General features: G+C 49.7%; 41 protein-coding genes, 1 tRNA gene and 1 pseudogene. 20 read left to right on the top strand and 23 right to left on the bottom strand.

All coding sequences use genetic code 11. The features are described from left to right. Window positions 1-174: 174 nt before the first annotated feature. The 5 genes from fmt to DEF47_RS17110 form a co-directional block, all read right to left on the bottom strand. Window positions 175-1,095, bottom strand: coding sequence for a methionyl-tRNA formyltransferase (fmt, locus tag DEF47_RS17090; RefSeq protein WP_012192351.1), 921 nt, complete (start codon window positions 1,093-1,095; stop codon window positions 175-177). A gap of 144 nt (window positions 1,096-1,239) precedes the next feature. Beyond that, window positions 1,240-2,397, bottom strand: coding sequence for a carboxylate-amine ligase (locus DEF47_RS17095; protein WP_012192350.1), 1,158 nt, complete (start codon window positions 2,395-2,397; stop codon window positions 1,240-1,242). 107 nt (window positions 2,398-2,504) lie between these two features. Then, the gene (locus tag DEF47_RS17100; protein WP_012192349.1) at window positions 2,505-3,866 is read right to left on the bottom strand and encodes a hypothetical protein; all 1,362 of its coding nucleotides are present in this window, start codon (window positions 3,864-3,866) and stop codon (window positions 2,505-2,507) included. 252 nt (window positions 3,867-4,118) lie between these two features. Further along, window positions 4,119-5,117: an ATP-grasp domain-containing protein gene (locus DEF47_RS17105; protein ID WP_012192348.1), complete on the bottom strand. Its 999-nt coding sequence runs from the start codon at window positions 5,115-5,117 to the stop codon at window positions 4,119-4,121. Window positions 5,118-5,291: 174 nt separating this feature from the next. Further along, window positions 5,292-5,663, bottom strand: coding sequence for a helix-turn-helix domain-containing protein (locus tag DEF47_RS17110; protein ID WP_012192347.1), 372 nt, complete (start codon window positions 5,661-5,663; stop codon window positions 5,292-5,294). A 226-nt stretch (window positions 5,664-5,889) separates the two neighbouring features. Here DEF47_RS17110 and DEF47_RS17115 point away from each other — a divergent pair, with 226 nt between their 5' ends. From DEF47_RS17115 to coaBC, 3 genes are all read left to right on the top strand, one after another. Continuing rightward, entirely contained in the window at window positions 5,890-6,051 is a 162-nt protein-coding gene (locus tag DEF47_RS17115) for a hypothetical protein (RefSeq protein ID WP_287045255.1), read from the top strand. A gap of 12 nt (window positions 6,052-6,063) precedes the next feature. After that, window positions 6,064-7,815, top strand: a complete 1,752-nt coding sequence (locus tag DEF47_RS17120; protein WP_287045256.1) for a M61 family metallopeptidase — start codon at window positions 6,064-6,066, stop codon at window positions 7,813-7,815. A gap of 72 nt (window positions 7,816-7,887) precedes the next feature. Further along, window positions 7,888-9,090, top strand: coding sequence for a bifunctional phosphopantothenoylcysteine decarboxylase/phosphopantothenate--cysteine ligase CoaBC (coaBC, locus tag DEF47_RS17125; protein ID WP_012192345.1), 1,203 nt, complete (start codon window positions 7,888-7,890; stop codon window positions 9,088-9,090). Between the two features lie 238 nt (window positions 9,091-9,328). Here the strand turns inward: coaBC and DEF47_RS17130 are convergent, their stop codons facing one another. Next, entirely contained in the window at window positions 9,329-9,721 is a 393-nt protein-coding gene (locus DEF47_RS17130) for a CoA-binding protein (RefSeq protein ID WP_012192344.1), read from the bottom strand. A 220-nt stretch (window positions 9,722-9,941) separates the two neighbouring features. Between DEF47_RS17130 and DEF47_RS17135 the strand changes: the two genes are divergently transcribed. Then, a complete protein-coding gene (locus DEF47_RS17135) occupies window positions 9,942-10,568 on the top strand; it encodes a nitroreductase family protein (RefSeq protein WP_012192343.1) in 627 nt (208 codons plus the stop codon). Window positions 10,569-10,660: 92 nt separating this feature from the next. Here DEF47_RS17135 and DEF47_RS17140 read toward each other — a convergent pair whose 3' ends face one another. The 4 genes from DEF47_RS17140 to DEF47_RS17155 all read right to left on the bottom strand — a co-directional run bounded on the left by DEF47_RS17140 (window position 10,661) and on the right by DEF47_RS17155 (window position 15,299). Beyond that, a complete protein-coding gene (locus tag DEF47_RS17140; RefSeq protein ID WP_012192342.1) occupies window positions 10,661-12,076 on the bottom strand; it encodes a phosphoglucomutase/phosphomannomutase family protein in 1,416 nt (471 codons plus the stop codon). 112 nt (window positions 12,077-12,188) lie between these two features. Beyond that, on the bottom strand, window positions 12,189-13,169 hold the full coding sequence (locus tag DEF47_RS17145) for a nucleotidyltransferase family protein (protein WP_012192341.1): 981 nt from the start codon (window positions 13,167-13,169) through the stop codon (window positions 12,189-12,191). 75 nt (window positions 13,170-13,244) lie between these two features. Next, the gene (locus DEF47_RS17150; protein WP_012192340.1) at window positions 13,245-14,315 is read right to left on the bottom strand and encodes a mannose-1-phosphate guanylyltransferase; all 1,071 of its coding nucleotides are present in this window, start codon (window positions 14,313-14,315) and stop codon (window positions 13,245-13,247) included. 15 nt (window positions 14,316-14,330) lie between these two features. Then, the gene (locus tag DEF47_RS17155; protein WP_041304971.1) at window positions 14,331-15,299 is read right to left on the bottom strand and encodes a GDP-mannose 4,6-dehydratase; all 969 of its coding nucleotides are present in this window, start codon (window positions 15,297-15,299) and stop codon (window positions 14,331-14,333) included. A 121-nt stretch (window positions 15,300-15,420) separates the two neighbouring features. Here DEF47_RS17155 and DEF47_RS17160 point away from each other — a divergent pair, with 121 nt between their 5' ends. The 4 genes from DEF47_RS17160 to DEF47_RS17175 all read left to right on the top strand — a co-directional run bounded on the left by DEF47_RS17160 (window position 15,421) and on the right by DEF47_RS17175 (window position 18,468). Beyond that, window positions 15,421-16,083, top strand: a complete 663-nt coding sequence (locus DEF47_RS17160) for an NUDIX hydrolase (RefSeq protein WP_012192338.1) — start codon at window positions 15,421-15,423, stop codon at window positions 16,081-16,083. Between the two features lie 426 nt (window positions 16,084-16,509). Further along, window positions 16,510-16,902 (top strand): hypothetical protein, encoded by a 393-nt coding sequence (locus DEF47_RS17165; protein WP_287045257.1) that lies wholly within the window; start codon window positions 16,510-16,512, stop codon window positions 16,900-16,902. A gap of 11 nt (window positions 16,903-16,913) precedes the next feature. Next, window positions 16,914-17,717: a zinc-ribbon domain-containing protein gene (locus DEF47_RS17170; RefSeq protein ID WP_012192336.1), complete on the top strand. Its 804-nt coding sequence runs from the start codon at window positions 16,914-16,916 to the stop codon at window positions 17,715-17,717. A gap of 1 nt (window position 17,718) precedes the next feature. After that, on the top strand, window positions 17,719-18,468 hold the full coding sequence (locus DEF47_RS17175) for a glycosyltransferase family 2 protein (RefSeq protein ID WP_012192335.1): 750 nt from the start codon (window positions 17,719-17,721) through the stop codon (window positions 18,466-18,468). A 74-nt stretch (window positions 18,469-18,542) separates the two neighbouring features. Here the strand turns inward: DEF47_RS17175 and DEF47_RS17180 are convergent, their stop codons facing one another. Further along, on the bottom strand, window positions 18,543-19,037 hold the full coding sequence (locus tag DEF47_RS17180) for a Dps family protein (protein ID WP_012192334.1): 495 nt from the start codon (window positions 19,035-19,037) through the stop codon (window positions 18,543-18,545). A gap of 262 nt (window positions 19,038-19,299) precedes the next feature. Between DEF47_RS17180 and DEF47_RS17185 the strand changes: the two genes are divergently transcribed. Further along, entirely contained in the window at window positions 19,300-20,379 is a 1,080-nt protein-coding gene (locus DEF47_RS17185; RefSeq protein ID WP_012192333.1) for a hypothetical protein, read from the top strand. 41 nt (window positions 20,380-20,420) lie between these two features. Here DEF47_RS17185 and DEF47_RS17190 read toward each other — a convergent pair whose 3' ends face one another. Together DEF47_RS17190 and DEF47_RS17195 are read right to left on the bottom strand one after the other, a co-directional pair. Continuing rightward, on the bottom strand, window positions 20,421-21,047 hold the full coding sequence (locus tag DEF47_RS17190; RefSeq protein ID WP_012192332.1) for an alpha/beta hydrolase: 627 nt from the start codon (window positions 21,045-21,047) through the stop codon (window positions 20,421-20,423). A 4-nt stretch (window positions 21,048-21,051) separates the two neighbouring features. Then, window positions 21,052-22,140, bottom strand: a complete 1,089-nt coding sequence (locus DEF47_RS17195) for a DPP IV N-terminal domain-containing protein (RefSeq protein WP_012192331.1) — start codon at window positions 22,138-22,140, stop codon at window positions 21,052-21,054. Window positions 22,141-22,241: 101 nt separating this feature from the next. Between DEF47_RS17195 and DEF47_RS17200 the strand changes: the two genes are divergently transcribed. Beyond that, entirely contained in the window at window positions 22,242-22,757 is a 516-nt protein-coding gene (locus DEF47_RS17200; protein ID WP_012192330.1) for a MogA/MoaB family molybdenum cofactor biosynthesis protein, read from the top strand. Window positions 22,758-23,517: 760 nt separating this feature from the next. On the opposite strand, the pseudogene DEF47_RS17205 reads toward DEF47_RS17200, so the two are convergent. Beyond that, window positions 23,518-26,094: pseudogene (locus tag DEF47_RS17205) on the bottom strand (lamin tail domain-containing protein); the annotation flags it as partial. A 305-nt stretch (window positions 26,095-26,399) separates the two neighbouring features. Between DEF47_RS17205 and DEF47_RS17210 the strand changes: the two are divergent. From DEF47_RS17210 to DEF47_RS17225, 4 genes are read left to right on the top strand one after another with little or no spacing between them, the layout of a single operon-like run. After that, entirely contained in the window at window positions 26,400-27,173 is a 774-nt protein-coding gene (locus tag DEF47_RS17210; RefSeq protein ID WP_012192329.1) for a ParA family protein, read from the top strand. Then, a complete protein-coding gene (locus DEF47_RS17215) occupies window positions 27,170-28,138 on the top strand; it encodes a ParB/RepB/Spo0J family partition protein (RefSeq protein ID WP_012192328.1) in 969 nt (322 codons plus the stop codon). The genes DEF47_RS17210 and DEF47_RS17215 overlap by 4 nt, the downstream gene beginning before the upstream one ends. A 7-nt stretch (window positions 28,139-28,145) precedes the next feature. Continuing rightward, window positions 28,146-29,264 (top strand): glycosyltransferase family 4 protein, encoded by a 1,119-nt coding sequence (locus DEF47_RS17220; RefSeq protein WP_012192327.1) that lies wholly within the window; start codon window positions 28,146-28,148, stop codon window positions 29,262-29,264. Window positions 29,265-29,282: 18 nt separating this feature from the next. After that, entirely contained in the window at window positions 29,283-29,933 is a 651-nt protein-coding gene (locus DEF47_RS17225; protein WP_012192326.1) for a CDP-alcohol phosphatidyltransferase family protein, read from the top strand. 83 nt (window positions 29,934-30,016) lie between these two features. Here DEF47_RS17225 and DEF47_RS17230 read toward each other — a convergent pair whose 3' ends face one another. The 3 genes from DEF47_RS17230 to DEF47_RS17240 form a co-directional block, all read right to left on the bottom strand. Further along, the gene (locus tag DEF47_RS17230) at window positions 30,017-31,903 is read right to left on the bottom strand and encodes an endo-1,4-beta-xylanase (protein WP_012192325.1); all 1,887 of its coding nucleotides are present in this window, start codon (window positions 31,901-31,903) and stop codon (window positions 30,017-30,019) included. A gap of 155 nt (window positions 31,904-32,058) precedes the next feature. Beyond that, window positions 32,059-32,766: a metallophosphoesterase gene (locus DEF47_RS17235; RefSeq protein WP_012192324.1), complete on the bottom strand. Its 708-nt coding sequence runs from the start codon at window positions 32,764-32,766 to the stop codon at window positions 32,059-32,061. Window positions 32,767-32,837: 71 nt separating this feature from the next. After that, window positions 32,838-34,709 (bottom strand): hypothetical protein, encoded by a 1,872-nt coding sequence (locus tag DEF47_RS17240; RefSeq protein ID WP_012192323.1) that lies wholly within the window; start codon window positions 34,707-34,709, stop codon window positions 32,838-32,840. A gap of 434 nt (window positions 34,710-35,143) precedes the next feature. Here DEF47_RS17240 and DEF47_RS17245 point away from each other — a divergent pair, with 434 nt between their 5' ends. From DEF47_RS17245 to DEF47_RS17265, 5 genes are all read left to right on the top strand, one after another. Beyond that, the gene (locus DEF47_RS17245) at window positions 35,144-41,170 is read left to right on the top strand and encodes an RHS repeat domain-containing protein (RefSeq protein WP_041304966.1); all 6,027 of its coding nucleotides are present in this window, start codon (window positions 35,144-35,146) and stop codon (window positions 41,168-41,170) included. 1,069 nt (window positions 41,171-42,239) lie between these two features. Next, complete coding sequence (locus DEF47_RS17250; protein WP_041304963.1) at window positions 42,240-42,542, top strand: hypothetical protein; 303 nt, start codon at window positions 42,240-42,242, stop codon at window positions 42,540-42,542. A gap of 163 nt (window positions 42,543-42,705) precedes the next feature. Next, window positions 42,706-42,996, top strand: coding sequence for a GlsB/YeaQ/YmgE family stress response membrane protein (locus DEF47_RS17255; protein ID WP_012192321.1), 291 nt, complete (start codon window positions 42,706-42,708; stop codon window positions 42,994-42,996). 238 nt (window positions 42,997-43,234) lie between these two features. After that, entirely contained in the window at window positions 43,235-43,930 is a 696-nt protein-coding gene (locus tag DEF47_RS17260) for an SGNH/GDSL hydrolase family protein (protein WP_012192320.1), read from the top strand. Window positions 43,931-43,938: 8 nt separating this feature from the next. Next, window positions 43,939-45,156 carry an MFS transporter gene (locus tag DEF47_RS17265; protein ID WP_012192319.1) on the top strand — a complete coding sequence of 406 codons (1,218 nt, stop codon included), beginning with the start codon at window positions 43,939-43,941 and terminating at the stop codon, window positions 45,154-45,156. A 106-nt stretch (window positions 45,157-45,262) separates the two neighbouring features. On the opposite strand, the gene DEF47_RS17270 is transcribed toward DEF47_RS17265, so the two are convergent. The 4 genes from DEF47_RS17270 to DEF47_RS17285 form a co-directional block, all read right to left on the bottom strand. After that, window positions 45,263-45,336 (bottom strand) — tRNA-Gln (locus DEF47_RS17270). Between the two features lie 196 nt (window positions 45,337-45,532). Further along, on the bottom strand, window positions 45,533-46,486 hold the full coding sequence (locus DEF47_RS17275) for a PfkB family carbohydrate kinase (protein ID WP_012192318.1): 954 nt from the start codon (window positions 46,484-46,486) through the stop codon (window positions 45,533-45,535). 11 nt (window positions 46,487-46,497) lie between these two features. Continuing rightward, a complete protein-coding gene (locus tag DEF47_RS17280) occupies window positions 46,498-47,508 on the bottom strand; it encodes a LacI family DNA-binding transcriptional regulator (protein ID WP_012192317.1) in 1,011 nt (336 codons plus the stop codon). Between the two features lie 118 nt (window positions 47,509-47,626). Next, entirely contained in the window at window positions 47,627-49,282 is a 1,656-nt protein-coding gene (locus DEF47_RS17285) for a protein kinase domain-containing protein (protein WP_012192316.1), read from the bottom strand. A gap of 188 nt (window positions 49,283-49,470) precedes the next feature. Here DEF47_RS17285 and DEF47_RS17290 point away from each other — a divergent pair, with 188 nt between their 5' ends. Next, on the top strand, window positions 49,471-49,767 hold the full coding sequence (locus tag DEF47_RS17290; RefSeq protein WP_041304961.1) for a hypothetical protein: 297 nt from the start codon (window positions 49,471-49,473) through the stop codon (window positions 49,765-49,767). A gap of 93 nt (window positions 49,768-49,860) precedes the next feature. On the opposite strand, the gene DEF47_RS17295 is transcribed toward DEF47_RS17290, so the two are convergent. Then, entirely contained in the window at window positions 49,861-50,211 is a 351-nt protein-coding gene (locus tag DEF47_RS17295) for a stage V sporulation protein S (RefSeq protein WP_012192314.1), read from the bottom strand. Between the two features lie 166 nt (window positions 50,212-50,377). Further along, entirely contained in the window at window positions 50,378-51,907 is a 1,530-nt protein-coding gene (rny, locus tag DEF47_RS17300) for a ribonuclease Y (protein WP_012192313.1), read from the bottom strand. Window positions 51,908-52,636: the final 729 nt, after the last annotated feature.

Consider the following 52,636-nt stretch of genomic DNA (forward strand, 5'->3'; position numbering starts at 1 on the left):
CTCGCCCGCCGCAGTGGGAGAGGGGTCGGGGGTGAGGGAGCTTAAAACCTACCCTTGTAAGCACCCTCTAACCCCCGCGCCTCGCTTGGCAGGAGAGAGGTTGGGGATAAGGGAATAAAAAATGGTTACAAACCCAATGAACCATTACACGTAGCCAATAGCTAGCCGATCAAGCTACAGCTGCTCGATATCCTTCGCACCACGCCGCCAATCGTTGGCAGCCATTGGCCGCTTACCAGCTGGTTGAACTTCAAGCAGTTCCAATGCCCCGCTACCAGTTGCTACCAAAATCTGGCCTTGCTGCTCGAACAACGTACCAGGCTGGATCGTACCACTCCAGCTTGTATGCGCCTTGGCTCGCAAAATCTTAAACGGCTGATCATTGAGTTTAACCGCAGTCCCAGGCCATGGATCGTAAGCACGAGTCATGCGTTCGATCACCAAGGCGGGCAAATTCCAATTGATCAAGCCATCGTTTTTGCTAATCATTTGGGTATAGCTGGCTTGGCTATCATCCTGAATCTGCGCTTGAATTTGGCCCGCAGCATAGGCCGGCAAGACCTGGGCAAGCAACTCGCCACCCTGACGCATCAATTGAGCTGTCCATTCACCAGCACGGGCATCATTAGCCAACGGCATTACCATTTGGCCAAGAATCGGCCCCGCATCCATTTTAGCTGTTAGTTTGATGATTGAAACCCCGACCAAATCGTCGCCAGCCAAAATTGCGCCAGTCACTGGGGCTGGCCCACGATACAGTGGCAAAATGGATGGATGAATATTCAAATAGCCTAAGGCCGGAATTGCTAAAACCTGTTTCCGTAAAATTTCGCCATAGGCTGCCACCACTCCAACTTCAGGCTCAAACGCCCGCAAACGCGCCACTGCCGCCGGATCTTTGAGAGTTTCCGGTTGAAAAACAGGAATCCCAAGCCGTTCAGCAGCAAGCTTAACGGGCGGAGCCGTGAGCACATTTTTACGCCCAGCCGGACGATCGGGCTGCGTTACCACGCCCACGATCTCATGACCGCTGGCATGCAGCAACTCAAGCGGCGCAACCGCAATCTCAGGCGTACCTAAATATAAAATTCGCATCGCTGATACCTCATACTGAAGAGTGCTAACCAGCATGATACCGTGCTTGAGCAAAAACAAAAGTATTAATCAACGTTGCAGGCAAACCGCAACAAAAATACCCCTCAACCCAACCACGGGCGAGGGGTTAGCGCAAAAGAAGCGTTATCCGCTGACTACTTGAGTTGCCTGATCGAGCGGCACACCTTCCATGGTTTCACGAATCAGCTGATCGACAACTGCTTTGATATCGCCAGTTTCTTCGTAGGTACGCAGTTGGCGTTCGGCGCTGGTGCCATGCTTGAGCACTTGGTCAATATAATCGACCGCCGCCCGTGAGCCAAGGTCATCAACCACATCATCAACAAATTCGCGTAATTCGGCCATCAGATCATGGGCAGATAATTCTTCGCGGCGGCCAAAATCAATCAGTTTGCCACCCATGCCATAACGTGCCGCCCGCCATTTGTTTTCGTTGATCAAGGCACGACTATAGACGCGGAAAGTTTGGTTTTGGCGAAACAAGCTGTAAATTTTGACAAAAATCGCTTGAACCAAGCCAGCAATCATAATTGCTTCGTCAACTTTGGTGGCAATATCGCAAATTCGCACTTCTAGCGTGCCAAACATCGGGTGTGGCCGCGCATCCCACCAGACTTTTTTGCCATTGTCGATGCTATGAGTTTTGAGCAAAATGTTGATATATTGCTCAAATTCCGCATACGATTGGAAGGTGTCGGGAATGCCAGTACGTGGGAAGTTGGTAAAGATGATCGAGCGATACGATTGAAAGCCAGTTTTGCGCCCCATCCAAAAGGGCGATGAAGTGGAAAGCGCCAACAAATGCGGCAGAAAGTACCGCGCCACATTCATAATTTCGATGCAGGTTTCGTTATCGGGCATGCCGATGTGCACATGCATGCCAAAAATCAACAAGCGCCGCGCTGCCTCTTGCATCTCCTCAATCACGCCATAATAGCGCTCATGGGGATAAATATCCTGCTTTTGCCACGATGAAAATGGGTGTGTGCCAGCGGCGGCAATTCGCAAGCCTTTGCTCGCGGCCAAACTGCCAATTGCGCCACGCAAACGAATAATTTCGGCGCGAGCTTCCTCGACCGTGCGACAGACATGCGTGCCCACTTCGACAATCGATTGATGCATTTCGGGCTTCATCTGTTCACGTAAAATCAACTGACCCTCGTCGAGAATTTGGGTGATGTACGATTTTAATTCGCGGGTTTCAGGATCGATAATCTGATATTCTTCTTCGATCCCAATCGTAAAAGGAAAATGCGGATGCCCCGGATCACGATATTCCATAAGATCCCCCGTTGGTGTGTCAGTTGATAGTGGGCGTTGGGTGGGTTGCTGCCAGTGGTATTGCCCTTTAGCATAGTTGATGTTTTTGCGCTTGTCTATGGTGAGATTTAGCTCAGTTTAGAGAGCTGAAACGTTGGTGTGGTCGAGCCGCCGCCGGCGGTCACATTCAGCAACGTCACCGTCGATAAGCGCGTCAGACAGCCTTGAACTTCGCTGCCAAATAAAAATGGATCGGTATCGACCAAGCGCTGGCCGATCTGCAATTGACCATCCACCATAGCTGGATAATCCTCGTAGGCAATCACTACGCGCTCTTGCACCACAAATGGCTCAGTTAAGGCCTGCTGTAGCGCCAAATCCCAAGCTTCGGCCTCGGTTTCCCAACCAATCGTAATCCCGTGGCCGCCATAATCGTCGTTGGGCTTGAGCAACAGTCGATCACGGTTTTGCCGAATAAAATCGAGTAGGTCAACTTCTGTGCCAGCATAATCGGTGCGGCCAGCCGTCACTCGCCGCGTCCAAGGAATGTGCTGGGCCAGCTGTTGCTGGGTGGCTGAGCTAATTCCAGCGGCGCTAGTGATCGCCGGATCAGATAACAAGCCAAAGATCATTTTTTTGTGCAGCAATTTGGCGCGAAAATTATTGGCCAAACAAATTGCTCCATCACGGTAGGCCTGAGTTAATGGATGATCAAAGGCTTCATTGCCCAAACGCTGCAAAAATTCGGTTGTCAACAAGCGTTTATAGACAAAATTAACTGGTGTGTTATTGGCATACAGCGTGCCAGCCTGATAGCGCAAATCTTCCGGCGCACAAATCACCGTTTTCAAGCCATGCTCAGCAAAATATTGCTGAAATAGTTGAAATTCCGAGAGCGTCGGCAGGCCATGCCAATCGACAATGGCAATTTTTGGCTCGCCTGTGCCACCCCATTCGCGATAAACCGCCAAAAAAGCTTCTAACAAGCGTTGCCGAGCAGGCAAACTTTCAACCCGATAATGGCGCTGAAACTCTTGCATAATCGGCAATTGCTCGAACACCTGCGAAAGAATATCTTCGTAGGCGATTGCGGCGGGGCTTTCGGCGTTATATTCAACAAATTGAAACGAGCTACTATCACTGGTTAAAAATGAATCAAGCCGTGAAGAAACGCTTAATTCACGGTAGCCAGGCTCGTAACTAATTAATTGATGTTCACCCTCGGTCAAGGCCAGCAGATCGAGCACCTCAGGCGTGCGCAAAGCATACTCAACCACCGTGCGCGATGCTTCGGCCACCAACTGCGAGACGCGCTCGATCAAGCTCGATTGCTCGACGCTGAGAAAATGTGGGCGTAGCACATTGCACAACGGACGGGTGCCAAAAAAGAGATTTTGTTGCTGTTGTAGGTTGGTGAGACGTTCTTGAGAAGCACGAGCGAGATCGGGCGTGAGGAGGGCGTGATAATCACGAATCGCTTGCTCTAACATAGGCCGCTCCATGAATAGCAACAGCGAACATAGCCAAAGGTCTTCTTTAAATGAGCTATGTTCGCTGGCTTGTAGCTGTAATGGTTCATAGCATTAACAAACATTCTAGCGTTCCCTCACCCCCAGCCCCTCTCCCACTGCGGTGGGCGAGGGGTGTACTGGCAGAACAATTCCCCCTCGCGTGCGGGAGAGGGGGCTAGGGGGTGAAGGATAGTCATCATTGCCGACCTGATGAACCATGACATGTAGCGATTATTCTTCGCTGGTTTTGCTTGAACGCGCCTTGGGTTTGCTGGTCGCCGTCAGCAACGAGTTCCATTGATAGGTCACTTTGGTTTGTTTGCGCTTGCCCAAGGCATAATCGATACACATATCAGCCATGGCATTGACCACCCACGGGAAATAATGGTCGGTCAAAGAGTTGATATCCATATCGGGAGCTGGGTTGGTAAAATCGATGGCGTAGGCGATGCCATCTTTAATTGCAAACTCGACTGTGTTCATATCATAGCCAAGGGCTTCGTTGAGCTTGCGTGCGCCATTGAGCACTTGTTGGCCTTCTTCGGGCGTGAGGAAGCCAGGCTCGTGGAAATAGCGATGCGGCCATGGGGCATTGGCATCAAACTTCATCACCATAAAATGCTCTTTGCCAATACACATCACGCGGGCATATTTTTCCCATTCGATGCACTCTTGCAGCATCATACACTCGGTGCCAGTGGTGTTATAGGCATCGTACAATTGATCATAGGTATAAAGCTTGAAGACTTGCTTGAAACCGCCGCCCCAAGCTGGCTTGAGAATGACCGGAAAGCCTCCGACCGCCTCGACATGATCCTCCCACGGAATCGGGTAGATCAAATTGCGCAGTGATTCATCGACCACGCCTTCGACATACGAATGTGAGGGCAGGGCTATCGTGCGTGGATGTTTAACCCCAATCGCATCGGAGAGCGAAGCGCCAAAAAACTTATCATCGGCACTCCACCAAAATGGGTTATTGACCACAACCGTGCCTTGCAGCACAGCATTTTTGAGATAGGTGCGATAGTAGGGAATTTCGTGGGAGATCCGATCAACGATGACAGCGTACTCATTTGGCTCGTTCATGGCCGTCCCGCCCAATTGCAGGTATTCGGCAGTTACGCCAACATTGCGTCGATTGACTTCCTCGATAAATGCTGGCGGCCACGACCATTCACGCCCAACCATGACCCCAATTTTCTTATCAGCTTTTTTTGCTTTTGCCAAGCAAAACCTCCTTGTAGCGGACTAGGCTTTGAGGGAAAATTCTGTGGGTAACTTTGTGGATGCTGCTTCGTTGCGAGGCGCATCATAGCATATCCAGCCGTGCTACGCCAAAATTACTCCCAGCATCCATGCCTGATTGATGCCTAGCACAAGCAGATTATTGACCATCAATCGCTAGTTATTACGCTTATCGTCGTTACGATCTTGCAAATCGCGCTGGAACAAGACAAATTCATAAACTTGCTGACGGCGATCAGGGCTAAGCGTGGTAAAAATTGAGAGCAATGCTTCTTGTTCCCGCCGCGAATCAGAATAGATTTTAGTTTCAGTCGAGGCTGCTTCACTAATCATTTCCAAGGCAGTCGTGCGAAAAACTTGGGCTAAGCCTTCAACTTCGGCAATTCGTGGTGAGGTATTGCCAGCCTCAACTGCGCTAATGTATGAGCCAGAAACTCCAACTTTGGCCCCTAAATCATTTTGGGTTAAGCGATCGCGCGAGCGTTTGCGTTTGATAATTGCGCCAATAGCCTCACTCAAACTAGCCATGCCAATCTCCTATCTTGCTGCTAATTCGGTTGCGATTCGTTTGCATTGTACAAGAAAAATCAATCAAAAGAACATCGAATCTAGCACAGCAAACTTATTGTTCACCGCAATTAAAATTGCCTGTTAACCTTGCACTGCATTGCGAATACGACACCAACCGCCACTTTGTTGGATGGGTTATTTTAAGCTACACTGATAGCAACTCACTTTTACAGGAGTTCTGCTCATGCGCCGTGAGGCTTTATTACTTGCACGGATCACGTGGTTTGCGGGTGTTTTAGGTTTGGTAATTGCAATTATTACTAAAGATAACCCTTTGCTCACTACTGCTGGTCTCTTGATTGCCGGTAGCACAATTGGCTATGCGGTTGCCGCCGATAAGGATTAAAGGAGGATGCCTGTGTCTGTTGTCCTTGATTACACCCTCGCGATTCCTCAACCTCAACGCCATCTCATCAACGTTACATTGCGGATTGAGGGTTTAACGGGTTCTGAAACGTCGTTGCAATTGCCAGCATGGACACCAGGCTCGTATCTGCTCCGCGAATATGCCCGCCACGTGCGCTTTGTCGAGGCTCATACCGACGGCCAAGCGCTAGCCATCCACAAAACTGATCGCTTGACATGGCAGGTGCAAACCAATGGGGCCAGTGCGATCACGGTAACCTATCAAGTATATGGCTATGAATTGACCGTGCGCACCAATCACATTGATGCAACGCACGCGCATATTGTGCCAGCCGCCACCTTGCTTTATTTGCCCGAATATCAGGATTGTCGCTATAACGTACATCTGGAACTGCCAAGTAGCTGGGAAGTTGCCACGGGCTTGCCCAAATTGGCCGATGGTTGTTATGGTACCAACGATTTAGATGAATTGATGGATTGTCCGTTTGAGGTCGGTGAATTGCGCCGCTACCGCTTTGACGTAGCCGAAAAGGCTCACGAGGTGGTGGTTTGGGGCCATGGCAACGAAGATATCGAGCAAGTGCTGGCCGACACGAAGCAAATTGTCGAAACTGAGTATGCCTTCTGGGGCGATTTACCCTACGATTATTATTTGTTTATTGTGTTGCTAGCTGGAGCCAATACTTATGGCGGCTTAGAGCATCGTAATTCAACCTCGCTCTTGCTACCGCGCCATGTCTTCAAACCAAGCAAAACCTATGAACGCGCTCAAGGCCTAATTGCCCATGAATTTTTTCATACCTGGAATGTCAAACGGCTACGGGCTGCCCCACTCGGCCCCTTCGATTACACCCGCGAGAATTACACTCGCTTGTTGTGGGTGATGGAAGGCTTCACCGAATACTACACCGATTTGATGTTGGTTCGCGCAGGCTTGATGACTCCCCAACGCTACCTTGAGCGCTTGGCCGATGATATTAGCACGCTGCAAAATACTCCTGGCCGCTTGGTTCATAGCCTCAGCAGTTCCTCATTCGATGCTTGGATCAAGTTCTATCGACCTGATGAATCAACGCCTAACACGACAGTTTCCTATTATCTCAAGGGTGGGTTGGCGGCATTGGTGCTCGATATGCAGTTGCGCGAGCAGAGTAACGGTCAGCAATCGCTTGATGATTTGATTCGCTATCTCTATCAGACGTATCCAATCACTGGCCCGGGGATTCCCGAAGCCGATGGCATGCAGCAAGCCCTGCAAGCACTCACAGGCAGCGATTGGAGTGACTATTTCGCCAAGTATATCGATGGATTAAGCGAATTACCCTACGCCGAAGCCTTTGCCACCGTTGGCTTGCAAATGCAATGGAACTACAAAGATCGTGATGCGCAAGGCAATCCACGGCCCCAATTAGGGATTCGCAGCAAAGCTGTTGATGGTCGGGTGCAAATTACCCATGTGCTCGATGGCGGCGACGCTGATCGGGCTGGCTTGGCCGCTGGCGATGAATTAATTGCGCTCGATGGTTGGCGCATCGATGAAGATGGCTTGAACAAGCGGCTAGCCGATTATCCAATTGGCGCAACCGTGCAATTAAGTTTCTTCCGCCGTGATGAATTATTGCACGTGCCCGTTACATTTAGCCAACCCAACCCTGATTTCTTGAGCCTAACCTTGGTGAGCCAACCAAGCGCCAGCCAACGCCAACAAGCAGCGACATGGCTCGGTACGCCATTGTTTAAATAATAGATTGAGATGCTGGTTACTGGTGTTTTAACTCAACCCAGCAACCAGCCTTAGCTCATTGAGGGAGTTGCCATGACTTTGGTTGATCGGCGAATTGTGCTGGGTGTGACGGGCGGAATTGCGGCCTATAAGGTCGTGCAGTTAGCACGCAATCTGAGCCTAGCTGGGGCGTTGGTCGATGTAGTGATGACTGAAGAGGCCACCAAATTCGTCACACCCTTGACCTTTGGCGCATTAACCCATCGCCCAGTCTATACCGATATGTGGCAACTCTCCGAGCAAACCGATATTGGTCATGTAACAATTGGCGATCGCGCTGATCTGATCATCATCGCGCCTGCTACCGCCAACACGATTGCGCGGCTAGCCATGGGTATGAGCGATGATATGCTGACCACCACCGTGCTGGCTTCGCGTGCGCCCATCTTGCTAGCTCCAGCGATGAATGTGAATATGTGGGCTAACCCCGCCACCCAAGCCAACATTGCAACCTTGCAAAGCCGTGGTTTCCAAATAATTCCCCCAACGGCGGGGCGCATGGCTGAGCCAATGGTCGGGGTTGGACGACTAGCCGAGATCGATCAGATCGAAGCTGAGATTCGTTTGGCCTTGGGTCGGCGGTTTGGGGCATTAGCTGGCAAGCGATTGATTATCACTGCTGGCGGCACTCACGAGGCGATCGATCCAGTACGCTTTATTGGCAATCGATCATCGGGCGTGATGGGCTTTGCGCTAGCTGCTGCCGCTCGTGATGCTGGCGCAGATGTGCGCTTGATTATCGGCGCAGCGAGTGCCACGCCGCCGCTTGGCACGCAACACATCTACGCCGAAAGCGCTGCGGCCATGCACGATGCACTCCATCACGAAATTAGCCAAGGCTGCGATCTGTTGATTATGGCCGCCGCAGTCGCCGATTATCGGCCTGTGAGCGTGGCCGATAATAAAATTAAAAAAACTGAGCAAGCCGAACAAGCGCTGAGCTTGCAACTGACCCAAACCACCGATATTCTGGCCAGCCTCAAAGAGCATACTGGCTTTGTAAAAATCGGCTTTGCTGCTGAAACTCACGATCTTGAGCAGTATGCCCAAGCCAAGCTCACGCGCAAAGGGCTTGATGCGATTGTCGCCAACGATGCTCGCACCGCGCTCGGGGCCAGCGATAACGCCGTGACCGTGTTTCATCGCAACGGCCAGCGCTGGGATTTTAACCGCCAAGCCAAAACCGAGCTGGCGCAGCAGTTGGTTGCGTTGTTCAGTGGTTTTTTAAGAACCTAGAGCATAGAATATAGGGAGCAAGCGGGGGCGTTCAGTTTAACCACGAAGGACACGAAGCGCACAAAGAACGATTTAATAGTTCTATGGCATCGATTAGTAATTCAGATATTTAACTAATCCAGCTTAGCGCCCTTCGCGTTCTTCGCGGTTAAGCATTTCATTCTGATGTATCCCCTCTGCGCCTCTGGGTTAAAACCTACTCCTTTATGCTCTATGCTCTATGTTCTATGTTCTATGTCTATTGCTGCATATGCTCGACTTTAATACATTTATCCATCACGACCTCTAAGCCAGCGGCTTCAGCAGCGGCGGCGGCCTCGTGATTGACAATCCCGAGTTGCATCCAAATTGCTTTTGCGCCAACCGCAATTGCTTCTTCAACCACTGGCGGCACATCTTCGGCGCGGCGAAAAATATCGACAATATCAATTGGTTCTTTGATATCGCTCAATGATGCAACTGGTTGTTCGCCGAGCACTGGCTCTTTTAACACTGGATTGACTGGAATAATTTTATAGCCCGCCCGTTGCATATATTCAGCTACGCCATAGCTTGCGCGATCGGGCTTGTTGCTCAAGCCGACCACGGCAATCGTTTTGGCGTTACTCAACAGTTGTTTAATATCGCTCATAATTCCTCCTTATAGCCAACACGTATCGCAAGGATTGTACCCCAAAAAGCCGAGCTTGCCCGAAATTGGCAACGATTAGGACAGCAATCCTATGGCTTGGGACGCGCCAAAGGACACGTCGATAGATCAATTCAAGGACAATATGTAATTATCATAGTTACAGATACAGCAAACGCAGCCCAAACGTCGGCGCTGCACTATTTTCTAGGAGCATAGACCAATGACTCAGCCAGCCGTTAACAATACCTTGAGCGTCGCCGAAGCCATTTCAAGCCGCCGCTCAGTTCGTAAATATACCAACGACCAAGTAAGCCAAGCCGACCTCAACACCATTTTGGAATTGACTGGCAAAGCTCCTTCAGCGTGGAATATTCAGCCATGGCGCTTTGTTGCTGTGCGCAACCAAGAAGTCAAAAACAAATTGCAAGCTGCTGCTTATGGCCAAGGCCAAGTTGGTAGCGCTCCAGTGGTGATCGCTGTTTATAGCAATACCGCTGAAGCCCTCGATACCCTCGCCGATGTGATTCACCCAGGCGTGCCAGCTGAGCAACGCCAAGGCGCAATCGATGGTATTTTGGGTGCATTCGCTCAGCGCAGCCCTGAAGAAAAAGAAGCTTGGGGTTTGGCTCAAACCAACATCGCCCTTGGCTATCTTTCATTGGCCGCTCGCTCGTTGGGCTACGACACCTCGTTGATGTTGGGCTTTGACCCAGCCCAAGTCAAAGAAATTTTGGGCTTGCCAACGCATGTTCAATTGGCTGGCTTGGTGGCCTTGGGCGTTGCCGCTGAAGAAGGCTACCCACACCACCGCCACGCTGTCGAAAAAATCACCCAATTCGTTGACTAAGTTTGGTTTGAATCAATAACGAAAAAGGCCAGAGCATTACGCTTTGGCCTTTTTTGATCTTCGTATTCTTCGTGTCCTTCGTGGATCAGATCTTAGACTCCAGCGATGACCCGACCTTCGGCTAACAATTTTTCGACCAACTCTGGTGAGCGAGTTTCAGTGTAGATGCGCAATAATGGCTCAGTGCCCGAGAAGCGAATCAACAGCCAACTGCCATCTTGCAGGTGATATTTGTAGCCGCCTTGGGTGGTAATCGAATTAACTGTCAGACCAGCTAAGGCATCGGGGCGGGCTGAATCAACCCGCTTGAGAATCGTATCGCGTTGCTCAGCAGGATAGGTAATATCCAAGCGATCGTAGAAGTGTGGCCCAACTTTGCTGAACAACTCTTCCATGGTTTCGCTGGGCGTTTTGCCACGCTTCAAGAACAAATCGAGCAATAACAGCGACGACAAAATCCCATCACGTTCCGGCAAATGCTTGGCAAAGGCAAACCCGCCCGATTCCTCGCCACCAATAATTGCATTCGATTCGATCATTTTGGGGCCAATATGCTTGAAGCCAACCGGAGTTTCGTAGATTGGCACATTGTAAAGCTCGGCCAAACGATTAACCATCGAAGTGGTTGAAAGTGACTTAACGATTGGGCCGCGCCAGCCTTTAACTTCTAATAAATAATAGGTTAGCAAGCCAAAAACTCGTAGCTGATCAACGAATTTACCTTTTTCATCGACCAAACCAACTCGATCAGCATCGCCGTCGTAGGCCAAACCCGCAAAAGCCCCACTTTGCTTAACCACATTTTTGAGCTTGGTTAAATTATCGTCGATTGGCTCGGGCGAACGCATGCCAGGAAACAAAGGGTTGCGGGTATCGTTGATTGGCACGACTTTGGTTTGACCGCCATCGAGCAACAATGGCAAGAAACCAGCGCCAGCCCCATACATTGCATCGTTGATGATCGTCCAGCCCTCGCGTTTGATCGCCTCAAGATCAACCATTTGCTTGATTTGCGCCACATAATCGGGCGTGCCGTTGATTCGCTCAACCAAGCCTTGTTTTTCGGCCTCACGCAACGCCATGCGCTTGACTGGCGCTTTTTCTAAACGATCTTCCAAGCGGGCGATCACTTCGGGCGAGGCTGAGCCAGCATATTCGGGCTTATATTTATAGCCGTTATCGCTTGGAGGGTTGTGCGAAGCCGTGATAATCGAGGCTCCACCAGCCTTTTTGCACAAAATGCTCCAACAAACCACAGGCGTAGGAGTCGCTTTTTCAGTTAAATAAACATGAATTCCGTTGGCAGCCAGCACCTCGGCGGTGGCGGCGGCGAAGCGCTCGGAACCGAAACGAGTATCATAGCCAACCACCAACCCGCGCGGGGCCAAGCCCGCCTCATGCAGATAATCCGCGACGGCTTGGGTGACAATCCGCACATTGTCAAAGGTATACTCTTCGGCGATCGCTGCTCGCCAACCGTCGGTGCCAAATTTGATTGCTGATGCCATACACGCTCCTGAGCTTGCGATTGAAATTGGTTTCCCATGAATGAAGATTGGTGACGATCGCTCGTCAATACAACGAAATAGCGTTCAAAAATTTGAATGGGATTGAATGATATTAACCAAGCGCGAGACCTTCGACAGTTGCATGGTGGGCAACCTGCACATCATTGGCAATGGCGACATTGTTTAGGTTTGCAGCGGCTTCAATTGTAACACGATCCCATGCGATCACCCGTTCAAGTCGGGCATGCTCGCCCACCACACAGCCACTGCCAAGCATAATCGGGGCAATTAATTGGGCGCTAGGGCTGATTTGAGCATCAGCCGCAGCCCACACTCCTGCTGCATATTGTATGCCATGCACGGTTTCATGCGGCAAATGGCCCAACAATACCGCTTCATTCGCGGCTAAATAGCCTGCCAATGTGCCAATATCTTGGCTGTAGGCGTTGTGTTGATAGGCGTAAATCAGGGCTTGAGTCGCTAGCAAGCTGGGGAAGAGATCGCGTTCGAGCATAGCAAAACCTTGGGCTGGAATCTGGGCAAGTGCCGCTGGCTCAAATACATAGGCTCCGCTATTGATGGTGTTGGCCAAGGCCGTGCCAGCCGCAGGTTTTTCTTGAAAGGCATACACTCGTTGATTCGCATCGCTAGCAACTACCCCAAAGGCTGAGGTATCGGCCACTTGGCGCACGGCAATCGTCGCCACACCGCCAAATTGGCCATGAGCTTGCCAGAGTTGGGCCACATCGAAATCAGTCAGTTCATCGCCATTCAGCACTAAAATCGGCCCAGCCTTAAGCAAATTGGTTTGATCAAGGGCGTAGCGTACTGCGCCAGCTGTGCCTAGGGCTTCTGGCTCTTGAACAATCTGCAAATCTAGCCCAAAAGCCGCGCCATCGCCATAGGCCGCCAAAAATTGTTCGGCCAAATATTGCACCGCCAAAATCACATGACGCACCCCTTGCTTATACAAACGCCGCAAGGTTCGGCTCATCAAGGCTTCGCCGGCAATTGGCACAAGTGGCTTGGGGAGTTGATTGGTCAATGGGCGGAGGCGTGTGCCTAATCCGCCAACTAAAATAACTGCACGCATACAACTGCTTTCATAAAAGCACGGCAGTGGTTTGGTTATCGCTAACCACCTGCTGCCGTGCCCTTCAATTATAACTTATAACACATCATTGCGGCCTTCTGTCCGCAATTGATCAACAATTTTCTTGACATCTTGGGCGCGATCACGGGGGGCAATCAACAGGGCATCGCCAGTATCGACCACCAAAAAGCCATCAAGGCCAATCGTAGCGATCATGCGGCCTGAATCGCTGTAAATCAAGGTCGATTTGGTATCAACCTCGACGTGTGGCCCAATTACCACATTGGCCGAATCGTCGTCGCTCATCAAGGTTGTCAGGGTGTGCCAATCGCCAACGTCGCTCCAGCCAATATCAACTGGCACAACCGCGACATTTGGTGCACGCTCCATAATGCCATAATCGACCGTGATATTTTCGACGTTCTCCCAGACGTGGGCCAATGTATCGTGGTAGCGCGATTTGCCAAACGAGGCTTGGACTTGATTGAGTTGGTTGCGCAATTCGGGCATGTGGCGACCAATCGCATCAAGGAAGGTTTTGGTTTGCCAAACGAAAATCCCAGCGTTCCAGAAATAATTGCCTTGGGCGAGATAGCGCTCAGCGGTATCGTGGTCGGGCTTTTCAGCAAAGCGCTGCACCCGATGAATTTTATGATTATGCGCTTCGGTGATCAATTCGCCACATTGAATATAGCCATAGCCCGTATTGGCAAACGATGGCTTAACTCCAAGTGTGACCAAATAGCCTTCGCGGGCGGCAACTTCGGCAGCTTGTAGCGCTTGCCGAAAGGCTTCGTTACGCAAAATCAAATGATCAGCACTCAGCACCGCCATCACTGCATCGGGAGCCGAGCGACGCATGTGAATTGCCGCCAAGCCAATTGCCGAAGCTGTGCCACGGCCACTTGGCTCTAAAATAACGTTATTGCGCGGCACGTCGTTCAACTGCTCACGAATTAATTCCTCGTAATCCGAGCCAGTCACCACGAACACCCGACCTTCTTCGATCAAAGGCCGTACCCGATCGACGGTTTCTTGCAGCATGGTGCGATTTGAAAGCAAGGGTAAAAATTGCTTGGGCTTGGTGCGACGTGAACGCGGCCACAATCGCGAGCCAGTACCCCCAGCAAGCACTAAAATATCCATATGGTTAATCCTCTGTTATTGGTTAATGTGGGAACCAACTCTCTCTTGCTCGGTTGCAACGTGGCTGCGCCATTCATTCAGAATATCGCTCAGCGTATCGTCAAGGCAATACTGCGGCTCCCACCCGATTTGGCTGCGCAAGCGACTAGCATCGCACGCCACGATTGGCACATCAACTGGACGCAAGCGTTGAGGATCAACTTCGACCGTGATCGTTTGGCCACTGAGTGCAATGAGGCGATCAAGAATTGACTGAATTGAGACACTCTGACCTACGCCAATATTATAAATTTCGCCAGGCTGCGCTCGTTCAAGCAGCAGATGATAGGCCCGCACAACATCACGTACATCGCTAAAATCACGCTGTGGCGTAAGGTTGCCAACCTGAATCACTGGCGGCTGCAAGCCCGCTTCGATGCGAGCAATTTGGTGGGCAAAGGCTGGCACAACAAAATCAGCCCGTTGGCCAGGCCCAGTATGGTTAAATGGCCGAGCACGAATCACCTTCAGGCCATGGCTATACCACCATTGCCCCGCCAACAGATCTTGGGCTGCCTTGGAAACAGCATAGGGATCAGCTGGGCAAAGCATGGTGTTTTCATCGGCGGGCAAGCCTGAACGATGGGCCATGCCATACATCGCATTCGAGCCAACCACCAACACAATTGGATCAAGTTGAGCCGACTTGATCGCTTCAAATAGGTGCAATTGGCCGAGCACATTGATACTAAACGTGCCGGCGGGATCACGAAACGATTGAGGAATCGCCGATTGGGCCGCTAAATGCACCACCAGATCGGGGGCTGCATTTGCCACCGCCGTTGCTACCGCCGAACGATCAAGCAGATCAGCCAGCACTGTTGGAAGTTGTGGGTGAGCTTCACGCCCCAAAGCCCATAATTCCCAAGTGGTTGCTTGCTGCAAATAGCGAACAAGATGTTGGCCAACAAAGCCATTAGCGCCAGTAATTAATGCTCGTGTCATAGCCCGCACTATACTGCGAGTTGAGATTGTTGGCAAGAAGCTGTTTATGCCTATTCGCATGGGGGGCTTAATCTTCTATACTGAGGCTAGCGTTTTGAATATTTGTGCTGGAGATCGTTGAATGTTCGAGCAATTTCACCTTCCAGTTGCGGTTAGCAGCGAATTAGCCGATTTAGTCGCTCGTTTTGGCATGCCTCGTTTGCACCAAGTGGCCTTGGTTGTGCCTGATGGCCAGTATCCGGCTACCGCCGATGAGCAGGCGCTTGTTGTCCAAGGCCTATTCGCTCCCTTTGGCAAAGCCGACCGTTATGGCGAGGTATGTATGGTGGTGCAACGGCCTGATGGCAGCTTGATTAGTGCGCGAAAAGCCTATTATCCGCCCGAAGCCTTTCGCTTATTGACTGGCGGGATCAATTACGATGAGCCAGTCTACGAGGCGTTGTTACGCGAAACTGCCGAAGAAACCGGGCTTGATGTGCAGGTTGAGCGCTTTTTGGCGGCGGTCAGCTATCGCCCGACCAATAGCCCAACGCCCACGTTTTATACCTTTGCCTTTTTGCTGCGCGAATTGGGCGGCACGTTGGGGGCAGTCGATGAATCGGAGCAAGTCGCGGCCTTTGGCTTTCCTCAGGTGAACGATCTGCCAACCATTGCCAGCCAGCTCGAAAGCCTGAGCGGCAGCGAAGATCACGAAATTGCGGGCAATTGGCAAGATTGGGGTCGTTTTCGAGCAGTGCCACATCGGGTGATTTGGAATTATTTTCAAGCCTCAATCAGCAACTGAAAAAAAACCTACCAAATCCATCTAATTTAAGCAACCACAAGTACGAAAGGCTTAAGTTAGGAGGTATGTTGGATGAACATTATTATCGCGATTGTCGAGTTTTCAGTTCGGGCGGCGCTGAGTATTATTGCGATGATCTTTGATATTATCTTCTCAGCATTTGACTAAGCGTCTGTTCGTATCAAAAAGACTACCCGAATGCTGCCCTTTTGGGCAGCATTCGAATTTTAGCCCTCATTATTGCTAGCATTACCAGTTGTTAAACTTATATAATACAGACCTCAACTACCATAGGAGGAAGCGATGCAATGTCCCCACTGCGCCATGACGGTTCCACTGGTGAGTGATAATTGCCCCTATTGCGGCAAATCGCTCAGGCAGAACCAAGCGCAAAAAAACATCAGCCTCCAGGCGTTTGGCGCTTCAATGTTCACTGATGCAATTGTGATGCTAGCCGCACTCGGATTAGGCCTAGCTCAACGAGCCAGTGATGGTCAAGCTTTTCGCATGCTTAGCAGTATCCGCCAACCGAGCACTGAATGGCCAGCTTTGTGGGCAAGCCTCAGTTATGGCTATGGGATTGTGGGTTTGCTAGCATTGGTGTGCGGTGTTGGTTGCCTAATTACCAAAAACCGGCATTGGGCCATAGGTACGCTGCTGTGTGGGATCACGGGTCTGGCAATCTTGGCCACCTTTAGTGCTGGCATCTTATTCAACGATTCTGGTTATAGTCCTGGGTTTGGCCTTTGGCTTGGCTTATTCGGTAGTTTTACTTTGACGGCCTCAAGCCTGATGTCTCAATTCTTGACCAGAAAATGAAAGGAAACGCGATGCAATGTCCTCAATGTTCCGCCGCTGTGGCTGATAGCAGTCGGTTTTGTACCTCGTGTGGGGCGACAATCACCCAACCTGCTGCCGTCGATAAAACCATGGCCTTGCCCAACTTGCCACCAATGGCTAATCCAGTTGATAAAACTCAAGCTATCAATCCGACCCAAGTGCCAACTGTCCAACCAAATTATGGCCCGCCAGCGCCAGTTCAATCGAATTATGGCCCACCAGCCCCACCCAATGTCTATCCGCAACAAGGCTTTAGCCAACCTCAAAACTATGGCCAGCTGCCACCAGCAAATTATGGTCAAGCGCCGATGGGCTATGCAGTGCCCAACCAATCAGGCTATGCGGCGATTCCCGCAGGCAATGGCAGTATTCCCGCAATTTTGATGATTGTGAGTGCCTTGGCAATTTTGATTGGGGCATTTCTGCCGATGATCGACACCGACACTGTTACTGAAAGTTTATTTCAAGTGCTGAGTTATGCCGATGAGCCTAGTTCGCAAGATATGAATAACTATCAAGCGGTGATTGCGATTCTCTACGGAATTCCAATTTGTGCAGGTTTGGGTATGCTCATGGGCATGTTGGCCTATTTCAAACGGCGCAATCTGTGGGGCGTTTTGAATCTGATTATTGCAATTATTGCCTTTGGCTGTAGTGGAATTATCGTTCTGGGAGCCGTAGCAAGTAACGTTACCAACGAAATGGGCAGTGGTTTGTGGTTAATGTTTCTTAGCTCAATTTTCTTATTCGTTACAAGCATTGCCTTTTTGATTCGAAAGAAGCAGCCACGCTAATATGTTGTTATCTGTTGCTATGATTGCTCGTGATGAAGAGCGCCATATCGGGGCTGCGTTGGCCTCAATCGGCGATTTGGCCGATGAAATTGTGGTCTTGCTCGACCCGCGTACCCGCGACCGCACCGCCGAAATTTGCCTGCAAGCTGGGGCACGGGTAGTCGAAGCCATTTTTGAGTCGTTTCCGGCGCAGCGCAATCGTGCTTTGGCCGAATGCCAAGGCCAGTGGGTTTTGTTTTTAGATGCTGATGAGCGGATAACCCGCAACTTACAGCATGAAATTCGCCAGCTTTTGCAAGGCCAACCTGAATATGCTGGCTACTGGATTCCGCGCTTCAATCGCTATTGGGGGCGAGCCTTGCGCGGCGGTGGTTGGTATCCCGACCATCAGTTGCGTTTATTACAGCGCAGCAAAGCCCAATACGAGACCAGCCGCTTAGTTCATGAATTAGTCATTTTGGATGGTCTCAAAGGTCGCTTAACTCAACATCTTGAGCATATTAATATTGAATCATGGGCCGAATTGCGCGAAAAACAACAGCGCTATGCGCAAGCTGAGGCTGCTACCCTCTATCGCAATGGCGTGCGTGTCAAGCCGCAAAACTATATTTTGCAGCCGTGGCGGGCAATTTGGCGGCGCTATATCACGTGGGGTGGCTATCGCGATGGCTTGTTAGGCATGCTTTTGGCCTTGGTGATGGGCTGGTACGAGTTTAAAATGTATCTGGCTTTGGCCAAACATAGGGCTTAAATCAAAATGGGTTGGGGAAATTGCCCCAGCCCATTCTTGACTTGACATCATTGTTAATGTCTTCGCTCGCTTACTTAACCTTCAGTTTCTTGAGAAAGTTCAAAAAGGAACCAAACTCGATTTTCGGCCTGATCGATCATTGGTTCAAGCTCGCTGGCGGTAGCCACATCGTTGGCTTTATCAGCAACATCGTGAGCTTTGCGCAGATTTTTTACCAAGGTTTGATTATCGCCGACCAACTCAGTTAACATCGTGGCTGGCTCAACAAACTCAGCATTATTATCATCAATTGTTTGCAATTCGCTGATATGGCCGATTGAGCGCAACGATGTACCCCCGATGCGGCGAGCGCGTTCGGCCAAAATATCGGTTGTGGCAAAAATTTGGTTGGCATGCTCATCGAACATCAAATGTAAATCGCGAAAATGGCGACCAGTTAAGTGCCAATGAAAATTTTTGTATTTCATGTATAAGGCAAACGAATTGGCCAAGCTGCGGTTGAGCGCCTCGATGACTGGGCCAGTCGCTTTGGCATCTAAGTCAGTTGGGGTTTTTAAGCGTTTATCCATGGTGATTTAGCTCCTTCACACAACGATTTTCTCCCAAGCACATTGCAGATGGCGTGCCACAAGATCATGATTATGAATCCGATTCATGACACCTTGCGTTGCAAGGGATTGACAAGCCTTTAATCAATCCCTAGAATAAGCTCATCAATGCTTACACCTTGATTAACGTCTTTTAAGGTTGTTGTATCTGCAACAACCGCACCGCTGTAAACGTCGATGCAGAGAGAATCTCAACACGTTTTAATTCAGAAAGGGTCCACGTATGCGCCAGTATCTTGACCGCTATGTGAAGCCGCTTTGGCAAACCTACAGTTCACCAGGGCAACCACTACGCCCGACAAATACGCGGGCGCTGCACACCATTTATGGCATTTGGTTGTTTGCATTTGTGCTCAAATTGATGGGTTCGGGCTGGGATGTGGCTTGGCACTTCCGCTTTTTGCGCGATGATCTCGCCCCACCGCATATGATTAACACGGTTGGCACGATTATCGTGATTATGTTGGTGATGTTTCATACGTGGACGGGTTATGGAGTTGATCGGCTGACCTTGCGTTTGATGCAGGCGGGGATTTCGATCTTTCTAATTGCAATTCCCTTGGATTTGATCAACCACCGTTTGTTTGGCCTCGACATTACGAGTTGGAGCCCAACCCATGCCTTGCTCTATCTTGGTACGGCGGTGATGTTGTTGGGCGTGTTGCGTGGCTGGTTGCTACTCACCCCAGAAAGCCCCATCAAGACAGTCTTCGGGATTGGCTTTTGGGCCTTTTTGCTCGAAGATTTCCTGTTCCCCTTAGGCCAGCAAGAGTATGGGGTAACGGCAATTGAAGCGATGCGGATCGGCAAGCCCTATGCTGATGCTGAATTGTTGCTTGAAGCTGGAGCCAACCCTGAGCGTTTTGCAATTCCTGTGCCCGATTGGCTGTACCCACTGTGGTTGATCACCTCCTTGGTTCTGGTGCTGGTGGCTGCTCGCCTGATCATGCGTGGGCGTTGGACAGCAACTCTGGTAGCAGGCAGTTATTTGCTCTATCGGGTTGTCTCGTTCTACATTTTGCGTGGTATGGAGTTTCCACCATCGTTTGTACCAATCTTCTTTATTGGTACGGCTTTGGCGATCGATATTGGCATTACCTATCGAATTAATCCCTTCGTTGCCGCATTTGGAACGTTATTTATGTTCTATGCTGGGGCTTGGATTAGCGATCAAATCACCCTTATGCCGGTGGTTCCAGCCTATACGATTCCCGTTGCCATCATTCTATTATGCACAATTTGGGTGGGCGCACTCTGGATCGAGCGCAGCCCATATGTGGAGCGCTGGCGCACCCTAGTTTAGCTTTGTTGAATACACGGAGCAGGATTTACTGCTCCGTGTTGTTATTTAACCGCTTGTTCAAGCCAATCGACCGTGAATTGCGCAACTTCATCTTCACGAGTTAGATAATAATGATCGGCCCATTTGAGCAAATGCCAGGTTTTTGGCTCAGTCGCTTGTTCAAAGGCCGTGCGCGTTTCAATCAAATCGAAAAATTGATCGCGCTCAGCCACAATTGCTAATAACGGTCCATGCTGGCCTTGGGCACTCTCCTGCAAACCAACTGGGTTGGGCGTAACTGCCACGGTTGCGCGAATCGTTGGGTCGCTGGCCATCACCCGTAGTACCAATTGTGCCCCAAACGACCAGCCAATTAAGCAGATTTGAGCTTGCGGTGCACGTTGACGCGCTTCGGCCAACGCTGCCTGCAAATCGAGATCTTCGCCTGGGCCACCGCTAAATTCGCCTTGGCTTTGGCCAACTCCACGCGAGTTGTAGCGCAAAACCCCCCAACCACGATCGCGCAACACCTTGAAGGTTGCGAAAATCGCCCGCTGATCCATATTCGACATTGGTGGAAAATGATGGGCCAACACGGCAACCAATTGTGGCGCTTGGCTGAGCGCTAGCCATTTGCCCTCAAGTAACGTGCTGCCATCGGCAGAAAGAAAATGAATTGTTGTTTGCATCATCCTACTCAACGATCCAACGAGCTTGGGTGGCATTTTCGATCAACACCCGTGGCTCTGAATTTTCAGCCAAATTAACCGTCCAGATTGCCGAGGGTACGTTTGCCGAACCCACGGTCAAGCGCGTCCAGAGCAATTGTTGGCTATCGGGAGTCCATTGCGGATCAACGTTATCGTAGCCGCCGCCCGCCGTAATTGCCCGTGGCTCGCTGCCATCAGCATTAACCACCCAAATTTCGCCGCGAGGCACTTCACGGGTGCGGCGCACAAAGGCGATTTTTGTGCCATCAGGCGACCAAACGGGCGTGAAATCATCAGTGTCGGTTTGGCTAGTCAAGGGTGTTTGTTGCTCGGTCATCAGATCAAATAGGATTAATTCGTTGCGAAAACCTGCTTGCGACTCCCGCAACACACTAATTACTAAACGCTGATCATCGGGTGACCAATCAAAATCGCCGCTAAATGGAATCCGCCGCAACACATCGCTAAAATCAAATAAAACCAATTCATTGCGCAATGGATCGGTAAAGCCTAACAAGCGTCCAGTATTCGACCAATGTGCACCAAAGGTAACCACATCGCCGCCTTTAACCACCGGACTAACTTGTGTTCCATCGGGCTGCATCAACCAAAGTTTGGGCGAACCAACTCCGCCAGTGCTAATTGTGCGTCGTTCATAGACAATCACGCCATCAGCAGGCGACCAATTCGGCGTGTAACCAGTCCAATCAGCCGAACCTGTGCTCGTAATCACCTGATTTTGGGTCAGATCAAACATTTCGATCCGGCTTGGTTGGGCTTCGGCTTGAGTTGCATAGGCAACTTTGCGCCCATCGGGGCTAAGGCTATAATCGCTAACTTGCGGTACAAGTAATTGCTGCCCTTGACCATTGGCATCCGAGCGCCACAATTCAGCTTGCTGAGCGGGATTGCGCAAAAATAAAATACCACTAACTTGGGCTTGAGCTTGATTTGGCGTATTGTTAGCAACTTGGCCTGCACTGGGTTGTTGACCAATCGTGACCAACAAAATTATGATCGCTACCAAGCCTACTGATAAACTGGTTACTGTTCGACGACCTATCTGATCCATGACGACTCCTTGGACATACTTGGCTTGATTATCACCCTATAGCCAGCTTTGAGCAAATGCGCTACGATAGGCAGAATGCCCGATTTAATGAAGGAGGTCGTATGGGCTACAATGATCATGCTGAGGCAGCGGCACAACATCAAGCACCAGTGCGCTGCGCAATTATTACCATTAGCGATACGCGAACCAGCGAAACCGATAAGAGTGGGGCGTTGACCCAGGAATTATTAACTGCCGCAGGTTTTCAAGTGGTCGAATATCGAATTATTCCCGATGAACCAGATCAAGTTGCGGAGTTTGTGCAACAGTGCATTGCGCGGAGCGATTGCGACGCGGTTTTAACCAATGGTGGCACTGGGATTGCCCGCCGTGATGCCACAATTGAGGCGATTGCCCCGTTGCTTGATAAAAAATTGCCTGGGTTTGGCGAAATTTTTCGCATGCTTTCCTACAACGAAATTGGCGCAGGAGCCATGCTTTCACGCGCGATCGCGGGCATCGCTGGCCGAACCTTGGTTTTTTGTATGCCTGGCTCGTCGGGAGCGGTGCGTTTGGCCATGCAATCGTTGATTTTGCCTGAATTAAAACACCTCGTTTGGGAAATAGCCCGCCAGTAACGCCATAATACCGAATCAGCCAACCAAGCCCAAGCAAACCAAGCAGCCAAGGCCAGAACGTTGGCAAGTTTGGTTGGCTGGTCGCTGGCAACCGTTGCGGCAAGCCCAAATCGGCGACTTGGCGCACCTGCAACCGCCAAACATCATCATAGCGACTAATAATTCCTGTGGCATTCAATAGGGTTGATGTTGGCAATTGAGGCAAACTTTGACCTTGAGCCAAGCGCACTTGCAATGTCTGAGATCCAAACTCGACCAATAAATTATCAGCGTTGCGTTGTTTGTAGCGCAAGTTTAGTTTGACTAACTGTCCAAGCGTGGCTTGTTCTAGCTTCTGCGGGCTATGAATGACTAAATTAGCTTGATTTTTAATAATGTTGAGATCATCGGCAGCAGTCACAATCAGCTGTGGCTCTTGATGATAGCTGCCAACTTTGGCCTGAATTCGCAGGTGCATGTCTTGGCGTAGTTGAGGCAAGGCGACGTTATTGCTGATAAATACTAAGATGCCAGCGCTAGCATCTTGTAAATAAAACGCCCGTTGCCGAAACAAATTGAGTTCAGCACTGACCACGCCTTCAACCACAACGTGGCTATCGATTGGCGCTTGCTGAGCCTCGCGCAGACTGAAGGTTTTGGTTGGTTTGGGCTGCACCGAATTATTGGCTTGCTGTGGGCTAGGTTGTTCAAAAAATTGCCATTGTTGGTTGCTTGGATGCCGACCCCAACTTTGATCATAAGCCAATTTGGCATAGCTAACCCGATCGATCACCACTCCATTTGGTTGAAGCAAACGCACCTCTTCGCCAGTATTGGCGAGGCTTAGTTTGCTTTGGTTGGCAAAAATTACCAGATAGCCTTGGGCGGCGATGCGCATTCCAGTGGGGAAGCGCCATGATCGCGAGCCTGCATCAGCCGTATCATCCAACTGCCAACCAGTTAAATCAATCTGAAAACTATTTGGATTATACAGTTCAATCCATTCATCACTGCTATTGTTTTCGCCATCGGCGTTCCAATCGATGGCCTGTGGTGCTGGCACAATTTCGTTAATTTGTAGCGATGGATAGTTCGCTTGCAAGGCGATGGTTGGCTGTACCGTGGCCTTGGGCTTGGCAATCTTTGGTTTGGCGCTGGCTTTGGGCGTGCTGGTTGGTTTTGCTGTACTCGTTGGTTTGGGCGTTTTGGTGGCTGGGATGGCGGTTGGTTGCGACGCACGATTGGGCTGGTTGGGCGTGGCTGGAGCATTATTCTGCCAACTCCCAGCATCGGGAATGCGGCTCCAAGTGGTGTTTGCGAGCGGCTTGGTATAACTTAATTGATCAACGACCCGACCATCAGCCATGGCTAGTTCGACGCTATCACCACTATCGTTGAGCAAACTACTCAGCGTTATCGTTAAAAACTGGCCTTGACTGATGCGGGTATTGGCAGCAATTCTGATGCTTGTGCCCGAACTATCGCTGACGCTCCAGCTACTCAAATCAAGCGTTTGAGCATTCGTTGAATACAGTTCGAGCCATTCATTGCCAAGCGGCGAGATTTCGTTGATCACAAGGCCTGTGGGAATTGCTGCCAACTCACGATTGCGATAATTAGGGCTGGCTCGCATGCCATTGTGCCAATTCAGGCCGCCATCAGGCCAACGCCCCGCCGACAAACCTAGTAAAGCTGAGCTATAACTCCAAACTGCATATTCTTGCAAGCGATAATCGAGCAAACGCACTATGTCGCCGTTATCATTTAACAAATTGCTGCTGTAAATGGTGTGCCAACTGCGTGGCTCGATCAAGGTGTCGTCGGCGATCCGCATTGGCGTTCCGCCAGCATTAACCTGATCATCAAGCCACCAACCACTCAAATCGATCGTATTACTGCCAGCATTATATAATTCGACAAATTCCTCGCCAGTGCTTGGCCATGCCAAGACCTCATTGATCAGGAGTTGATTTGGCTCAAGGCTGGGATTTTGGCGATTGCTGCTGGCTGGGGTGGCGCGTGAAGCTGCTTGCCATGGGCCAAACCCATCGGGTAAACGACTCCAACTACGTCCGCTCAGACTGCTGGTGTACTCAAGGCTATCAGTGATAATGCCTTGAGTGGTAATCAAATGTACACTATCCAATTCAGCATTCAACAGCGTACCAACTGGAATAACCAAGAATGAATTGGGGCTAATGATCGTTGAATGTTGGATGGTTTGGGCTGTGCCGCCACCCTCAAGTTGATCGTCAATTTTCCAGCCTTGCAGATCAAGCGGCTCTGGGCCGAGATTGTAGAGTTCAATCCAGTCGGTGCCAGTTAAGGGTTGGCTCATTACTTCATTGATTACAATCTGTGCTTGAGTTGGAACAATTGGCAGATCCACCGGATTGCTTTGACCCAAACTTGATGCTCGATTGGCCGCCCAAGCTCCTGTGCCATCGGGGATTCTGGCCCAAGTACGATTGCTGATGGTTGTGCTATAGCTAAAAGCATCGATTAGTTGCCCGGTTGGATCAAACAAACGCACCTCATCAGCACTATTGTTGTAAACATTGGTCATTGAAATGACCAGCCAACTTGCGGGCTGAATAATTGCTTCAAGCAGGATTGGGTTAGCTCCAGCAGCGGCATCATCCAACTGCCAGCCATGCAAATCGATCGCCTGATCGCCAGCATTATATAGCTCGACCCATTCTTTGCCACTGCTTGGCGCTGCCATTAATTCGTTAATCCGAATATGTGTTGGATTTGGTGTGGCCGTTGGGGTTTGGGTTGGTACTGGAATTGAGGTTGGTAAATTTGTTGGGCTGGGTTGGGGTGATGACGTATTGCTGGGTTGAATTATCACTGTGCTGGTGCTAGATGGAGCGGTTGTAGCCGTGTTGGTGGGGATTATGGTTGGCGTGATTTGGCTATTCGCGCTGCCTGGAGTTGGCGTAGTTGCTGCTTGCCATGAGCCAATGCCATCGGGTATGCGGCTCCACGATAGGCCAGCACTAACACTGGTATAGCTGTAGTGATCGATAATCTGGCCTGTAGGATTGAGCAAACGCACCTGATCACCGCTGTTATTCAACACATTGCTCAACGACACAACTAACCAAGCGTTTGGGGCAAGCAGGGTGGGGGTTGGCAAGATTTTAGGGCTGCTGCCACCTTCGATATCATCAACCGCCCAACCACTTAAATCGATGGTGCTTTGGGTTGGATTGTACAACTCGACAAATTCGCTGCCGCTGCTTGGAATCGCCAAGAACTCGTTGAGCACCACCTGAGTTGGGCCGGTTTGGGCCAAGCTTGGTTGTGGCCAGAGCCAACCAAGCAAGATCAAGCGCCACATAAATCGCTGCATAGCCACCTCGCAATTGGAGCACCAATAGCCAAGATTGCCCTATTTAGATACACAAGCGAACGTTTTCTGGCATGCTCAAGTAAGCAATTTTGGTGTAAGTTTCGGATTGGTTGGCGATTTTCAAGCTAGGTGTCGATGTGGGGTATTGGGAGGAGCCTAGCCATTGCTAAGCCAAATCGTAGCACTAACGAGTGCTGGATTGGAATTAACCCCAATTTCCCCCAAAATACTCTAGTGATAGACAAGACCAAACGACGATGGTATGGTACAATTCGGCGCGAGATAGTATGTTGTGAAATAAGTGTATGAAACCACGAATTATTGCAGTAGCAAATCAAAAAGGCGGCGTTGGCAAAACCACTTCGACCGTTAATATTGCTGCGGAGCTTGTTGCCCGCGGCCAACGGGTATTGGTGATTGATCTTGATCCGCAGGGCAACGCCACTACTAGTTTGGGCATTAACAAAAAAGCACTCAAAGCCACGGTGTATGATGTGCTTTTAGGTAACGCACCGACTGAAATTGTGTTAACCGCAACTGGGCGTGAGCAATTGCAACTGCTGCCAGCAACTGTTGAGCTAGCCGGAGCCGAAGTTGAATTAGTTGATGAGCATCGGCGCGAGCACCGTCTCCGTGATGCCTTGGCTCCGATCGCCAGCACCTTCGATACGATTATGATCGATTGCCCACCGTCGTTGGGCTTGCTCACCCTGAACGCCTTATGTGCCGCTCATGGGGTCATTATCCCATTGCAATGCGAATATTTGGCCTTGGAAGGCTTGGCTCAACTCAAAAATACGATCGATCTGGTGCGCACATCGCTTAACCCCGCGTTGACTATTTTAGGGGTCGTGATGACAATGTACGATGGTCGAACCAATTTGGCCCAGCAGGTCGTTTCCGAAGTGCGCCAATATTTTCCACAACGAATTTTCAATACCTTAGTTCCCCGCTCGATTCGCCTGAGTGAAGCCCCCAGCCATGGCCAAACGATTCGCGAGTATGATCCAGCGAGTAAGGGCGCGATGGCCTATGCCATGCTGGTCGATGAACTAAGTCGCAGGCTGGAGGCGGCATGAACCCCAAAAAACGTGGTTTGGGCCAAGGTTTAGGTGCGTTGATTCGCCCTGATCCTACAACATCAATGCCAATGGTCGGCGCATTACATAGCGTGCCAATCGAATCAATCGAGGCGAATCCGCATCAGCCGCGCCAAATTTTTACCCCCGAAGCGCTCGAAGAATTGAGCGCTTCAATTGCGACCCATGGAATTTTGCAACCTTTGGTGGTGACGCGCACCGCGACTGGCTATGAGTTGATCGCTGGCGAACGCCGCTGGCGGGCAGCTCAACAAGCTGGGTTAAGCGAAGTTCCGGTGATCATCAAAGAGGTTACGCCCCAAGAGCGGCTTGAATTGGCCTTGGTTGAAAATATCCAGCGAGCCGATCTCAACCCATTGGAAGAAGCTCAAGCCTACCAATTGTTACACGATGAGTTTAGCTTGAGCCATCAAGCCATTGCCGAGCGGGTTGGCAAAAGCCGCCCTGCGATCACCAATGCGCTGCGTTTGCTCAAATTGCCCTCGCCCTTGCAACAAGCAGTGATGGAGCAGCAACTCACGGCGGGGCATCTCAAGCAGTTAATCACGATCGATGATGAGCGCACCCAGATTTTGGCGATGGAGCAAATTCTAGAGTTTCGGCTTTCGGTGCGCGAGGCCGAAAAAATGGCCCAGTTGATTAAACACGAAAGCCAAACCCCAGCGCAAGCCAGAATCGCCATTCAGCAACGCGGCGCGGCTCCCCGTGCATCGCGGCGCAACGGTGCACCAACGCCAGCCGCCCCAACCCGCAACAGCATCCCAGCCGAGCCAGTCGTGCCTAATGTTGACGATACGGCAGCGGTCGATCAACTGACCCGTCAACTTGGCACAAAAGTTGAAGTTAAACGCCAAGGCAATGGCGGCTATGTCCGCATCGATTTCTACTCCGATGAGCAACTGATTGCCTTGATTGAATCATTGCTCAATGGAGAAACCTTGTGAGGAGCCTATGGCCAGCGATTCATTGCATATTGCCCTCGTATGGCCATACGATGCGGCCTACGCTGGCGGGGTAACCGAGCATGTCAATCAACTAACCCACTATTTTCGGGCTTGGGGCCATCGTGTGACCCTGATTGCGCCCTATTCCAAGGGCACGCCGCCTGATCCGGATTTTATTCCACTTGGCCATGTTACACCTGTCGCGGTCAATGGTTCGGTCGCGCGGGTTAGCCTTTCGTTAACCCTTGGCCCTAAAATTCGCCAAATTTTTCAAACGCATCACTTTGATATTGCGCATATTCACGAGCCGTTTTCGCCAACCCTGCCAACGACTTTTCTGAGCCGTTCAAGTGTGCCAAATGTTGGCACCTTCCACGCGGCGGGTACGCGATCGATTGGCTATACCTCAATTCTGGCCTTATTGCGACGCTTGGAACCAAAATTGCATGGACGAATTGCGGTTTCGGCAGCAGCTCAAGAATTTGCCCATCGCTATTTTCCCGCAGACTATACAATTATCCCGAATGGGGTTGATGTAGCGACCTACAGCACCCAGCAAGCAAGCTTTGGGCTGAACCAAGCCAACCCAAGTGTTTTGTTTGTGGGCCGTTTCAACGAAGAACGCAAAGGCTTTCGCTATTTGCTCGAAGCGATGAGCTATGTGCAACGAACTCGCCCTGATGCACGTTTAATTGTTGCAGGCAGTGGCGACCCAACTCCATTTCTGGCGGCTATTCGCCAATGGCAAATTCGCCATGTAGAATGGTTGGGCTATGTGAGCAAGGCCCAATTAGCTGCCCTTTACCAACAAACCACCCTCTTTTGCGCACCCTCAACTGGTGGCGAGAGCTTTGGCATCGTCTTGCTTGAGGCCATGGCCGCCGGGGCAGCAGTGGTAGCTGCTGATAATCCTGGTTATCGCGATGTGTTGGATCATCGGGTGCAGGGATTGCTGGTGCCAGCCCGCAATGCTCAAGCTTTGGCGGTTGCGATCCTGCAACTGATCGAGGATCAAGCATTACGGGCTGCAATGGCAGAAGCGGGTACAATTAAGGCGCAACTCTATGCCTGGGATCGAGTTGCTCAACGTGTGTTTGCCTTCTACCGTGGCATTCTCTCTGGTTAGGATGTTCAAGGAGGCTCTATGTATAGCACCGGCATCAAACGCTGGGCACGTCGCTTAATGGAACACTTTGTCGCTCCAGTGCTTAGTCGGCTCGGAATTACGCCCAATATGGTCACGCTGATCGGTGTTTTGCTGACTGCTGGAGTTGCGGCTGTGCTGGCGAATGGCAGTTTACAGGTCGGCGGCGTTTTGTTGATTCTGTCCAGTATTTTTGATCTGTTTGATGGGGCGCTGGCGCGTGCCACCAATCAGAGTAGTCGCTTTGGCGCGTTCTTCGATTCAATTATGGACCGTTATAGTGAGGCGGTCGTCTTCTTTGGCTTATTGATATTTATTCATACTAAAATGGTGGGAGCAACCACTTTAGCCCTGACTTTAGTATACTGTTCAATCATTGGCTCGATTATGGTCAGCTATGCGCGTGCTCGGGCGGAAGGTTTGAGTATTCCTTGTGAAACTGGCTGGCTTGGTCGGCCAGAACGGATCACAATTTTGTGCACCTGCTTAATTCTGAATTGGTTGATGGCTGGGCTATGGATTTTGGCGATTTTCACCAATATCACCGCCATTCAACGGATCTATCACGTTTGGCGGACTGAACAAATTGCCAATCCGCAACCCAAGCCAGTAAAAACCAATCGTTGGAATATCAGTCGTAAGCAACCGTAAATTGTAGGACGCTCGGCTTGACTTAGTGCCCTCACCCTGCTGCTCCCACTACGAGAGAAAACGCAGGGTGAGGGCATGACTATTTATGGCACGATGCTACAAGCCACACCATTCAAACTAAAGCTGCTGGGAATCGCATTTGAGCCGCTGTAACTGGCTTGGAAGCCAAACGAGGCCGAGCCTTGCGCAGCAATAAGGTTGTTCCAGCCAGCGTTACGAGCCACTACAGCATTGCCAGTTTGGGTTAGGCTGGTATTCCAAGCATTGCTAATTTGCTGGTTGCCAGCAAAACTCCAATTCAGCGCCCAGCCATTGATCGGCGTGTTGCTGGCGTTGGTCACCGTCACGTTTGCCACAAATCCATTGCCCCATTGACTGTTGATCGCATAGTTGACGCGGCAACCACCACTAATTGGGGTTGGGCTTGGCGTGAGCGTTGGAGTTGGGGTGTTGGTTGGAACACTATCGACAATGGTGACGCTGACTGGATTTTGGGCAAACGCTGAACCCCAAGCCCAACCACCACCAGCAATTGGCACTTCGCCAGTTGCGCTGGCATTCAATTGTACCGTACCCAAAGCGGTTGCTTTAAAGGTGATATTTTTGCATTGCGTTGGGTGTTGGTTATATTTACAGGGCATACTCAACGGTGGATCAAGCTGCACCAAGCCAGCTGGGCTGCTAGTTACGGTGGTGTATTGCAAGCCAATATTGACATATTGAATCGTCAAGGTAAAGACTTGACCCAACGTTACTTGGCTGGGCGCACTCAAAATCAGCGCTGGTCTGGGCGCTGTTTGGGTGGGTGTTGGGCTACTGGTCGGCGTGTTAGTTGGAACCGCCGTATTGGTCGCAGTTGGTTGGGCGGTTGGGGTGCGCGTAGCAGTTGGGGCACTGGTTGGAGTTGGCGTGCCGCCCCGACCTTGCAATAAACGATTGTAAATGGCGGTATAGGCTGGTTTGGGATTGTATTGTTCATCGTAGATCAAGGCCGCGCCATAACCTGGGAAGGTATTCGGAACCCACGAATATTTATCGGTAAAGCCCCAAAATTGAAAAGCTTGACATGCTGGCTGGCGCAAACAGCGATCAAGCACATTTTGATAGACCGTCGCTTGTTGAGCCAAACTTGTGCTGGTCGCGGGCAATTGCAAGCGTACATCGGCTTCAGTTACATAAATTTTCAAGCCCAAATCAGCAAAGCGCTGCATATTTTGGGCAAAGCTGTTGTAATTGATGCCAGAACCGAGCAAGTGCATTTGAAAGCCAATCCCATCGATTGGTACACCCCGCGCCAAAAAGTCGCTGACCATGGCATAGACTGCATTCGATTTGGCGTTAACTTCTTCGATATTGTAATCGTTGTAAATCAGCACCGCATCCGAATCGGCTTGGCGAGCGCGTCTGAAGCCCAACTCAACATAGCTTTGGCCGATGGTGTTATACCAAAACGAACGGCGATACACGCCGCTATCATCAAATACTTCGTTGGCTACATCCCAAATTGCAATATCGTTTTTGTAGCGACCAACCACTGTATCAATATGATCATACAAAATGCTGGTCAGTTCGCTGGCTGTCCAGGGTTGGTTGGCGACCCAACCGGGGTTTTGTTGATGCCAGAGCAAGGTATGGCCGTGGATTTGCTGACCATAGCTTTTGGCAATTTGAATATGCCGATCAACCGGAGCAAAATTGTAGGTTGTACGTTGAGGATGCACGGCATCCCACTTTAATTGGTTACCTGGGGTATAAATATTAAACTGGCCACCCAAAATTGCCTCATATTGAGCGCGATCGCTGAAGTTCCAAAAATCGCTATCAGCAGCGCTGCCAATTAAAAACGTGCCAGCCGCAGCCCGCAAGGTTTGCGGGCTAGTTTGACCGCTGCTCGATTGCCACCAACTGAATTGTCCCGCGATTAATCCTAACATCAGCACTATCCACCAGTAACGTCGTCGGCTGTTCATCGATCCTCCTTGATCAAGCGTGCGATGCGGCAGGCTAGTACGATGAAAGCAATGACGTTTGAGCAGCATCACGGTTAATTTTCTACTTTGAGACCGCTCCCAAAGTAAAGATATATTAAGAAACAGTGATTTGTCAAGCGGATCTTTAGAAAAACTTAAGGGTTGTCGGTTAAGAGCAGTGGTTTAAAGCCGAGGGCATCGCAGGCAGTTAATTGATAGAACACTGTTTCGACATGGCCAGTTGTGGCATTGGCCCATTGTTCGGCTTGGTGTAAGTGGCCATAGACACAGGTATGGGCATTCGCGGCGGCGATGCGTTTGGCAAATTCGGTTGGCTGGCCATCGCGGAAAGGCGGGAAATGCAGCAATACATAGATTGGTCGCGCCTCCTCGGCCAGCACCTGTGCTCCGGCCAAAGCCCGTTCTAAGCGCCCAAGCTCACGCTCATAAATCCGCTGATCGGTGGTTTTATCGAAATCGCGGTCGCCTGGCACGGCCCAACCACGCGTACCACAGACCACAATCTGATCGACAACCACTGCATCGCAATCGACAATCTGCAATGAAGGCGGTAGGATAGCGCGAACCTTATTTTTGCTGCTCCACCAATAATCGTGATTGCCTTTACACAGCACCTTTTTGCCTGGCAGCGCCTCGATCCAAGCGAGATCGGCGCGAACATCGTTGAGATGCATGGCCCATGAAATATCGCCAGCGATTAATACCAAATCATCGGCAGCAACAGATTCGTGCCAAGCCTTAGCGATGGTTGCAGCATGATTGCGCCAATGAGCACCAAAGACATCCATTGGTTTATCCTGCCCGCCAGCAAGGTGCAAGTCGGCAATAGCCCAGATTCGCATAATATATCAGCCCTAGCAGATTGTCCTAAGCTGCTATTGTAGCATAGCTCGCTTGATCGAAGCTTAGCAGGCTAGTGGGTTAGCCCAAGCAAACTAGGCTTTACGCCATAGATAATTGCATCGTACCAACTATACAAACTATAGCCATAACAAAGCAGTGTTAGCGTTATAATCACAGATTCGACATATGGAATGATGCTTAATCGCTGATCGATAAATATTATTCCAATCATCAATAGGAATGGCAGAATAAAATAGCTATAACGTACCTGTACACCAAACACGATATCAATGGCCAAAAACAATAGAAATGTTAATCCACTAGCAATAAGCAAGATTTTTTTGTTTTTTTCTAATTGGAGAAATGGTAATAATCCGAAAATAGCTACAAACATAATTCCAATTGGCGCAAAGCTTGCAGATAAACCATTGATTACTGCTGGCAGATATTCAGTCAAGCCCAATACCTGTTGTTGGGTTGTACCTGTTGTCATAAAAAGATCAATATAAATTGCCAACAACCCAAAAATGCTGATTCCTATTAAGTTTAAAAACCAAGCCCAATAATGCCTACGTTGGGCAGGATCGCGCCAATAGCCTAATGCACAATAGCTAGCGATCCAGGTTCCTGCTAAAAGTGCTACCCCATTATGCATCCAGATAGCCAAACTGAGTATCCCAATGCTGATTATGGTTGGACGAAGAGTCGATTGAAAACTAAAAACAGCCAAAAATACAAGAATCAACCACTGACCAACAATTTGAGGGGCAAAACCCCACCATAAAATTGTCATTTGAATTGGCATTGCTGAGATTAAAATCATTGCCGCAAGTGCAAGTATAGGCCGAACCTTCCAGCGTAATAAGGTTATTGCCAAAAGAATCCCACTGCTTGCATGCAAAAATGTATACAATCCTTCAATAATTAATCCATTATTATTAAAAAATACAGTTAGTGGTAGTGCTAATAGATAAAATGTGGTTGGGGTAATGGTTTCGCGGCCCTGAAATTCATATAATTTATCTAATAATAATGCTGAGCCTTGAGCAACTTGACCTAAACGATCAGCATGAATTACCCGATCATGTGAGCCAAAATTTGGAAATAGGATACTCATTACTGGAATGAAAAAGCTAATAACACTAAATATAATTAAATACCGATATTCATACGGTTTTAGTAAATGCTTAATCTGATTCTGAATTAATGAACGGAGCCAGCCAACTAACAGCGTTGTAGCAGCAGCTACAATTAATAAACGGAGTTGCCATGCCCATGCCACCAATACAAATTTACCAGTGATTGTTACCAGCACCAAGATTGTTATGCCGCTGATACCAACAATTGTCGGCCAATCAGCAGCTAAAAACCACAATACCCCAATAAGGCTACTCATAATTGCCAATTGCACGATTAATAAGTGCCAATGAACACTTGACCAAGCAATACTTGGGGTTTGAATTTGCACATGATCAAGCCGCACCCCCAAAAATCGGGGGTCGGGCAAAACTTGTTGGGTTGGGATATTGAGCCGAACCTGCCAATCGGGCTGGTAGGTTGGCGGTATCAACAGGTGATAGTGACGAGCAGTTTGGGTTAGTGGCAAGGCCACACTAGCGGAATTAGTCGAAACCTGCATGGTTGCGGTAACTGGCAAACTACTTGGTACGCCACCTATTTTTAAGCTAAGCAAGCGTGAGCTAGCCGAACCGTAGCCCTGAAGCCGAATCGTAGCCTCGGCTTGAGTCCAACGGTAGGTTTCACCGAGGGCGTTTTGTTCTTGCTCGAAGCCGCCAGCAACATTATTTTGGTCGCCCCAATTGCCAACATCAATCTGTTGAATTTGGCCAAATAGCCGTAAACTGAGTGTATTGCCAACCAAGAGCATCAAGCTGAGTCCAGCCAACCCTAGGCTAACCCATACGAACCTTTTGAACTGCATAAACCAACCTCTGTCACCAATAACCAAGCAAACAGAGTAAATTGTACCGTATGATCTCGATTACTTGATTGATTAATCGTATGCTAGCAAAAGGTTAGTATTTTGTTAGAATTAACCCTTGCAAATTGTTAATCTTTTGCTATAATCACTGCGATGAGTAATTTGTGATTGGAGGATAGCGTTTTAACGAGATAATTGAGATGTAGGTAAAGGTTATGTCCTCGACATGAGGCATGCGGTTGATGTTGAGAGCATCAAGCGCTACTGAGAACAGAGAGTTCTTTGTATTCCAAATAATCTCAATTAAATAAGAACCTGTTGAACGATCGTTTAAGCGATTGTTTAACGTGCTTTGGTTTGTTCGCCATTGCTTAGCTGCATAATGCCATGCACTAGGTTTCTTTGATGTGTTTACTTTTACCAAGAGAGTACCTATGACACTATCATCACGTCTGAAACGCACAGTTTCAGGGGCGTTATTAGCTGCGGTGACTGCTTCGACCATTCCAGCATCACCAATTGCCGCTCAATCTCGCGATACCAACCCAAACACGCCACCAGCAACACCTGATGTACCACCGGTTGCCAGCGTGCGTGAACGCACCACTCCGAGTTTGGCCCTAAATTTGCGGGCGGATCAAGCCTTTGTGAGCGTTGGTCAAACCCTTGGTCTCACGATCAATTTGGCCAATGTTGGCGACATTCCTGGCACAAACATTCTCATCCGCTTGCCAGTTCCTGCGAATACGACCCCACTGACCACCGACCAGCTTGTAGCAGATGGCAGCGCGTGGGAATGGTCAATCGACGCACTGGCAGCCCGAACCAGCCAAACCATGCGGGTTCAGGTGCGGGTTAATGCAACAACCGATGCAACGCTCTTGACCACCGCATCGTTGAGTGCCACCAAACTTGAGCAACCAGTTCGATCACGCTCAGGCACATTGATTGTGGCCGCAGGCAAAGCCCGAACCATCACCGCCAGTCGTGGGAGTACTGCAACCAGTTTGCGCACTGCCGATAATGCGATTGAAGTGTCGATTGCTAAGCCTACTGCCGATACAACCCTCACCCTCACTCCCAACGTTACGGATGTTCCCAGTAATAGCAAGCGTGGCCTACCGCCATTCCGGATTACCAGCACGGCCAAATCGGGTGACATGCTGCTGAACCTTCGCTATACCGATGAGCAATTACGAGCACTTGGCATTTCGGCCTCTGATTTGACCTTGATGGCTTACGATGAAACCACCAAGACTTGGAAATCGGTCGAAACCACGCTTGACCTGCAAAATCGCCGTGTTGGTGCACGGGTTGCGGTTGGCGGCAACTACCAATTAACTGATGGTTCTTCGCCCTCAGAAGCCTTCTTGCCAAGCTTGCAAGGTTGGCAAACCAGCCTGTACACTGGAGCCGCAACCTCTTCTTATCCAATTGACGTTCCTGCTGGCCCAGGTGGCATCAAGCCTGATATTGCGCTGAGCTACAACAGTAGCAGCAGCGATGGCAAAGGTGGCCAACGCATACTCAGCCAAGCTGGTTGGGTTGGGCGTGATTGGAGCCTGGAGATGGGGTCGGTATCGGCCAATAAAGTTGCCGATGGCCGCACCTACTATTCCTTAACCTTCAATGGCATGGCTTTTGATGTGACCCGTGGTGCCGCCTTGGTTGGGTCACCCGTTGAGGCCAATCTTTCGCACTGGACTTGGACTCCGGTCAATGAAACCTTTGCCAAAGTCACCGCTTTTGAATTAGGCGATTCAACCGCGAGCCGTGGTGGGAGCCGTTATGGCACACCACTGAAACGCTATGGCTGGCGGGTATGGTCAAAAGATGGCACCAAGTATGAATTTGTTGAAGATGCTTGGTGGGGCTGGGATACCTGTGAGATCGATGGGGCTGCCAGCATGGAAACCTATCAATGGTCGCTCAGCAGCATCACCGATGTCAACAATAATGTGATTACCTACAACTATAGCCGCGATAGCCAACAACGCAGCACCTGTAACGGGATCGTTGGGATGGTTGATCGTGAAGTTTGGCCAACCAGTGTTACCTGGGGAGCCAATAGTGGCACCGGTGCAATCGACCGCTATAAGGTTGATTTCAATAGTTCAGCTCGCACGAATGACCTCGACTTTGATTGGGCGGGCAACCAATTAGGCGACAGCAATGGCGCTCCACGCAAAACGCGCCAACTCGATACGATCAACGTCTCTAGCAAGCCCAATAGTGCATGGGAACTGATTCGCCAATATTCTTTGGGTTACGACTACTCCACCTATGCCGATACCACGGTTAATATTGATTCTGACAGCGAACGCTTGACCTTAAAGAGCATTCAACGAGTCGGGAAAAGCGGGTCAACTACCCTTCCGATTGATCCAAATACCGCCATTGCGCTACCAGCAACAACCTTTACCTATGGCACAAGTCCTGGAACGACCCAATACTACCCTGATGGGGCATGGAATCGTTTGACCCAAGTCAATAATGGGCAAGGTGGCACGATCACGTTTGCCTATGAAAATATTGGTCAAAGTATTAACAAAACGTTGTATGCGAATTATCGACGGGTGAGTAGCAAAACCCTGAATGATGGGCGTGGCAACAATTACACCACGAACTATAGCTATACCAACCCTGCGTTAAATACGCTTGGGTCAGCACTTGATAGCAACGATAGTTCAGGCCAAGTCTATGCCAACTCAGCAGTCTTGTATTACAACAAGTATCGCAACAATACCGATATGAGCAGCTGGTTGGTGCACAAAGCCCGCACTGAGTTCCGTGGTCATGCCAAGGTTACCGAGCGCGATCCGAATGGCAATGAAACTGACCACTATTTCTATCAAGGCGATGCCAACTGTACTCCCGCCGTCTATGGCTCGCAGATGGAGACAGATGCTTGTTTCATCAATATTCGCAATAACGAAATCTTAAAAGGTAAGGAATATCGCACGGTTCAGCGCCAAGGTTCCACCAGTACGATGCTGCGTGAAAGCGGGAATTACTATATTATTGAATTCTACGGCTTCTCGGTATCACCATTTGCTGGCTTGTGGCGCTCATTCGATTACACCAACGAATCATTCAGCGTCAATTATGATCCAGCTCCTGCGGGCGGGCCAACGGCAACCGTCAACCGCACGAAATACTACTACGACCCAGCGAGCCAAGGCGGCGTGCAGTATGGCAATGTCACCAAAATTGAAGAGTTAGATATTAGTGGCGCGGTCTATCGCTCAACCAGCAATACCTATGCGCCGAATACCAGCAGCGCCTATATTGTTGATCGCTTGGTGACCCAGATCATCCGCGATGGGCAAAATCGGTTGTTGGCCTTGACTGAAAACCGCTATGATGGTGCGGTGACGACCCAAGCCGTTGGCACGCGGGGCTTGCTGACCTTGACCCGCAAGTATAGCAATGTGCCGTTAGCGACCAGCACGACAGGTTTAACCCTCGTCAGCAGCGATACCAGCTTTGGCTACGATGCGTATGGCAATCAAACCACCGTCACCACCTATGCCCAAGCAGGCACGCGCTTGTTCAATGGAACAACCACGACCTTCAGCGCTCCTGGCAATGGCGCAACCAGCAGCACGGTGACATCAACCTACGATTCGATTTTCCATGCCTTCTCAACCAGTGTCAGCCAACCAACCGGCAATACCAATAGCCTGGTGTTGAATGAAAGTGCTGGCTATGATTATCGCATGGGCACCTTGACCAGCGTTACCGATGCCAATGGCAATGTGACCAACGCGGAATACGATAGCTTTGGCCGCATGGTCGCCTTGATCAAACCAGGTGATACCAGCGCCTTGCCCACGGTCAAAGCCCATTATGTTGATAGCGCGATTCCTTTCCGCTATTGGACGGAAACCCGTGAAGCCAGTGGTTTGGGTGGTGTTCAGATCAACAGCCAGTTCTACGACGGCTTGGGTCGCAAAATTCAAACCAAACAAGAAAGTATGGATGGCAGCCAAAATATTGTGGTTGATACCAAATACGATGGCATGAACAAAGTCACCCACGAATCACAACCACGCTATGTCAATGAAACCAGTGGTTCCTTCTGGATCTATACCGCCATTCCTGGCACTGGGGTTAATTGGACAACCAAAACCTACGATAGCCTTGGGCGCTTGTTGACCTTGACTACGCCTGATGGTGCCAAAACCACCAAACGCTATTGGCAATATAACAACCTGAGCGTGGTCGATACAATTGACCCCAATCGCTATCGCACCCAACATCGCAGTGATGAGTTTGGCCGTTTGCTCCAAGTGCAAGAATTGAGTGGCAATTGTACGACATGGGCGTTCTTCAGCGACTTTAGCTGTGCTGGCAACTACACCAATGCTTGGGCCAGCTATAGCCTGACTACCTATGCCTATAGCCCACTCGATTTGTTGATCACCAGTACCGATGCCAATAACAACATCACCAGCATGACCTACGATTCTTTGGGTCGCAAGCTGACCATGAGCGACCCTGATATGGGTGCATGGAGCTATGGCTATGATGTTGATGGTAATCTGCTCAGCCAAATTGATGCCAAAAACCAAACCTTGAGCTTCGAATACGATTTGCTCAACCGTTTGACCGCCAAAAAGCAAGGCTCAACCACGATTGCCAGCTATAGCTACGATCAATTTGATGCCGCGCATAGCAATGGCAAAGGTCAATTGACCAGCATGACCGATGCCAGTGGCAGCAGTAACTGGGGGTATACAGCTCGCAGCGAAATCAACAAAATTGCCCAAACGGTTGATGGCACGACTTATAACACCCTTAACAGTTATCGTGCCGATGGTCAACAAGTGACCACAACCTATCCAACTGGCGAAATCCTGACCTATGGCTATGATGCGGCAGGCCGCCAAACCAGCCTAGCATCAAGCCTCGGCGAAATCTTCCAAGTCAATGTCAATTACGATGCGCTTGGCCAAAAAACCAGCGAAACCTTGAATAACGGCTTACAAACCCAATATAGCTACGACCCGCTCTCAAAACGCTTGACGAGCACGGTCACCGCCGATATTGCCACCTTGCAAGAGCGTTTCCGCCGCGACTTTACCTATGATCTTGCTGGCAATGTGCGCACGATCAGCTCGCAAGATACCCTGAACGCCAATGAAATTATGCGCTACAGCTATGATCATCGTGATCGCGTGACCAATGCCTGCGCCGTGAGCAGCACCAGCAGTAGCGTCTGTATTGGGGGCGCAACCTTCAATCAAAGCTATGGCTACGATGCGATTGGCAATATCACCAACAAAGCTGGCCTAAGCTATAGTTACACCAATGGCAAACCGCACGCGGTTTCCAGCGTTGGTGGCCAAAGCTATACCTACGACAACAACGGCAATATGCTCAGCGGCGGTGGCCGCAGCTATACCTGGAATATCGAAAACCAACCAACCCAAATCAGTACCAGCACCGTCACCGAAACCTACAAGTATGATGGCAACAATGCCCGCATCAAGAAAACCACTACCACGGGTGGCACTGTTAAGAGTGTGCTCTATATCGGTAGCGTTGAATATTGGAGCGATGGCAAGGTTATTTCCAACTATGGCGTTGCAGCTCGGACAACCACAGGCAACCCAACCACCAGCAATCGTGGCAGTGTGATCTATCTCCATACTGATCATCTTGGCTCAGTTGGGGCAATTACCAATGGCAGTGGCACGGTGATCGAGGCTGAACGCTATGATCCATGGGGCGCAACCCGCAGCGGCAACCTCACCAGCACCGAGTTTGGCTATACCGGCCAACGCAAAGATGATGGCACCGGCTTGTTGTTCTACAATGCTCGCTACTACGATGCCGCAATTGCCCGTTTTGTTAGCGCGGATAGTATTGTACCCGGCAAAGAAGATAGCAAGGGAGGATCTACGAAAACACTGGGGTATGATGATGAATTAGCTCATCGGCCTCTAACAGTTGATTTTCATGAGAAGAAATTTGCTTTGGATTATAGCAAAGAACTAAGGTTTACAGCTACAAAAGGTTTTCATTTCCAACTTGACGAAGAGGCTTTGAAAGATGAAAAACATCAGTGGGGGCCACAAAATGCTCAAACGTTAAATCGTTACAGCTATGTAGTAAATAATCCTTTACGTTTTGTTGATCCCAGCGGACATTGGAGTGTAAGTTGCTGGGATCATATGAGGCAGTGTAGATTTATATTTACTCCAGAAGAAACAAAGGAAATTGCGAATCTCATATTAATGGGGGCATCTTCAGCAGGTGCTATTGGCGCATTTCTTGCTGCAGCAAAAATGGGAGGGCCTTACGGGGTATACATAGCTCTTGCTGTAGCTGCAATTCTTTTCACGGGAGCAACGGTACTAGGTGCTGCGGCATTCTTAGGTGGTCATCTAGAGATCTACGCTATGTACGACCTTAGAGGGATGCCTATCGTAACGATACCTTATATATGGTGGTAATTTGAATATTAAGGGCTTCTAATCAAAGATAGAACAAGTTGGTTGAGATTTTATAAGATCTCAACCAACTTATTCTATCTTTTTATACGGGAATATAAACTATGAATCCCTCAAAATCGTTTTATGGGATACAATGTTATCAATATCAAGTATTACTATGATTATAGATAATATTGAAATTTTACGTATTATTTTGCTATTTTCCTGACTATTAAATATAATATGCATTAAAATAACAATAAATCAATAAATAGTAATTTCTTTTTAATAATTCAATATAATATCATACAATTTCACAGGAAATACATTGATATACTGATCTAAACAGTATTATTGTTTCAATAACTTGCTATATTTGATAGATAACACAACTATTTTTCTGTAAATCAAGTTATATTGATAGGATTACGGCTCAGGCTTTACTTCATTAAACCGATTTATTTATTTTCAATTCAATACTATGCAGAATTTATAGAAAAACAGGGATGCTATCATAAATTATTGAAAATCCTTGAGCATGTTCTAGCATTTTAGCCTTGCTGATATTGCACCTTTGTAGCAACTATCATATAAATGCCTACAAACGAAGTGTTTAGCAGCCTTGCTCGCACGTTGGCCTAGAATCCACGAGTTCGGATTATGAACTGAATTGAATGGAGTTATGATGAACCAGAAGCAACTCAACACAATCAACTTGATCGCCGGAGTCGCAGCATTATCGGCGAGAATGATGCAAATCTATCAGGTTATTGTGAATGCTACCCCTTGGAATTACATTTTTTGCGCAATCGGATTGTGTTTAATGGGTTTAAGTCTTTTGCTTCAGAAGAAAATACATATTATTGCCAATATCACACTTATTATAAGCTCACTGATCTGTTTTGTTATTAGCATTATTATGTTTTTAATTTAATTAGCTTCGGTCTGATAAGGTAGAGCATATTGTATACTGTCATAACAACTGGATCGTTATGTCGTTCGATTTGCTCTCCTAGATAATTTTCAGCTTGAAGTTGATAGATGCTTTGGGGATTATCAGGCGTAAGGAACAACGTTTAAGGATCGATGTATGTCATATGTTGTAGAAAGAGCCGAGATTGTTCCAAGCAATATTAAATTACGACGATTGCTATTAATCGTCAATGCAATCTCGTTGATGCTAACCCTACCATTCTCAATGTTCATTGCATTTTGGATATTAATAGAGCCTTTAGTACGCATATTAAGTTTAACATTGCTGGCCTATGCTATCGCCGTCATCAATTCGTTTATTATCATTAAAAAATGGAAATCGCTGCCATTTATGTTCTTAGTAGTAGCAGTAATGCTCAATGTTGCTTCCTCGCTGTTCCATTTTTTACATTGGCAATGATCTTAGAGGATGTAAAAATTTCTACATTGCTTAATTCAAGCCTCAGACCCTGCACCATTTAACAGCGTATCTCGTCTCCTCCTGACTCATGGCACAACTTTTGCTTTTATAAAACACCAGATAACCAAACCAATGATATGTACCATATTCAGGAGGAAATACCATGGAATTCTCAGTTATTGGCTTATTGTTGATGTTGTTGATTGCGGCAGTGTGTGGTGCAGCTGGTCAAGCAATTGCGGGCTATAGCATGGGCGGTTTGTTGGCCTCAATTGGGGTTGGCTTTATTGGCGCATTGCTCGGCTCGTGGTTGGCTGCCAACTTAGGCTTGCCCGAACTGTTGACCTTTAATGTTGAAGGCAAACCGTTTCCGATTATCTGGTCGATCATCGGCGCAACCTTGTTTGCTTTGTTGATTTCGTTTATGCGTGCTCCTCGCCGTCGCCGCATCTAAAAAATCATTCAGCTAAAACAAACTTCAAGCGTTCTGTCGTCGTATGACAGGGCGCTTTTTTTTGATCGCGATCAGAATGAGCATTTGATGAGTTTCGACTTTGTAGCAACGCTTGGTTGCCGAAAAACTTGTTTTATGTCATGCTAAAAGTTGTCAAAACTAGGCGAGAACGCTATACTGCCGTATGTGATGTTTGCTGTGGATGCCGCAAATATCAACGTTTCGGCGGAGGTTCTGGATGGCTGGCCCGTTGGTTTTGCAAGTTGGTGATTGTACCGTTGCTTGTTCGTATGCGTTGCCACATCAGCGTGGCGATGCCTTGCTCCAAACCCGTTTGCGTAGCGTCTTTGCCGACGAAACGCTTGTCCATAACGAAGGCTTAGATGGCGAAGCAACCGAGGATTTTCTCAAGCGCTACGATCGCACGATGGCTCGCTATCCCGAAATCGATCTGATTATTGTGCGTTATGGCGTGAATGATCGCAAGCGCTACGGCATTGGGCCATTCGAAGCCAAATTGATCGAGCTTTGCGATTTGTTTGAGCGCGATTATCCTCAAGCCAAAATCATCTTGGAAACAGGCATTTACGTCGATTATCCGGCGCATTATGCCTTTGATCGCAACTCCAAGCTAGAGCCAGTGTATCGGATGATTGCCAAACTTGCCCAGCAGCGTGGCTATGCGGTGGTCGATATTTTCGAACGCATGAAGCGTGAAACCCAACAAGGCAACTGGGATCTACGGGCGCGTGGTTTTGGCTCGGTCGATGAGGATTTTCCGGTGTTGGGGCCAGCGCTTGATCATATTCATGGCCATGATGTACGCTGGTTTACCAACATTCACCCAAATATCCAAGGCATCCAAACGATTGTTGATGAAGAAATCTCCGTAATTACCCAAACCTGGCCAACTGGGTTGCGGGCAATAGCGTGAGGAGTATTATGCAGCAGGTTCCTTCGACGCATGTGCGTCATCCAATGTGGCCAATTTATCTCTGCGTTGCGGTTACTGCCCTTGGAATTGGGATCATCAACCCGTTGATTCCGCATTTACTTGAGCAAAACGGCGCTAATGAATTTATTGTGGGCTTGAGCACCAGTGTGATGTTTGCCAGCCTTGTGCTAACTGGCATGCCGATTGGCCGCACAATCGATAAATTTGGCATTCGACTATTTTTGATCGTTGGCTTAATTTCCTACACCGTTGCTATGCTGGCAATGCCTTGGACGCATAGTATCCCGCTCTTTTTCATGTGGCGGATTTTCGAGGGGATTGGTTGGTCGTGTGTTTGGACTGCCGCTGAAACCTATGTCAGTCGGGTTAGTTCGCCTGCACAACGAGGGCATAACACCGCCGTCTATGGCATGTCGCTGGCCAGTGGTACAGCAGCAGGTCCAATCATCGGCACAGCGGTTTATGAATGGACCAAAAACCCTGTCCATCCATTTTTGGTAGCAGTCGCGGCAGCGATTATCGCGACCGTGATTGTGGTCTTGGTTGTGCCAGAACCGCATGTTCATCATACAGAGCAGGAAAGTGGTGGTGTCAGCTTTAAAATCACCCGCCCATTAATTTTGCCTTTGGCGATTGCCTTCCTGTATGGTTATGGCACGTTGTCGCTGGTTTCATTGCTACCAACCCTCAATTATAGCAACTGGGAGCTGGGTACGCTGATTTCGGTAACGGTCATTGCCAACATTGTGGCCCAAGTGCCAATTGGCCGAATGCTTGATCGCTATGGCTATCGGCCATTACTAATTGGCTCGTTATCGCTCCTTTCGGCGGCAGCCTTGTTCTCGACCCTGCACCCACCGTTCTTGCTAACCCTATTTCTCGGGATGTTGCTGGGCGCATTCGCTGGCACGCTCTATCCAATTGGGTTGGCTGTGTTAGCAGCGCGGGTTCCACCAGCCAAATTGGGCGGTGCTAGCGGCATGTTTACGGTTTGCTATGGGCTTGGCAGTTTTGTTGGGCCTGCGCTCACAGGCGGCGTAATGTCCATGGTTGGTGCGAAACATAGCGACCAAGCCTTGTTTGGCACGATTGGCTGTTTGGTGCTCGCACTCTTGGGCTTAATGATGACCGGAATCGATCGGGTCAACGTCAAAGAGGAACATCCAGTTAGCGTAGCCTCAAGCGGCATCAAGCCACCAATGTAAATATCAGGGTGGTTGATGCTTCAAAGGCTGGTAATACGCCAGCCTTTTTTGTTAGGCCAAAATAGCAAGGTTAAACAAAAAACTCAGCACTGCTGCTGAGTTTTGTTGGCTGGCGGACCAGGATTCGAACCTAGATAAACAGTGCCAAAAACTGTTGTCCTACCTTTAGACGATCCGCCATCACCGAGTTATCTTCAACGCTTCCGTTGACTTTGATAGTATAGCATAGGTGCTACTTTTTTGCAAATCGGACGAAAGTCGTATCTTTCGGCGGTCGGCAGATCAGCAGGGTTTTAGGCAACTCAAAAACTCCTTGGCTTGGTCGTCTATTGCGTTGTTAAGCTTGCAATGCCGACGATTATTCGGATGGGGTATTTTATTGTTGCTGAAATTGCTCAATTTGCTGAGCGGTAGGCAAGCCTGGAATTGCACCACGCACAAGAGTCGCTAAGGCTCCGGCAATACAGGCCCGTTGTAAGGCCCGCTCAAATTTAGTTTGATCAGCGGGTAAGCTGGGATGCTGAATTAATTGGGCCAATAAGCAGGCCACAAAGCTATCACCAGCGCCGGTTGCATCAATTGCCTGCACGTTGGGCGCGGCTACATGGCCCGATCTAGCAGCAGTTTGATACCAACAGCCTGCACTGCCATCAGTCACGACAATCACTTGGCTGCGTTCATGCCATAAACTTTGAGCAGCGGCCAACGGATCTGCGAGGGCAGTCAGAAATTCGGCTTCTTCACGGCTAAGTTTGACGATTTGGGCTAATGGCAAGAGCTTGAGCATCACCCGCCGCGCTGCTTCCAACGAGGGCCAAAGCGCTGCCCGCAAATTAGGGTCAAACGAGAGCACCGCACCGTTGGCATGTGCTAGTTCAATTGCACGTAAGGTGGTTTGGTAGCCCAAATCGTTGCTGGCGCTGATCGAGCCAAAATGCAAAAGCTCAACATTGGCAAATTGGCGTGGGTCAAGATCGCTTGGTGCAAACAGCATATCAGCGCTGGGATGGCGATAAAACATAAAATCGCGTTCGCCATCGGCTTGCAGCGCCACAAATGCCAAGGCTGTGCGAGCCTGCTCAGTGCGGCGCAGACCTTGGATATTGACATTGTGCTGAGCCAATGTGTCAGCCAAAAAATCGCCAAACGAATCGGCTCCGACCATGCCCAAAAAGCCACTGGTAATGCCCAAGCGTGCTAAGCCAACCGCAACGTTGGCGGGAGCGCCACCAGCAGCACGTTGCCAGAGCGGTGTATTGGCAACCCCTAAACCAGCTTCGGTTGGCACAAAATCCACCAATAATTCACCGAGACATAAAGCCTGTGTCATGGCAACTCCCGTTATGCTTGGCTGAGTTTGCTGCTGCTGGCGCGTTCGATCAGATTAACGGGCAAGGTATAGAGGGTTGGGCGGCGTGTGCCTTCATTCAGCGCGGCCAGCAAAACCTCAGCTCCCTTACGGCCCATTTGCTCCATTGGCTGATGAATTGTGGTTAAACCCACCAACTGCGCCATTTCGAGATCATCATAGCCAACCACGGCGATGTCTTCGCCTGCCTTCAAGCCGCGTTCGCGCAAAGCATCGATCACGCCAAAGGCTAAATCGTCGTTGGCAGCAAAAATAGCGCTCGGTGACTCAGGTAATGCCAGCAATTCAAGCGCCGCCTGATGGCCCCAATCGCGCCGATCAAAGCCTGGCCGCAGATATTCAGGTTGCAATGGCAGATGATGCGCAGTGAGAGCAGCCTCGTAGCCTCGCCGCCGATCGCGGTTGACGGTAAAACCCAAATCTGGTTCCAACTGACCCGAAACAAAGCCAATCCGCTGATGGCCTTGGCTGATTAGATGTTCGACGGCTTTGAATGCACCGCCCACATTATCAACGACCACTGATGGTAAATTGGCAACTTGAGTGTCGATCATCACTGCTGGCAAATTGGCCGCTTGCAAGCGTTTGATTTCAGGCTGAGCCAAAGGCAACGAAACAATCAACAGCCCATCGGTACGCCCCAAAAATGGCAGCGTATTAAAATAGCGCGTGCGTTGTTCCGGCGAGTCAACATTAAAAATAATCAACTGATATTCAGAATTGGCCACAACCGCTTCGATGCCCCGCAGCACTTCAATAAAAAATGGTCGCGTAAGGAAGGGCAGAATAATCGCAATCGCATTGGTTTTGGCGGTTACCAGTTGGCGAGCAGCATGATTTGGTCGATAACCAAGCTCGTCGATCACTGCCAAAACTCTGGCACGAGTTTCTGGTAGCACGTTGGGCGATTCGTTGAGCACCCGCGAAACGGTTGCAATGCCAACTCCCGCCCGTTTCGCCACATCTTTAATCGTATATGCCATGGGTTTGTACTCTCCAATGAGCCATGGAAACGCTTCCAGAGCATCTTATCCTGAGTATAGCCAGCTTGTCAAGCGTGTGCGAAAAATCATACCATAGGCCATGCAAAAGGGCGATAGCTTAGGGTTGGCTGTAGACAATTGTCCAATAGTGGCCGTAGGTTGCTTGGGCGTTTTGGGCATGACCGATGCCAAACTCACTAATATTGGGGTTGAGCAACTCGGCTTGCAAGGCCGGATCATTGATCAATGCGTTGAAGGCGGCCTGCGGTGTGCTATGACCTGCACTGATATGCACATTCCAGAAGCTGGCGATATAGTTGGCTTGGCGCAGCAAATCGCCAATGGTTTGGCCGACCTGATTGGAATTGCTGAAATAGTTGTTGGTGGCCATATCGCTGCTGTGGGCTTGCGCCACGGCCTGCACTTGCGGTTGCAAGGTTAGTGGGGCAACTCCATTTTGGCTGCGAAATTGGTTGATCAAATCGGCCAGTTGGCTAATTTCGGGGGCAAGTGGGGTTGGCTCAGGCGTTGGTTCAGCGGTTGGTGGCACTTGCGTTGGCTCAGGGCTTGGCTGAATCACGGCGGTTGGTAATTCGAGGGTTGGCTCAGCGGTGGGCTCGCTGGTGGCAGGAACACTGGTAGCGGTGGGCGTGCTTGATGGCAAATTAATAATTGCAATAATTGGCGATGTAGGCGTTGCTTCGACTGCGCCAGCCGATTGCATTGTCATAAACACTTGCCAACCAATCAGGCCAGCAATAATTAACAAACTCATAATCCCCATCGCATACCAGCGGGGCTTGATTTTGACGTGAGCTACTTCCGGCAGCTTGGCTCCATTGAGCGCAATGGTGGCTTGGCCTGCACTCGAAACCACGCGCGGCCTGCGCACAGTATTGTTTTCGTTGGTGCTGGCCGTGGCTTTGCTTGGTTGTTTGAGCAATTGCAAAGCAACTTTAGCCGAATCGGGCCGTTTATTTGGATCTGTCTCCAACAATTGTAAGATGAGCGCATCCAAGCCTGCTGGCACATTATCGGCCAATTCGCTGGGGCAGCGCAGCCGTACATGGCCTGAAATCCGCGATTCGGCTGGCACTGGCGCATGGCCAGTCAGCATGTGGTAGGCAGTTGCGCCAAGGCTATACAAATCGGAGCGGGCATCGGTTGCTCGACCACGGGTCTGCTCAGGTGAGGCATAAAATAGCGAAAAGGCTTTGGCGGCGGTTTCCGTGCTTTGGCTGCGTTTGGCGATGCCAAAATCGAGCAACACCAAACGCTCATCGGCGGTACGCTTGATATTCTCGGGCTTAATATCGCGATGAATAATATTGAGCGCATGCAATTGCGCTAGTTGGCCTAGCATAATGGTTAGAAAATGCTCGACAATATTAGGGGCAATGCGTTCGTGGGCATCAATTAATGCCCCAACTGTTGTGCCGCTAATAAACTCCATCACCAACGCGATCACGTTGCCATCGCTCCAAATATCGTAAATTTCGGGAATAAATGGCAGTTGGCGGGCATGCTGAGCCAGGATTTGGGCTTCGACATTAACCTGTTCGCGCATAGCTGGCGAGTTGGCAGTAATCAATTTAATCGCATAATGACGGGCTAAATCGATATCAAAGGCCTCGTAGACCACCCCAAACCCACCTTGACCGAGCAACCCTTTGACGCGGTAGCGATTGCGTAGCAGCAAGGGCTGATGACATTGCGAACAACGAACATCCGTTGCTGTCACAACGGTTTGACATGCATAACAGTTGATCGTCATAGTGCCACCCTATCGCTAAGCCAAGAGAACCAATAGCCCTAGCCTACACCAACCATGCGGGTCAATGCAATGGATAATCAGGCCTATTTCGCAACCCACGACCCTGCGCCAGATGGCTGCTTGCAGCTAGGCCAAACGCGCCGAATCGGTGTGAATTCTGCTACAATAGAACTATGATAAAACTACTGATGAGTTGGAATATAGCAGAAGGCCGCGAGCAAGCTCATCTTGAGTATGTCACGAGTGAGTTTGTTCCTGCTCTGATGAAGCATGGCGCGATCAGCGATGCCTGGCTTTCGTTGGGTGGTACGCCTGAGGCTCCCGAAATGATCCTCGGGATAACCTCGGATGAAGAAATCGAACTACGCTCGTTTATGCAGAGCAACGAATGGCAAGAATTGAGTGCCAAGCTCAGCCGCCATGTTGCTGATTTTCGCTACTGGTTCACCAACAAAATCCAGAACCCTGGTGGTTTTCAGATGTAAGCTAAACCAAACAAGGCGATCTAGCTGATGCTAAATCGCCTTGTTTGCTAGTGCCAACAGCAATTGCCTAGGCTGCAACCGCCTCAACCTGCTTTAGCCTTTTTTAATTAATAAGCGAATCGCGGTGCGTTCCTCTTCATCGATGGCAACATCAATAAACGAAGGCACACACACAATATCGATTCCTTCTTCTTGCAGATACGAGCGAGCGATTGCTACCGCTTTAATCGCCTGATTGGTTGCGCCAGCGCCGATCGATTGAACTTCGGCATGGCCCGCCTCGCGAATAACTCCGGCAATGGCCCCGGCAACAGCCGATGGGCGTGAACGGGTAGAGACCTTTAATACTTCGGCATCGTTGTGTACTGCGCCAGCATTGCTGGGAGCATCGGCTGAAGTGGTCCGTTGGTCGTCGTTGCTAAAGCGATCAAGTTGATACGCCATTGCTGCCTCCTTGAAAAGGAACGGTAGAGATTGCTGTCATGCACGCATCGCGCCTTCTCGGTTTGAGGGGGGAGGGCGATGAACACGGACTTGCCAAGCCGCATGCCCACGATGGTACAAAAACCATCTTTGCCCCCTCCCTCACACACAGAGCCTCGCCCTATGCTTACCGTGCATAATCAACCGCACGGGTTTCGCGGATGACGGTAACTTTGATTTGACCTGGATATTGCAGGGTACTCTCGATCTTTTTGGCCACTTCGCGGGCCAAATGAATACTTTCAAGATCATCAAGCGCATCGGGTTGCACCATAACCCGCACTTCCCGGCCTGCTTGAATTGCGAATGCCCGTTGAACACCAGGAAACGATGTGGCGACATGTTCAAGAGCTTCGAGCCGCTTAATATACAAGTCGATGGTCTCGCGGCGTGCGCCTGGGCGACCACCAGAGATGGCATCGGCGGCTTGAACAAGAAAAGCCTCAACAGTTTGAGGTTCCTCATCGTTATGATGGGCAGCAATTGCATGAACTACCGCCGCGTTGCGGCCAAGCCGTCGGGCAATATCAGCCCCGATTAACGCGTGCGGCCCTTGTACATCGTGGTCAATGGCTTTCCCAATATCATGGAGCAGCGCTGCGGTCTTGGCAACCTGCACATTGGCACCCAATTCTGCTGCCATCGCTCCTGCCAAAAAGGCACATTCTAACGAATGCTGCAAGACATTTTGGCCGTAGCTAGTACGATATTTCAACCGCCCCAGAATCTTCAAGAGATCTGGATGAAGGCCTTGGACGTTGGCTTCGTAGGCCACGCGTTCGCCTTCTTCGCGGATTATTTGCTCAAGGTCTTGGCGGGTTTTATCAGCGACTTCCTCAATCCGGGCGGGGTGAATCCGACCATCTTTCAACAATCGGTTCAGGGTTAAGCGGGCTACTTCACGACGTACTGGGTCGTGACACGAGAGTGTGACCGCTTCGGGCGTATCATCGACAATAATATCGACACCAGTAATTTGCTCGAATGCGCGAATATTGCGCCCTTCGCGCCCGATAATCCGACCCTTGAGTTCCTCGCTGGGCAGTTGTACCGTGCTTACAGTAATTTCGGCGACATAATCTGATGCACAGCGTTGGATCGCCAACCCAACGATTTTGCGTGCAATCCGATCGCCATCGAGCTTTGCTGCCGCTTCGATTTCGTGGATGCGGCGAGCAGCCTCGGCACGGGTTTCTTGTTCAACACGAGAGAGAATAATTTCACGTGCTTGTTCGTTAGTGAGACCTGCGACCCGCTCTAGCTCAGCTTGTTGAGCTGTGCGTAGGCGTTCGGCTTCGCTGTGTAAGTTTTCGACCGCTCGCTCGCGCTGGCCTAACTGGCGATCGCGCTTTTCGGTTTGGTCGAGCTTACGTTCGAGAGTTTCTTCTTTGCGATTGACCCGTTCTTCTTGTTTTTGCAAGCGTAAGCGGGCTTCGCGGAGTTCGTTTTCACCAACTTCCCGCAGGTGTTGTTGTTCTTCGCGGGCTTTTAATTGCAATTGTTTGTACTCAGTCTTGGCTTGTTCTAATTGTAGTTGTGCTGCTGCTTCAGCTTGGGCCAGTGCTACACCAGATTTTTTCGTTAACCAAACATAGGCACCGCCTGCGCCTGCAGCTAGGCCAATGAGTAAAGCCAGAGCTGGAAGGATAAAGTCCACAGGGTTTCCTCCTGGCTCAATTGTTAAGGTTCACCGACGAAATGGCACGATGATAAGCTGTGTTAAGGGTTTGCTAAGAATTCCGTTTCCTGCCGTATCATAGACGTTTTGCTAGGTAGTGTCAAGCTGATACGTGATACAGATTCATCCCTTGGTGTTATCCCTCTGATCCTACACCATGAGCAGTTTTATATCCCCTTTATGTGGGATGATTTACGGGGGATATTTTCTCCAAGTTTCTCTAGATTCTCTCCATTTAGGCGCATTTTTCTCTAAACTTGCTGCAATTGCGGGGAGCCTTATGATCATTATGCTTAATTGAACATAGCTTTTTTGTGAAATTATTTCCTAACAATTATCAACATTTATCAATTAAAATCCGCGCTAAAACGCCAATTCAGGCCATGAATGATTCATTCAAAGCCTAGATTGCTCGCTAGCAAACGGCACATTTGTTGGAAGTTTTGGCAGTTTTTAGGGCGATTGTTACAAAGTTTTAATCAAAGCCAGGCTTGGAGGTAGTTTTTATGAGGGCAGGATGGATTGGCTGGTATTGTTCATGCCCTCACCCCCTAGCCCCCTCTCCCGCCCGCGAGGCGAGGGGGAACCAGCGCATCATGAACAGTGGAACGCCCCTCGCCCGCCGCAGTGGGAGAGGGGATGCTTACAAGGGTAGGTTTGCTGCGACGAACCACGGATAGGCTGATTCATCGATGGATGGATGCCAGC

It is taken from the genome of Herpetosiphon sp. (assembly GCF_003512625.1).
Lineage (GTDB): Bacteria > Chloroflexota > Chloroflexia > Chloroflexales > Herpetosiphonaceae > Herpetosiphon > Herpetosiphon aurantiacus.

Excerpts from the sequence above, each read along its gene's own strand:
- DEF47_RS17285 (WP_012192316.1), bottom strand. The coding sequence starts at position 49,282 with ATGACGATCAACTGTTATGCATGTCAAACCGTTGTGACAGCAACGGAT.
- DEF47_RS17200 (WP_012192330.1), top strand. The coding sequence starts at position 22,242 with ATGGGCTACAATGATCATGCTGAGGCAGCGGCACAACATCAAGCACCA.
- DEF47_RS17275 (WP_012192318.1), bottom strand. The coding sequence starts at position 46,486 with ATGACACAGGCTTTATGTCTCGGTGAATTATTGGTGGATTTTGTGCCA.
- DEF47_RS17220 (WP_012192327.1), top strand. The coding sequence starts at position 28,146 with ATGGCCAGCGATTCATTGCATATTGCCCTCGTATGGCCATACGATGCG.
- coaBC (WP_012192345.1), top strand. The coding sequence starts at position 7,888 with ATGACTTTGGTTGATCGGCGAATTGTGCTGGGTGTGACGGGCGGAATT.
- DEF47_RS17170 (WP_012192336.1), top strand. The coding sequence starts at position 16,914 with ATGCAATGTCCTCAATGTTCCGCCGCTGTGGCTGATAGCAGTCGGTTT.
- DEF47_RS17180 (WP_012192334.1), bottom strand. The coding sequence starts at position 19,037 with ATGGATAAACGCTTAAAAACCCCAACTGACTTAGATGCCAAAGCGACT.
- DEF47_RS17260 (WP_012192320.1), top strand. The coding sequence starts at position 43,235 with ATGGCTGGCCCGTTGGTTTTGCAAGTTGGTGATTGTACCGTTGCTTGT.
- DEF47_RS17280 (WP_012192317.1), bottom strand. The coding sequence starts at position 47,508 with ATGGCATATACGATTAAAGATGTGGCGAAACGGGCGGGAGTTGGCATT.
- DEF47_RS17235 (WP_012192324.1), bottom strand. The coding sequence starts at position 32,766 with ATGCGAATCTGGGCTATTGCCGACTTGCACCTTGCTGGCGGGCAGGAT.
- DEF47_RS17265 (WP_012192319.1), top strand. The coding sequence starts at position 43,939 with ATGCAGCAGGTTCCTTCGACGCATGTGCGTCATCCAATGTGGCCAATT.
- DEF47_RS17185 (WP_012192333.1), top strand. The coding sequence starts at position 19,300 with ATGCGCCAGTATCTTGACCGCTATGTGAAGCCGCTTTGGCAAACCTAC.
- DEF47_RS17225 (WP_012192326.1), top strand. The coding sequence starts at position 29,283 with ATGTATAGCACCGGCATCAAACGCTGGGCACGTCGCTTAATGGAACAC.
- DEF47_RS17100 (WP_012192349.1), bottom strand. The coding sequence starts at position 3,866 with ATGTTAGAGCAAGCGATTCGTGATTATCACGCCCTCCTCACGCCCGAT.
- DEF47_RS17175 (WP_012192335.1), top strand. The coding sequence starts at position 17,719 with ATGTTGTTATCTGTTGCTATGATTGCTCGTGATGAAGAGCGCCATATC.
- DEF47_RS17145 (WP_012192341.1), bottom strand. The coding sequence starts at position 13,169 with ATGCGTGCAGTTATTTTAGTTGGCGGATTAGGCACACGCCTCCGCCCA.
- DEF47_RS17255 (WP_012192321.1), top strand. The coding sequence starts at position 42,706 with ATGGAATTCTCAGTTATTGGCTTATTGTTGATGTTGTTGATTGCGGCA.
- DEF47_RS17240 (WP_012192323.1), bottom strand. The coding sequence starts at position 34,709 with ATGCAGTTCAAAAGGTTCGTATGGGTTAGCCTAGGGTTGGCTGGACTC.
- DEF47_RS17160 (WP_012192338.1), top strand. The coding sequence starts at position 15,421 with ATGTTCGAGCAATTTCACCTTCCAGTTGCGGTTAGCAGCGAATTAGCC.
- DEF47_RS17295 (WP_012192314.1), bottom strand. The coding sequence starts at position 50,211 with ATGGCGTATCAACTTGATCGCTTTAGCAACGACGACCAACGGACCACT.
- DEF47_RS17150 (WP_012192340.1), bottom strand. The coding sequence starts at position 14,315 with ATGGATATTTTAGTGCTTGCTGGGGGTACTGGCTCGCGATTGTGGCCG.
- DEF47_RS17115 (WP_287045255.1), top strand. The coding sequence starts at position 5,890 with ATGCGCCGTGAGGCTTTATTACTTGCACGGATCACGTGGTTTGCGGGT.
- DEF47_RS17110 (WP_012192347.1), bottom strand. The coding sequence starts at position 5,663 with ATGGCTAGTTTGAGTGAGGCTATTGGCGCAATTATCAAACGCAAACGC.
- DEF47_RS17210 (WP_012192329.1), top strand. The coding sequence starts at position 26,400 with ATGAAACCACGAATTATTGCAGTAGCAAATCAAAAAGGCGGCGTTGGC.
- DEF47_RS17165 (WP_287045257.1), top strand. The coding sequence starts at position 16,510 with ATGTTCACTGATGCAATTGTGATGCTAGCCGCACTCGGATTAGGCCTA.
- DEF47_RS17290 (WP_041304961.1), top strand. The coding sequence starts at position 49,471 with ATGAGTTGGAATATAGCAGAAGGCCGCGAGCAAGCTCATCTTGAGTAT.
- DEF47_RS17215 (WP_012192328.1), top strand. The coding sequence starts at position 27,170 with ATGAACCCCAAAAAACGTGGTTTGGGCCAAGGTTTAGGTGCGTTGATT.
- DEF47_RS17245 (WP_041304966.1), top strand. The coding sequence starts at position 35,144 with ATGACACTATCATCACGTCTGAAACGCACAGTTTCAGGGGCGTTATTA.
- DEF47_RS17230 (WP_012192325.1), bottom strand. The coding sequence starts at position 31,903 with ATGAACAGCCGACGACGTTACTGGTGGATAGTGCTGATGTTAGGATTA.
- DEF47_RS17130 (WP_012192344.1), bottom strand. The coding sequence starts at position 9,721 with ATGAGCGATATTAAACAACTGTTGAGTAACGCCAAAACGATTGCCGTG.
- DEF47_RS17135 (WP_012192343.1), top strand. The coding sequence starts at position 9,942 with ATGACTCAGCCAGCCGTTAACAATACCTTGAGCGTCGCCGAAGCCATT.
- DEF47_RS17250 (WP_041304963.1), top strand. The coding sequence starts at position 42,240 with ATGTCATATGTTGTAGAAAGAGCCGAGATTGTTCCAAGCAATATTAAA.
- DEF47_RS17190 (WP_012192332.1), bottom strand. The coding sequence starts at position 21,047 with ATGCAAACAACAATTCATTTTCTTTCTGCCGATGGCAGCACGTTACTT.
- DEF47_RS17155 (WP_041304971.1), bottom strand. The coding sequence starts at position 15,299 with ATGACACGAGCATTAATTACTGGCGCTAATGGCTTTGTTGGCCAACAT.
- DEF47_RS17195 (WP_012192331.1), bottom strand. The coding sequence starts at position 22,140 with ATGGATCAGATAGGTCGTCGAACAGTAACCAGTTTATCAGTAGGCTTG.
- fmt (WP_012192351.1), bottom strand. The coding sequence starts at position 1,095 with ATGCGAATTTTATATTTAGGTACGCCTGAGATTGCGGTTGCGCCGCTT.
- DEF47_RS17095 (WP_012192350.1), bottom strand. The coding sequence starts at position 2,397 with ATGGAATATCGTGATCCGGGGCATCCGCATTTTCCTTTTACGATTGGG.
- DEF47_RS17140 (WP_012192342.1), bottom strand. The coding sequence starts at position 12,076 with ATGGCATCAGCAATCAAATTTGGCACCGACGGTTGGCGAGCAGCGATC.